This window comes from Acinetobacter sp. SH024, assembly GCF_000163635.1.
Lineage (GTDB): Bacteria > Pseudomonadota > Gammaproteobacteria > Pseudomonadales > Moraxellaceae > Acinetobacter > Acinetobacter pittii.
Map to the genome: position 1 here is coordinate 117,667 of NZ_GG753604.1, position 57,671 is coordinate 175,337.

52 protein-coding genes, 6 tRNA genes and 1 pseudogene (2 of these 59 only partly in view) are annotated in these 57,671 nt (G+C 38.7%); 28 read left to right on the top strand and 31 right to left on the bottom strand.

The features are described from left to right. From HMPREF0013_RS21600 to HMPREF0013_RS0105745, 5 genes are all read right to left on the bottom strand, one after another. Positions 1 to 1,106, bottom strand: partial view of a threonine ammonia-lyase gene (locus tag HMPREF0013_RS21600; RefSeq protein WP_002116295.1) — the 5' portion only. The gene continues 130 nt to the left of window position 1, outside the view; the window shows 1,106 of its 1,236 coding nt (coding positions 1-1,106); it begins with the start codon at positions 1,104 to 1,106; its stop codon lies beyond the left edge, outside the window. A 204-nt stretch (positions 1,107 to 1,310) separates the two neighbouring features. After that, entirely contained in the window at positions 1,311 to 2,285 is a 975-nt protein-coding gene (locus tag HMPREF0013_RS21605; RefSeq protein WP_005804673.1) for a patatin-like phospholipase family protein, read from the bottom strand. Between the two features lie 170 nt (positions 2,286 to 2,455). After that, complete coding sequence (locus HMPREF0013_RS21610) at positions 2,456 to 3,931, bottom strand: alanine/glycine:cation symporter family protein (protein WP_002116430.1); 1,476 nt, start codon at positions 3,929 to 3,931, stop codon at positions 2,456 to 2,458. Positions 3,932 to 4,030: 99 nt separating this feature from the next. After that, positions 4,031 to 4,171: a hypothetical protein gene (locus tag HMPREF0013_RS24775; RefSeq protein WP_016802562.1), complete on the bottom strand. Its 141-nt coding sequence runs from the start codon at positions 4,169 to 4,171 to the stop codon at positions 4,031 to 4,033. A gap of 183 nt (positions 4,172 to 4,354) precedes the next feature. Beyond that, complete coding sequence (locus HMPREF0013_RS0105745; protein WP_002116048.1) at positions 4,355 to 4,558, bottom strand: hypothetical protein; 204 nt, start codon at positions 4,556 to 4,558, stop codon at positions 4,355 to 4,357. A gap of 509 nt (positions 4,559 to 5,067) precedes the next feature. Here HMPREF0013_RS0105745 and HMPREF0013_RS21615 point away from each other — a divergent pair. Beyond that, entirely contained in the window at positions 5,068 to 5,775 is a 708-nt protein-coding gene (locus HMPREF0013_RS21615) for a nitroreductase (RefSeq protein WP_002116417.1), read from the top strand. 25 nt (positions 5,776 to 5,800) lie between these two features. Here HMPREF0013_RS21615 and HMPREF0013_RS21620 read toward each other — a convergent pair whose 3' ends face one another. Then, on the bottom strand, positions 5,801 to 7,015 hold the full coding sequence (locus HMPREF0013_RS21620) for a multidrug effflux MFS transporter (protein WP_002116425.1): 1,215 nt from the start codon (positions 7,013 to 7,015) through the stop codon (positions 5,801 to 5,803). A 127-nt stretch (positions 7,016 to 7,142) separates the two neighbouring features. Between HMPREF0013_RS21620 and yccS the strand changes: the two genes are divergently transcribed. From yccS to HMPREF0013_RS21640, 4 genes and pseudogenes are all read left to right on the top strand, one after another. Continuing rightward, positions 7,143 to 9,317: a YccS family putative transporter gene (yccS, locus tag HMPREF0013_RS21625; protein ID WP_002116372.1), complete on the top strand. Its 2,175-nt coding sequence runs from the start codon at positions 7,143 to 7,145 to the stop codon at positions 9,315 to 9,317. A gap of 100 nt (positions 9,318 to 9,417) precedes the next feature. Next, positions 9,418 to 9,993 (top strand): SdpI family protein, encoded by a 576-nt coding sequence (locus tag HMPREF0013_RS21630; RefSeq protein ID WP_002116136.1) that lies wholly within the window; start codon positions 9,418 to 9,420, stop codon positions 9,991 to 9,993. Between the two features lie 155 nt (positions 9,994 to 10,148). Further along, a pseudogene (locus HMPREF0013_RS21635) lies at positions 10,149 to 12,735 on the top strand (PepSY domain-containing protein). Between the two features lie 114 nt (positions 12,736 to 12,849). Then, positions 12,850 to 13,635: a YdcF family protein gene (locus tag HMPREF0013_RS21640; RefSeq protein ID WP_002116057.1), complete on the top strand. Its 786-nt coding sequence runs from the start codon at positions 12,850 to 12,852 to the stop codon at positions 13,633 to 13,635. Positions 13,636 to 14,012: 377 nt separating this feature from the next. On the opposite strand, the gene HMPREF0013_RS21645 is transcribed toward HMPREF0013_RS21640, so the two are convergent. The 8 genes from HMPREF0013_RS21645 to HMPREF0013_RS21680 form a co-directional block, all read right to left on the bottom strand. Then, positions 14,013 to 14,088: transfer RNA gene (locus tag HMPREF0013_RS21645), tRNA-Val, on the bottom strand. A 65-nt stretch (positions 14,089 to 14,153) separates the two neighbouring features. Continuing rightward, positions 14,154 to 14,230 (bottom strand) — tRNA-Asp (locus HMPREF0013_RS21650). A 36-nt stretch (positions 14,231 to 14,266) separates the two neighbouring features. Next, a tRNA-Val gene (locus HMPREF0013_RS21655) sits at positions 14,267 to 14,342 on the bottom strand. A gap of 89 nt (positions 14,343 to 14,431) precedes the next feature. Continuing rightward, positions 14,432 to 14,508, bottom strand: a tRNA-Asp gene (locus HMPREF0013_RS21660). Positions 14,509 to 14,555: 47 nt separating this feature from the next. After that, positions 14,556 to 14,632 (bottom strand) — tRNA-Asp (locus HMPREF0013_RS21665). A gap of 24 nt (positions 14,633 to 14,656) precedes the next feature. Next, a tRNA-Val gene (locus tag HMPREF0013_RS21670) sits at positions 14,657 to 14,732 on the bottom strand. Positions 14,733 to 14,938: 206 nt separating this feature from the next. Continuing rightward, on the bottom strand, positions 14,939 to 15,442 hold the full coding sequence (gene elsL / locus HMPREF0013_RS21675) for a cell wall-recycling L,D-carboxypeptidase ElsL (RefSeq protein ID WP_002116462.1): 504 nt from the start codon (positions 15,440 to 15,442) through the stop codon (positions 14,939 to 14,941). A gap of 151 nt (positions 15,443 to 15,593) precedes the next feature. Further along, entirely contained in the window at positions 15,594 to 15,962 is a 369-nt protein-coding gene (locus HMPREF0013_RS21680; RefSeq protein ID WP_002116111.1) for a YbaN family protein, read from the bottom strand. Between the two features lie 103 nt (positions 15,963 to 16,065). Between HMPREF0013_RS21680 and HMPREF0013_RS21685 the strand changes: the two genes are divergently transcribed. The 3 genes from HMPREF0013_RS21685 to dapE all read left to right on the top strand — a co-directional run bounded on the left by HMPREF0013_RS21685 (position 16,066) and on the right by dapE (position 18,477). Continuing rightward, positions 16,066 to 16,947 carry a DUF1853 family protein gene (locus HMPREF0013_RS21685; RefSeq protein WP_005072800.1) on the top strand — a complete coding sequence of 294 codons (882 nt, stop codon included), beginning with the start codon at positions 16,066 to 16,068 and terminating at the stop codon, positions 16,945 to 16,947. 123 nt (positions 16,948 to 17,070) lie between these two features. Then, a complete protein-coding gene (locus HMPREF0013_RS0105750) occupies positions 17,071 to 17,214 on the top strand; it encodes an entericidin A/B family lipoprotein (protein ID WP_014207555.1) in 144 nt (47 codons plus the stop codon). A 126-nt stretch (positions 17,215 to 17,340) separates the two neighbouring features. Next, complete coding sequence (gene dapE / locus HMPREF0013_RS21690) at positions 17,341 to 18,477, top strand: succinyl-diaminopimelate desuccinylase (RefSeq protein ID WP_005072799.1); 1,137 nt, start codon at positions 17,341 to 17,343, stop codon at positions 18,475 to 18,477. Positions 18,478 to 18,511: 34 nt separating this feature from the next. Here the strand turns inward: dapE and HMPREF0013_RS21695 are convergent, their stop codons facing one another. The 6 genes from HMPREF0013_RS21695 to pilG form a co-directional block, all read right to left on the bottom strand. Beyond that, entirely contained in the window at positions 18,512 to 18,979 is a 468-nt protein-coding gene (locus tag HMPREF0013_RS21695; protein ID WP_002116250.1) for a hypothetical protein, read from the bottom strand. Beyond that, positions 18,979 to 23,484 (bottom strand): hybrid sensor histidine kinase/response regulator, encoded by a 4,506-nt coding sequence (locus HMPREF0013_RS21700; RefSeq protein ID WP_002116497.1) that lies wholly within the window; start codon positions 23,482 to 23,484, stop codon positions 18,979 to 18,981. Before HMPREF0013_RS21700 ends, HMPREF0013_RS21695 begins: the two co-directional genes overlap by 1 nt. 147 nt (positions 23,485 to 23,631) lie before the next feature. Beyond that, on the bottom strand, positions 23,632 to 25,710 hold the full coding sequence (locus tag HMPREF0013_RS21705; RefSeq protein ID WP_005072794.1) for a methyl-accepting chemotaxis protein: 2,079 nt from the start codon (positions 25,708 to 25,710) through the stop codon (positions 23,632 to 23,634). 42 nt (positions 25,711 to 25,752) lie between these two features. After that, complete coding sequence (locus tag HMPREF0013_RS21710) at positions 25,753 to 26,289, bottom strand: chemotaxis protein CheW (protein ID WP_002116439.1); 537 nt, start codon at positions 26,287 to 26,289, stop codon at positions 25,753 to 25,755. A gap of 60 nt (positions 26,290 to 26,349) precedes the next feature. Beyond that, positions 26,350 to 26,712 (bottom strand): response regulator, encoded by a 363-nt coding sequence (locus HMPREF0013_RS21715; RefSeq protein ID WP_002116220.1) that lies wholly within the window; start codon positions 26,710 to 26,712, stop codon positions 26,350 to 26,352. Positions 26,713 to 26,734: 22 nt separating this feature from the next. After that, entirely contained in the window at positions 26,735 to 27,118 is a 384-nt protein-coding gene (pilG, locus tag HMPREF0013_RS21720; RefSeq protein ID WP_000389061.1) for a twitching motility response regulator PilG, read from the bottom strand. 284 nt (positions 27,119 to 27,402) lie between these two features. On the opposite strand from pilG, the gene HMPREF0013_RS21725 reads away from it, so the two are divergent. From HMPREF0013_RS21725 to HMPREF0013_RS21740, 4 genes are all read left to right on the top strand, one after another. Next, positions 27,403 to 28,041, top strand: coding sequence for a hypothetical protein (locus tag HMPREF0013_RS21725; RefSeq protein ID WP_005072790.1), 639 nt, complete (start codon positions 27,403 to 27,405; stop codon positions 28,039 to 28,041). 69 nt (positions 28,042 to 28,110) lie between these two features. Continuing rightward, a complete protein-coding gene (locus HMPREF0013_RS21730; RefSeq protein WP_078210303.1) occupies positions 28,111 to 29,220 on the top strand; it encodes an efflux RND transporter periplasmic adaptor subunit in 1,110 nt (369 codons plus the stop codon). Positions 29,221 to 29,235: 15 nt separating this feature from the next. Then, a complete protein-coding gene (locus HMPREF0013_RS21735) occupies positions 29,236 to 32,334 on the top strand; it encodes an efflux RND transporter permease subunit (RefSeq protein WP_002116481.1) in 3,099 nt (1,032 codons plus the stop codon). Positions 32,335 to 32,392: 58 nt separating this feature from the next. Next, positions 32,393 to 34,108: a proline--tRNA ligase gene (locus HMPREF0013_RS21740; RefSeq protein ID WP_002116382.1), complete on the top strand. Its 1,716-nt coding sequence runs from the start codon at positions 32,393 to 32,395 to the stop codon at positions 34,106 to 34,108. A 53-nt stretch (positions 34,109 to 34,161) separates the two neighbouring features. On the opposite strand, the gene HMPREF0013_RS21745 is transcribed toward HMPREF0013_RS21740, so the two are convergent. The 3 genes from HMPREF0013_RS21745 to HMPREF0013_RS21755 all read right to left on the bottom strand — a co-directional run bounded on the left by HMPREF0013_RS21745 (position 34,162) and on the right by HMPREF0013_RS21755 (position 35,507). Then, on the bottom strand, positions 34,162 to 34,503 hold the full coding sequence (locus HMPREF0013_RS21745) for a YegP family protein (RefSeq protein WP_002116533.1): 342 nt from the start codon (positions 34,501 to 34,503) through the stop codon (positions 34,162 to 34,164). Between the two features lie 211 nt (positions 34,504 to 34,714). Next, complete coding sequence (locus HMPREF0013_RS21750; RefSeq protein ID WP_002116259.1) at positions 34,715 to 35,059, bottom strand: zinc ribbon domain-containing protein YjdM; 345 nt, start codon at positions 35,057 to 35,059, stop codon at positions 34,715 to 34,717. Between the two features lie 91 nt (positions 35,060 to 35,150). Continuing rightward, a complete protein-coding gene (locus tag HMPREF0013_RS21755; RefSeq protein ID WP_002116230.1) occupies positions 35,151 to 35,507 on the bottom strand; it encodes a DUF488 domain-containing protein in 357 nt (118 codons plus the stop codon). A gap of 174 nt (positions 35,508 to 35,681) precedes the next feature. Between HMPREF0013_RS21755 and rutD the strand changes: the two genes are divergently transcribed. The 8 genes from rutD (at position 35,682) to HMPREF0013_RS21795 (ending at position 42,657) form a co-directional block, all read left to right on the top strand. Next, a complete protein-coding gene (gene rutD / locus HMPREF0013_RS21760; RefSeq protein WP_002116479.1) occupies positions 35,682 to 36,488 on the top strand; it encodes a pyrimidine utilization protein D in 807 nt (268 codons plus the stop codon). After that, positions 36,485 to 37,072 (top strand): malonic semialdehyde reductase, encoded by a 588-nt coding sequence (locus tag HMPREF0013_RS21765; protein ID WP_002116218.1) that lies wholly within the window; start codon positions 36,485 to 36,487, stop codon positions 37,070 to 37,072. The genes rutD and HMPREF0013_RS21765 overlap by 4 nt, the downstream gene beginning before the upstream one ends. A gap of 359 nt (positions 37,073 to 37,431) precedes the next feature. Further along, entirely contained in the window at positions 37,432 to 38,550 is a 1,119-nt protein-coding gene (rutA, locus tag HMPREF0013_RS21770) for a pyrimidine utilization protein A (RefSeq protein ID WP_002116551.1), read from the top strand. Continuing rightward, a complete protein-coding gene (gene rutB / locus HMPREF0013_RS21775; protein WP_002116538.1) occupies positions 38,547 to 39,299 on the top strand; it encodes a pyrimidine utilization protein B in 753 nt (250 codons plus the stop codon). Before rutA ends, rutB begins: the two co-directional genes overlap by 4 nt. Before the next feature lie 45 nt (positions 39,300 to 39,344). Continuing rightward, entirely contained in the window at positions 39,345 to 39,728 is a 384-nt protein-coding gene (gene rutC / locus HMPREF0013_RS21780; RefSeq protein ID WP_002116077.1) for a pyrimidine utilization protein C, read from the top strand. A gap of 66 nt (positions 39,729 to 39,794) precedes the next feature. Continuing rightward, positions 39,795 to 40,385, top strand: coding sequence for an NADH-dependent FMN reductase RutF (gene rutF / locus HMPREF0013_RS21785; RefSeq protein WP_078210294.1), 591 nt, complete (start codon positions 39,795 to 39,797; stop codon positions 40,383 to 40,385). A 31-nt stretch (positions 40,386 to 40,416) separates the two neighbouring features. Beyond that, a complete protein-coding gene (gene rutG, locus HMPREF0013_RS21790; protein WP_005804680.1) occupies positions 40,417 to 41,769 on the top strand; it encodes a pyrimidine utilization transport protein G in 1,353 nt (450 codons plus the stop codon). Between the two features lie 15 nt (positions 41,770 to 41,784). After that, positions 41,785 to 42,657, top strand: a complete 873-nt coding sequence (locus HMPREF0013_RS21795; RefSeq protein ID WP_002116212.1) for an NAD(P)-dependent oxidoreductase — start codon at positions 41,785 to 41,787, stop codon at positions 42,655 to 42,657. Between the two features lie 48 nt (positions 42,658 to 42,705). On the opposite strand, the gene HMPREF0013_RS21800 is transcribed toward HMPREF0013_RS21795, so the two are convergent. Continuing rightward, positions 42,706 to 43,158 (bottom strand): SRPBCC family protein, encoded by a 453-nt coding sequence (locus HMPREF0013_RS21800; protein ID WP_014207573.1) that lies wholly within the window; start codon positions 43,156 to 43,158, stop codon positions 42,706 to 42,708. Positions 43,159 to 43,196: 38 nt separating this feature from the next. On the opposite strand from HMPREF0013_RS21800, the gene HMPREF0013_RS24785 reads away from it, so the two are divergent. The 4 genes from HMPREF0013_RS24785 to HMPREF0013_RS21815 all read left to right on the top strand — a co-directional run bounded on the left by HMPREF0013_RS24785 (position 43,197) and on the right by HMPREF0013_RS21815 (position 45,961). Further along, the gene (locus HMPREF0013_RS24785; protein ID WP_002116161.1) at positions 43,197 to 43,313 is read left to right on the top strand and encodes a hypothetical protein; all 117 of its coding nucleotides are present in this window, start codon (positions 43,197 to 43,199) and stop codon (positions 43,311 to 43,313) included. Positions 43,314 to 43,372: 59 nt separating this feature from the next. Next, complete coding sequence (locus HMPREF0013_RS21805) at positions 43,373 to 44,095, top strand: YgfZ/GcvT domain-containing protein (RefSeq protein ID WP_002116094.1); 723 nt, start codon at positions 43,373 to 43,375, stop codon at positions 44,093 to 44,095. Between the two features lie 146 nt (positions 44,096 to 44,241). Beyond that, positions 44,242 to 44,952 (top strand): DsbC family protein, encoded by a 711-nt coding sequence (locus HMPREF0013_RS21810; protein ID WP_002116329.1) that lies wholly within the window; start codon positions 44,242 to 44,244, stop codon positions 44,950 to 44,952. Between the two features lie 184 nt (positions 44,953 to 45,136). Next, positions 45,137 to 45,961, top strand: a complete 825-nt coding sequence (locus HMPREF0013_RS21815) for a tetratricopeptide repeat protein (RefSeq protein ID WP_002116390.1) — start codon at positions 45,137 to 45,139, stop codon at positions 45,959 to 45,961. Positions 45,962 to 45,993: 32 nt separating this feature from the next. Here HMPREF0013_RS21815 and HMPREF0013_RS21820 read toward each other — a convergent pair whose 3' ends face one another. From HMPREF0013_RS21820 to HMPREF0013_RS21835, 4 genes are all read right to left on the bottom strand, one after another. Beyond that, the gene (locus HMPREF0013_RS21820; RefSeq protein ID WP_002116119.1) at positions 45,994 to 46,917 is read right to left on the bottom strand and encodes an AEC family transporter; all 924 of its coding nucleotides are present in this window, start codon (positions 46,915 to 46,917) and stop codon (positions 45,994 to 45,996) included. Between the two features lie 13 nt (positions 46,918 to 46,930). Next, positions 46,931 to 48,082, bottom strand: a complete 1,152-nt coding sequence (locus HMPREF0013_RS21825; RefSeq protein ID WP_005804681.1) for an NADH:flavin oxidoreductase/NADH oxidase — start codon at positions 48,080 to 48,082, stop codon at positions 46,931 to 46,933. Between the two features lie 9 nt (positions 48,083 to 48,091). After that, positions 48,092 to 50,278 carry a TonB-dependent receptor family protein gene (locus HMPREF0013_RS21830; protein ID WP_002116187.1) on the bottom strand — a complete coding sequence of 729 codons (2,187 nt, stop codon included), beginning with the start codon at positions 50,276 to 50,278 and terminating at the stop codon, positions 48,092 to 48,094. Positions 50,279 to 50,412: 134 nt separating this feature from the next. Beyond that, positions 50,413 to 50,979, bottom strand: coding sequence for a DNA-3-methyladenine glycosylase (locus HMPREF0013_RS21835; RefSeq protein ID WP_002116032.1), 567 nt, complete (start codon positions 50,977 to 50,979; stop codon positions 50,413 to 50,415). Positions 50,980 to 51,054: 75 nt separating this feature from the next. Here HMPREF0013_RS21835 and mutM point away from each other — a divergent pair, with 75 nt between their 5' ends. Together mutM and HMPREF0013_RS21845 are read left to right on the top strand one after the other, a co-directional pair. Beyond that, positions 51,055 to 51,879 carry a bifunctional DNA-formamidopyrimidine glycosylase/DNA-(apurinic or apyrimidinic site) lyase gene (mutM, locus tag HMPREF0013_RS21840; protein ID WP_002116055.1) on the top strand — a complete coding sequence of 275 codons (825 nt, stop codon included), beginning with the start codon at positions 51,055 to 51,057 and terminating at the stop codon, positions 51,877 to 51,879. 19 nt (positions 51,880 to 51,898) lie between these two features. Continuing rightward, positions 51,899 to 52,189 (top strand): peptidylprolyl isomerase, encoded by a 291-nt coding sequence (locus tag HMPREF0013_RS21845; protein ID WP_002051379.1) that lies wholly within the window; start codon positions 51,899 to 51,901, stop codon positions 52,187 to 52,189. Positions 52,190 to 52,203: 14 nt separating this feature from the next. Here the strand turns inward: HMPREF0013_RS21845 and HMPREF0013_RS21850 are convergent, their stop codons facing one another. The 3 genes from HMPREF0013_RS21850 to typA form a co-directional block, all read right to left on the bottom strand. Continuing rightward, positions 52,204 to 52,548 carry a gamma-glutamylcyclotransferase family protein gene (locus HMPREF0013_RS21850; RefSeq protein WP_002116214.1) on the bottom strand — a complete coding sequence of 115 codons (345 nt, stop codon included), beginning with the start codon at positions 52,546 to 52,548 and terminating at the stop codon, positions 52,204 to 52,206. Positions 52,549 to 52,683: 135 nt separating this feature from the next. Then, the gene (gene mscL / locus HMPREF0013_RS21855; RefSeq protein WP_002116334.1) at positions 52,684 to 53,115 is read right to left on the bottom strand and encodes a large conductance mechanosensitive channel protein MscL; all 432 of its coding nucleotides are present in this window, start codon (positions 53,113 to 53,115) and stop codon (positions 52,684 to 52,686) included. A 255-nt stretch (positions 53,116 to 53,370) separates the two neighbouring features. After that, on the bottom strand, positions 53,371 to 55,206 hold the full coding sequence (gene typA / locus HMPREF0013_RS21860; RefSeq protein ID WP_002116501.1) for a translational GTPase TypA: 1,836 nt from the start codon (positions 55,204 to 55,206) through the stop codon (positions 53,371 to 53,373). A gap of 178 nt (positions 55,207 to 55,384) precedes the next feature. On the opposite strand from typA, the gene HMPREF0013_RS21865 reads away from it, so the two are divergent. Both HMPREF0013_RS21865 and HMPREF0013_RS21870 read left to right on the top strand, forming a co-directional pair. Further along, positions 55,385 to 56,743 carry a uracil-xanthine permease family protein gene (locus HMPREF0013_RS21865; RefSeq protein ID WP_002116159.1) on the top strand — a complete coding sequence of 453 codons (1,359 nt, stop codon included), beginning with the start codon at positions 55,385 to 55,387 and terminating at the stop codon, positions 56,741 to 56,743. A 64-nt stretch (positions 56,744 to 56,807) separates the two neighbouring features. Beyond that, positions 56,808 to 57,671: the 5' portion of a methyltransferase gene (locus HMPREF0013_RS21870; protein ID WP_002116028.1), read on the top strand. It continues 150 nt past the right edge of the window; the window shows 864 of its 1,014 coding nt (coding positions 1-864); it begins with the start codon at positions 56,808 to 56,810; its stop codon lies beyond the right edge, outside the window.

Here is a 57,671-nt window from a genome sequence, read left to right on the forward strand (position 1 = left end):
AAGCGTTCATGACGCAGCTCATAAATATTACCACCCTGCTCAGCAATAATGGCCGTCAAACGAGCTAAAGCACCTGGATTGTCCGGTAATTCAACACGAATACGAACCATACGACCTGTACGGGTTAAATGGCGTTGTAATACAGAGACCATAACACGTGTATCAATATTGCCACCTGACAGCACCACCCCCAATTTATGACCTAAAAATAAATCAGGACGCGACATAATTGCAGCAATACCTGTCGCTCCTGCTCCTTCACATACTGTTTTTTCAATATTAAGTAAGAGTGCAATCGCTTCTTCAATCATGTCTTCAGTGACAACGACAATGTCGTCAACATATTCTTTAGCAACTTGGGTCGTAAGTTCACCTGGAGTTTTTACCGCAATACCCTCAGCAACAGTAGAGCCCATTGAAACTGCATGTTGATAATTGCAAAGTAGTTTTGCCATACTTGGGTATACAACTGATTGCACCCCAATAATTTTGATTTTTGGATTGATCGCTTTAGCAGCAATTGCAATACCAGAAATTAAACCACCACCACCAATTGGCACAACTAAAATATCCAGATCAGGCACAGCTGCAAGCATTTCAAGTGCAATGGTGCCTTGACCCGCAATAATTTCAGTATCATCAAATGGGTGGATAATCGTTAAAGATTCTTCTTGTGCAACACGATGCATTTCAGCAGCAGCTTCTGAAAAGTCCTGCCCGTGCAAAATAACGCGCGCACCGTACTCACGTACTCGTTGCACCTTAACATTTGGCGTAGATTTCGGCATTACAATAGTCGCAGTCACACCTGTCCGCTGAGCATGGTAGGCTACACCTTGTGCGTGATTGCCTGCCGAAGCTGCAATAACACCATGTTGCTTTTCTTGCTCAGATAAACACAACAGTTTATTTAGAGCACCCCGCTCTTTAAATGAAGCTGTAAATTGTAAGTTTTCAAATTTCAACCACATCTCAGCCCCTAAGGTTTTAGAAATGGTTTCTGAGAAAACAAAGGGAGTTTTTACAACTAAACCTTCCAAACGCTCTGCGGCAGCATGAACATCATCTAATGTTGGAAAGCCATTTTTAACCTGTTGCTGTATCATTTATCCAGTCAGCCTCAATACACTACAAATCAATTATTTTTTAAAAAACGGCAACAATATTTCATATTGACCCTTAGAGTTTTCAGCATATCCAACATGCCTCTAATATACAAAAAATTTTATTCCAAAAATTAAAGATTTAGACTTACATAAAAAAAGCCCTTTGTGGACTTTTTATATAATTTTCAGAATATTAACGTTTATTTATTGGCTTTGAGCACTCAAGCCTTCCGTAGACATATTTTGTTCAGCTATTTTTTCATCGATAGCAAACTGAATATCAGAAAGCTTGGCATTAGCTGCATCTATACCAGATTTCATAGTAGCTTCACGGCCTTTGACATCAAAAATATGCGCTTTTTCTCTTAAATCTGGCTGAATAACTACGTCCGCATATTGTAACTCTTCTGCTGCCAAACGCCCTTGCATGATATTAATATTCTGGTTAAACAGTCCCCATACATTCGATGTTTCTGTGTAAATAGGCTGAGCTAAAATATCAACTGCAATAATGACATCAGCCCCTAAATCACGAGCCACTTCAACCGGTACAGGACTCACCAACCCACCGTCTACATATTCAGATTTACCAATTTTAGTTGGCACAAACATACTTGGAATCGAAGCAGAGGCTCTCACGGCTTGCCCAGTATTGCCGTAGTTAAATACGGTCTTAGTGCCATGCTTTAGTTCAGTTGCCACCACATACATTGGAATCTTCATTTTTTCGAGTGGCATATTATTTACTTGCTGGTTAACGTAGTTCTCTACTTTTTTACCATCAAAAAAACCTTTTAGACCGATACTAATGTCACGGACGTCACCAGCTTTCATTTTTAAAGCAGTATCACGCAGTTCAGCAGGTGTTTTACCACTCGCATAAATTGCCCCAACAATACTACCCGCACTCGTACCCACAATAAAATCCGGGCGAATACCATGTTGTTCTAAAACTTCAATCACCCCTATATGAGCATAGCCTCGTGCTCCACCGCTACCCAATACAAGCGCAACAACAGGACGTTTTTGCATTTTTTTAATTCTTGCAAAAGGTTGATCGACAGGACGAGCATAAGCTTCTGTCGTTTGCGGTTTTAGAGCAGCAGACAAGTGTGTGGTGGTCTGGCATCCCGCCAACACCATAGAGAGTCCGAGAACCCACAATTTAAGCTGTTTCATGGCCCATCTTCGCACTATGAGGTTTAAGTTCGGATTGCAATTTTAGTGGTTACTTTCGTGAAAAGCTGTAGTGAATTTATTTAATTTGTCATGTTTAAAATTTAGACTCAAGTATTTTATTTGTCCCCTATATAAAAAAGGCCCCTTATGTATAAGAGGCCTTTTGAAACTTACCAGATATCTGAATCAACTTTTTTCTTCAATTCCGGATACTTGTCAATTTTAAACTCAGGCTCTTTAATGCCTCGTTTTAATTGCTCGCGGTAATCTTTTAACAAAGTACGTGCCATTGGCGTTAATAGTAAAATTGCAATCAAGTTAATGGTTGCCATGATACCCATAAATAAATCAGCCATTGACCAAACGAGTGGAACACTACCGATTGCACCGAAGTACACCATCACCAATACGAAAATGCGGAAGATGAACATGACTTTCGGGTTGTTATTAATAAACTGTACATTACCTTCTGCATAAGCATAGTTACCTAATACAGCTGAATAACAGAATAAGAATAATAGAACAGCTAGGAAATCAGATCCCCAATGCCCAACTTGAGTTTCTAAGGCACGTTGTGTTAATTCAACACCAACAAAACCTGCATCTTGGTAAACGCCAGAAACTAAGATAATGATTGCAGTACTCGTACATACAATGAACGTATCTACGAATACACCAAGCATTTGTACTAAACCTTGGTTTACAGGGTGTTTTACATCAGATGCAGCAGCAGCGTTTGGCGCAGAACCCATACCAGCTTCGTTCGAGAACAAACCACGCTTAATACCTTGCATCATTGCCATTGACACTGCCGCACCGAAGAAACCACCTGCCGCAGCATTGAAGTGGAAAGCTTCAGTCACAATCAGCTTTAAAATATCAGGCAAAATTGCATAGTTGCTTAATGCGATATAGAGAGCAACAGATAAGTAAAGACCTGCTTTTAAAGGTACAAACATCTCTGCAAATTTAGCAATACGTTTAATACCGCCAAAAATTGCCAATGCCACCAACACTACAAGCGCAAGGCCAACCCATGAAATTTCTAGATCAACACCACCTAAATGTGCAATGAGATTAGCTTTATCCCACCCCCAAGCATGTGAAGATGCCTTAGCAATCGCATTGATTTGAACTGAGTTAAATACGAAACCATAGGTAAAGATGAGTGCTAGTGCGAAAACCGCACCAAACGTTTTACTGCGTAGACCTTGAGTAATATAGTAAGCTGGACCACCACGGAACTGTTTAGTCTTACTATCTCTAACTTTAAATAGCTGAGCAAGCGTAGACTCAATAAAAGCAGAGCTCATACCAAGAAGTGCGGTCACCCACATCCAGAACACAGCGCCAGGGCCACCAATTGCGATCGCAATTGCCACGCCAGCAATATTACCTACCCCAACACGGCTCGCAAGACCTGTTACAAATGCCTGAAAAGGTGTAAGGCCATGCTCATTCTCACCTGCTGTACGACTACTTTTCATGACTCGGATACTTTGCAAGAACATGCGAATTTGCACGGCTCCTGTTAAGACCGTATAAAAAATACCGACAGCCAGCAAGAAGATAACCAAAAAGTCCCATAAAGGGTCATTAAAAAATTGTACCCACGACATCAGTGTGGCATTGAGTTGTTCATTCATACTCGGTCCGCTTACGTTCTTGCTAATGTGCTAATAGCACAAGCCAAAATACTGCAATAAACAAAAAAGCCCCTCAAAATAGGGACTTCTTCAGTACATTTAAGGAAAAACTTTTAATGTCACTTGAATAGCAATTACCGTCACAAGTTTAAGCAACATAATGCCCAGCACTAAGCCTTTGAAGGTAACATGAGAGAAAGTACCCTTCAGATAAAATGAATTCATCGCACCACTGAACATATTCCCATTTGGGTGAACAGAATGCATAGACTCGGCTACAAACTTGGAAACTAACAAATGACCACCGCTAAATCAGCTCGCTTAATGATTCCCATCAATTAATCGAGTTATAAAAATCTGGATTTAAGCCAATAAGCATATTTACATATACTTGAGAGCGAATGTCTAAAATGGATATGAATTTCAAAGACTGTAACGAGCCATCGCCATAACGCGGTTATCTGCGCCCTTTTCCCTCTGATTGGAAAAGAGTGCGTTTAGATCTGTACCAAGCTGTTGTATTTCTTGTGGCTCAGTAGTTGCGTGAGTTACGTTCATTTTCATGGTTGCAATGGTAATCGCCAATCCTTGTTTCATGAACTGCTTGTTGATGAGCGGTAGACTCATGTAAAGCTCCTTATTCCTCGTGTATTTCTCCATTTCTACATCCAAATCCTTTTTGTAAAGGGATTTTGTATGCAGCCATTTCTTTCCTAACATGAGTATGGAGAAATCATACCTGCGTAAAAAAGTCGGTATTATGCAGAAATTTAAAATTTTGTGTATGTTTTTCATTAAAATTTTATGTTATTTCCGATTGTTTTTTATCCAAAATCATCTGTTTTGTACTGTTTTTAAACATATTATACCTTTTTTTCAATTGAGTGATTTTTAATCCAACTGATGCTATAAATTTATTTTTATAGTCAAAAACATCATACTTTTTTGTCTATTTAGATCTAAAGTGGCATATTCAGATTAGAGTTAATTAGACATCATATCCAAACTAAACACATCATCATATCTTTAAGGATATCCCTTTTCTAATATTTTTTGCTTATAAATGAAGTACTTTCAAAACATGAAATTAAGCTTCAAAAAGTATTAAGTATTTAAGAAAAAATATAGGAGTACGCATGAATCTGGAACAAGTTCGTCTCGTTGATGAAGCTATCACTTCTCGACATTCTGTCCGCGCTTTTTTAAATACTCCAATTGAGCCAGAAGTCATTAAAGATATATTACGAGTCGCAAGTCGAGCACCTTCTGGAACGAACACTCAACCATGGAAAGTCTATGTGGTCACAGGCAAAAAGCGTGATGAAATGGTTGAACGTGTCTGCGCTGCACAAATTGAAGTTTCAAAAAATCCTGAGCTAGCAGAACAATATAAAGAGACTTTTGCCTATTACCCTGAAAAATGGATATCCCCTTTTATTGACCGCCGCCGCGAGAATGGTTGGGGACTCTACGGTTTACTCGAAATCAAAAAGGGCGAAAAAGAAAAAATGGCTGAACAGCAGCTACGTAATTTTAAATTGTTTGATGCACCAGTCGGCCTTTTCTTTACCGTAAATAAAACGATGGGAATCGGCTCTAAAATGGATATCGCAATGATGATTCAAAACGTGATGGTCGCTGCCAAGGCACGTGGCTTAGATACATGCCCACAAGCAGCTTGGAATCATTTTCACCCTATTGTTTTAGATATAGTAGGTGCCTCAGATGACGAAGAACTGGTATGTGCAATTGCATTAGGTCATGCCGATCCTAACCACATTGTAAATACCTTTATTACGCCTAGAGAACCTGTTGAAAATTTCACAGTTTTTCTAGACGAATAAGCTATAAGTGGCCATTCTCTAAAAGCTATGAGAATGGCTTGGTTTTGACCTGTTGTGTCGCTTTCAATACGACAATAAAACCACTTAGTGTAAATAACACCATCATTACTCCCATATTGAGCGATGCAGACCAAATCAGGAAGTTAAGAAGCACGCCTCCTAAAAGGCCACAAGCGAATTGCATACTTCCCATAATTGCACTTGCTGTTCCAGCGCGAGCACCTTGTTTGGACATTGCTAACGCCATAGCATTTGGGCCTGTTAAACCAATGCCTGAAATAGCTAAAAATAACCCTACCATAACCAGCCATAAAGGCGCCGCAGGAATTAAACCAGCAATAAATACAATGATGGCTCCAGTCACTTGCACAAGTGAACCCGATTTTAAGCGTTTGGTAATTTCAACACGTGTTGTTAAATGCTTGTTTAAAGAGGACATTAACATGATACCAAAAGCATTTAATCCAAATACGTAAGCAAACTGTTGCTGATTAAGTCCGTACTGATCCATAAACACTGCAGGTGCTGAACTGATATAGCAAAATAATGCAGCCCCCGTTAAACAGCCTGCAAACATAGGTAAGCGGAAACTCGCATCTTTGAAAATAGCTCCATATAAAGTCACCACTTGATAGAGTGATAGCTTAAGCCTTTTATCATTTGCCAAAGTTTCTTTAAAAAAGAAATGTACGCACAGCCAACACAGCGCACCCACAATTGAAAGCGCAATAAAAATAGCCTGCCACGGAAACCAAATTAAAATCCATGCTCCGATCATAGGAGCCAAAATTGGTGCAAGTCCCATGACAATCATCATGCTTGAGAAAGCTTGTGCAGAGCCTTGAACGTCCAATTTATCGCGTATTGCTGCACGAGCCATGACTACGCCAACACAACCACCTAAAGCTTGTAAAATACGGGCCGCAATCAAGCTCCATTCATTAGTAGCCATTACACAAAATAAGCTTGCGACTGCATAAAGCGCGAGGCCAAAGTAAAGTGGTTTCTTTCTACCGATACGATCGCTTAAAGGACCATAAACCAACTGCCCAATGGCTAAACCAAAAAAATAAGCTGGTAGTGTATTTGCCACCATTTGCGTACTTACCCCAAAATCATGGGCCATTTGTGGTAACGCAGGTAAGTACATATCAATGGATAACGGCCCTAAAGCCGTAAGTAAAGCGAGCAACATAATCCAGCCAATAGAGTATTGACGCTGGGCTGTTTGTTCAGACATAACGATATTTCATTTTTCACTCATTTGCATACAGACAAGCTTACACTGTCTATCGTATGATTTGTGCAACATTGGTGTAGAAATACACAAATCCTTTATCACTCAGGTTGATCAGCAAGGACTTCATTTGAAATCTTGGTTTAAACGCCTAAAAAGAGCGACTTATAACACAACATTTATGTATAACGTGCGAATGCTGATAGCCTTTTCAGGAACTGCTTTCGTGCCTTATTTTTTAGGCTATCAATTAGCAACTATTCCACTCACTTTAGGTGTAGTCGCAGCAGGTTTGAGTGATATTGATGATCGCTTTTCCGTGCGAATCATGAACCTAATTTATACTTATATTGGGTTCTTCGTTACCGCAGCTTCTGTACAACTACTTTTCCCCTACCCAATGGCTTTTGCTTTAGGGTTGATTGCTTCATGTATTGGCTGGATTTTACTAGGTTCATTAGGACGTCGTTACGCCACTATTTCTTATGGCTGTTTGGTTGTTTCGGTCTATACCATGTTGGGTGTTCACCTTTTTGATCACTGGTATATTCAACCTGCTCTTTTAGTTGCAGGTGCTGCTTGGTATGGCGTCATTGCTACTATTAGCTTTTTACTATTTCCGGTTCGCCAACTTCAAGATAAACTCGCAGCGTCTTATGCATCTCTAGGTGATTTTCTATTTGCAAAATCAAATTTATTTGATGTAGATATGACTCCTGCCAGCTATCAGCAAAGTATGATTGAGCTGTCATTAGAAAATGGTAAGTTAATTACGATTTTTAACGACTTAAAAACAGCTTTATTGACTCGTTTAAAAGGTGACCGTGGGCAAAAAGATACACGCCGAAGCTTACATTATTATTTTGTCGCTCAAGACATTCATGAGCGTGCTGACTCAGCCCATATCGACTATCAAAAGTTAGCCAAAATTTTTCAGCACAGTGATATTTTATTTAGATTTCAACGAATTTTGGCGGTTCAAGGCAAAGCTTGCCAAGAGTTAAACGAATGTATTTTACAACGCAAACCTTATAATCATAACAAACGCTTCAAGCAGAGTTTTGAGAACTTAAGACTATCTTTAGAGAAACTAAGACGTGATCAGCATTATGATCTGTTATGGGTAAATGCTCTCTTCGCTTTATACCAAAATTTAAAATCTATCGACTCTCAGTTACTTAACTTAGAAACGGAACAACACATTCAGTCTGATAAAGTTAAACAAGCAGAGAACCAGCTTAAAGATGATGATTTACAAGGATGGAACGATATTGTCATCCGAATAAAGCAAAATCTAACTCCTGAATCTGTACTTTTCCGCCATGCAATTCGCGTCTCAATTGTTCTTTTTATTGGGTATGTGCTGATTCAAATGACCAATATTGAGTACGGCTATTGGATTATGCTTACAGCCCTATTTGTAAGCCAACCTAACTTCAACGCAACCAAACGTCGCTTACGCTTACGAATTGTCGGAACATTAGTCGGAATTATTGTTGGTCTTACCATTGTATTTCTCGTACCTTCCGTCGAAGGACAACTATTAATGTTAATCCTAAGCGGGGTATTGTTTTTTGAGTTACGCAGTAAGCAATATGCTCAAGCAACCGCATTTATTACAATTTTGGCATTAATTAACTTTAATCTAGATGGCTCGGCAATGGCTGCTGCTATTCCGCGATTTGTAGATACTTTAATTGGATGTGCGCTAGCTTGGTTTGGTGTGACCTTTATTTGGCCTGACTGGAAATTCCGACGCTTACCTCGCAACATCAGACGTTCATTACAAGCTCAATGCAATTATTTAGCTGAAGTTGTTAAACAATATCATGAAGGTCGTAATCATGCGCTGAATTATCGTATTGTAAGACGGGCTGCTCATAATACAGATGCCGAAGTTGCTTCACTTATTTCAACTTTAGCGACAGAGCCAGACTTTGACCCTACCCGTAAGTCGGATATCTTTGAATTTTTATGTTTAAACCATACATTTTTAAGTTATATCGCAGCACTTGGAGCACATCGAGAAAGCATTCAAGATCAAGCAGTTCTTAAACTCTTAGATCAAGCACTGGATGATATTCAGGGGGCTTTATTGAGAGATGAGATGCCTGATCTTACAGCACAAAATATGCTCCAGACGATACGTCAACGTTTGAGTCAAAATAATGAAGAGGATCAAAAATCACTCATCATTTTACAGCAGCTATCACTCATGCTTGGTGTATTAAACCGTTTTAGTATGCTAAAACAACGCCTAAGTCATGATCTTGATAATGATGCCAACGAGCTTGCATCGTTATAAATTTGAGTCGGAAATTAGTATGAAATTGGCATAATATCCTTTCCTGACTTATGCCAATTAATGCTAAACTTAAAACAGTTTACAATTTGTTATTTGCACTATGACCGCGAAAACTTTATACGCTTATACGCTTCAGCCTGTTCCCTATGACGTGTCAGAAGCTGAACAACGTAATGCACAGCTTCTTATCTGGCGCAGCACCAATAAAATCAGCACAAAAATTTGGGCAATTATGGGTGTCGTTTTAGCCCTAGCTATATTAGGTCTTATTTTTATTAAGAACTACTCTACTGTTTTTTGCTGGGTTGCTATTGTTGCTGTAGTACTTTACTACCTAGGTCGTAAATACGGATTAGAGTGGTACGTTAAACGCAAAATGAATGAATTTCCGGTACAGGAAATCAAAGGTATTCGTTTAGGTGTGCAGCCTCATGGTATTGTGATGCGTCAACAAATGGGCTTACAAGAAGGCGTAGGTACTATTGGATGGAAAAATATCTACGAATGGTACAATACACCTGATTTTATTTTGGTCAATTTCAAAGTAAAAGATCCAAAAGGCCAAGAACAACAAGGTGCTTATATCCTACCTAAGCGCATGGATTCTAAAAACTTCTCGTTCAACACAATTCGCACACACTTAAAAGAATCTGTAGGCGAACCAAAAACCTTGTAATTCTAGATTTTATAAAAAGCCTCCTCATGGAGGTTTTTTATTAAGCTAAAAATAAATGATAATGAAAATTAATATTATCTCCAAAATCCATATTATCTCCCCAATCTTCGGCTATACTTCGTTACAAGATCTCCATCATATTTACATTTTCGACCATGTTTAAAAAAATTTTATTTCAAATTCATTGGTTTCTGGGTATTACTGCTGGCCTCATCTTATCCATTATGGGTGTTACAGGTGCAATTTATTCTTATGACCAACAAATTTTAAAATGGGTGAATTCTGATAGTTATGTTGTACAAGCTGAAAACACTCCAAAATTAACTCCTGCTCAGCTTTACCAGCATTTCAATACAACCCAACCTGAAATCAAAATTAATAGCATTACGATCGCCAAGGACCCCACCTCTTCTTCTATTGTAAACATTGAAAAAGAAGGTGAACGCCGTGGCTACAATATGATGGTGAATCCTTATAACGCTGAGGTTCTTCCAGATGTTAAAGGCCGAAAATTGTTGTTACTCATACAACAAATTCATCGTAATTTAACAGCAGGTGAAGTTGGTAAACAAATTACTGGTGCCTGTGCACTCATGCTAATTTACTTCGTACTCAGTGGGTTATATTTACGTTGGCCTAAAAAGCACTCTGCTCGTCAATGGTTGGCTGTTAAACCGAAACTCAAAGGCCGGAATTTTATTTGGGATCTACATGCTGTTGTCGGCACATGGGTCATTGTTTTTTATCTTCTTTTTGCATGTACGGGACTATATTGGTCTTATGATTGGTGGCGTAGTGGCATGTTCAAAGTGATGGGAGTTGAACAGCCTAAACGACAAGATCATGGCGCTGCTCCTCAAAATCAAAATCGTGGAATGCAGCAAGGTAAACAATCTGACCGTAATAATGATAAAAAATCAGAGCCTCAATTAGATAATACTCAACTCATTACAGCACTTAATCAAACATGGAGTGGCTTCAATAGTCAGGTTGGACGTGATTATTCGACTCTAACATTAAGCTTACCGAAAAAAGATGATGGAAAAGTTGAGTTAAGCTTTGTCGATGCTACTCCACAACATGAACGGGCACGTAACCAAGCCATCTATAATTATCAAACTGGCAACATCGAAAAGATGGAGCTTTACGAAGACAAAAAGCTTAATCAAAAGATTATGAGCAGCATGTTACCCGTACACCGCGGTAGCTTCTTTGGACCAATTTATCAATTCGTTGCAATGCTTGCTTCTCTAGCAATGCCTTTGTTCTTGGTTACTGGGTGGATGCTGTATCTTAAACGCCGTAAACAGAAAAAATTAACACAGGCGGCTCGTCAGTCTTTAGCAGGACAATACATTGATCCAAATGCAAAGCCTTGGCTTATTACTTATGCAACTCAAACCGGCGTAGCTGAACAACTCGCTTGGAGTACGGCAACAAGTTTACAAGAGGCTCATCAACCTGTTCAGGTAAAACCTGTACAGCAGCTAACACAAACTGATTTAGAGCAACATCAGCAGGTTTTATTTGTGATCAGTACTTATGGTACTGGTGATGCTCCTGATCTTGCTACAAGCTTTGCTAAAAAACTTTTAAAATTGAATGTGGATCTTAAGCACATCAACTATGCTGTTCTAGCGCTGGGCTCTAAAGAATATCCAGACACTTATTGTAGTTTTGGCCATGCAGTAGATGCTTGGCTTAAAGCAAATGGTGCCCATGCTCTCTTCAATACAATTGAAGTTGATAATGCAAACCCATCGGATATTCAAAATTGGAATCAATCTCTCGCTAAAGCAACCAAATTAGATTTACATGCTGTAAATCTGGAAAAAGTATTTGATAGTTGGACATTGCAGCAACGTGATTTACTCAATCCAAATAGCTTAGGTCAGCCTGCTTATAATATTGAACTTAAAGCAAATCATGAGGCGATATGGCAAGCGGGTGATATTGCTGAAATCCAGCCTGGTAATAGTCCTGAACGTATTCACGCTTTTTTGCAAAAGCATCATATTCTTAAAAATTCAAAAGTTGATTCACTACAGATTTCAATCGAAAAAGCGCTTTGGAATAAAGATTTAACTGGTGAAATTGAACCATTTGCCAATCTGGATCATTTATTAGAGCAGCTCCCTACTCTACCAACGCGAGAGTATTCGATTGCGAGTATTCCTTCTCAGCAAGTCCTGTTTGGTTGTTCGTCAACAATATGATGCGTCTGGTAATTTAGGTTTAGGTTCGGGTTGGCTTACTCAACATACGCAAGTTAATAATGAAATTGCTTTGCGTATTCGTACCAATGAATCATTCCATCTTATTGATGACAACCGCCCTATTATTTGTATTGGTAACGGAACTGGTATTGCTGGCTTAATGAGCCTATTACACACCCGTACGCGTCATGATTACACTGAAAACTGGTTAATCTTTGGTGAACGTCAAAGAGCATGTGATTTCTTCTATGAATCAACTATTGAGGCATGGAAAACCACAGGAATGTTAAAACGCCTCGATTTAGCATTTTCCAGAGATCAAGAACAACGTATGTATGTTCAAGATGTAATCCGTCAGAATGCAACAGAATTAGTAAGCTGGATAGAACGTGGTGCTGTTCTGTATGTATGCGGTAGTATTGATGGTATGGCAAGCGGAGTTGATCAAGCACTTATCGAAATTCTGGGTGAAGAACAGGTAGATGATTTAAGACAACAAGGTCGTTACCGCCGTGATGTTTATTAAAAATCAATAAAAACAAAAACCGAGTAATAGCTTAAATGCTTTACTCGGTTTTTTATTGCATTCAGAATGATTTTGCATACACTGTCTGCAATTTAAATTGCAACTCTAAGCACAATGCAAGTCAGTAAGTGGATCCGTATTTTCCTAGCAATCATTGGTTCGATTTTATTTCTAGATGGATTAGTTCTAATTTGTCTCAATAAAATTAATGTAGGCACCGTTATTCCTTTAATTTTAGGTGCTTTCCTCTGCCTATATTCCTTATTTTATTATCATTTAGAACGCTTTTTCTTCTATCACTATCGCTTACACACACTTTGGCGTTTTGGATGGTTATGCTTCTGGATATGGTTAATTGGCTTAGGCTATTTTTTTAGCTTTATTAAAGAAAATAAAGATACTTCAAATAATATTCCTCCAGTAAAAGCAATTATTGTCTTAGGAAGCGGTGTTGAGAATGGTCAGCCATCCACAATTCTTGCAAAACGTTTAGATACGGCCGCCGCTCTAGCCCTAAAACAGCAGCAAGCACAGATTGTTCTAACAGGTGGTCTTGATTTTTCAGAAAAAGAAAGCGAAGCATTGGTTATGTCTCGTTATCTTGAACAAAAGTATCATATCGCAAGAGATCAAATGATCCTTGAAGATAAAAGCACCAGCACAGAGCTTAACTTAAAAAATAGTAAACCCTTATTAGAACAGCACCACATTACCTTAGACCAGCCAATTGCTATTGTGACAAGTGATTTTCATATTCCTCGAGCAATAGCAATTGCAAAAAAACAGGGCTATATCCAAGTTTATGGGGTAGCGGCCGAGACACCATTAGCTACTCGCTACAATGCATGGTTACGTGAATATTTCGCATATGCAAGTGGATGGCTTTTAAACGAATATTAAAAATAATTTAATAAAAAAACTGCTATTTAAAAAATAGCAGTTTTTTTATTTGTGAAAATATTAGTGATCGGTACAAATACAAAGTTGATCTAAGCTGAAGATCATAAATTGCAAGTTAGATTCTTATCTTTAGCCACTAATAAAGAAATTTAATAAGGAGGAGGAAGCCCATCAACAGCAAGAGAAAAAAACACTAATGCTAAAAAAATAAAAACTAGCGATCAATAAAAAGAATAACTTAAAGATATAAGGACTTTAATTTTAGAATAGAAACGTTGTATCTACACTGAGTCACATAGTAAATAAATTTACATGTAAGTATAAGATATTTATAGATGAATATGAATTCAGGGAATTTAAATTTCTGATAGAAATTATGGTGGGCGCTGACGGGATCGAACCGCCGACATTCTGCTTGTAAGGCAGACGCTCTACCAACTGAGCTAAGCGCCCTTAATGAGAAAGATAGCGAATGTATCTTTATACTCTACATTCTCTAGACAAGGGAATCAAGAGAATGGCGCAGCGGACGGGGCTCGAACCCGCGACCCCCGGCGTGACAGGCCGGTATTCTAACCAACTGAACTACCGCTGCACTACAATACTTTAAAATAAAGTATGGTCACATATATGGTGGGCGCTGACGGGATCGAACCGCCGACATTCTGCTTGTAAGGCAGACGCTCTACCAACTGAGCTAAGCGCCCCAAGAAGAAAAAACTAATAAATTATTAATTTTTTGATTTAAAACTTTTACATCTCAAATCTTCTTCCAAACACAACCCGAACTGAAAAGTGGCGCAGCGGACGGGGCTCGAACCCGCGACCCCCGGCGTGACAGGCCGGTATTCTAACCAACTGAACTACCGCTGCACTTTCACAATATCGCAATTGTGGGGTAAACGATGTTAAGTCTTAAGTGGCGCAGCGGACGGGGCTCGAACCCGCGACCCCCGGCGTGACAGGCCGGTATTCTAACCAACTGAACTACCGCTGCACTTGAGAGCTTAACGTAAAGGCTTGGTGGGCGCTGACGGGATCGAACCGCCGACATTCTGCTTGTAAGGCAGACGCTCTACCAACTGAGCTAAGCGCCCTTAACGTCTTCATCGTTTGTGAGGTGCATTATAGAGAAACTTTAACAGGTGTCAAACGCTTTTCGACAACTTTTCAAAAAAATGCGAATGAATGATTAAAAATAAGTCATTATTAAGTAAAAAACAATTTTTTGTATTTTATTTAAGCACTTATTTTAATATTTTGATCATTCAGCTAATTAAATAAGAATTTTTAAAATCTTATTTTAGGTTAAAGATTGCTCAGACAAATAAACCAATGCATCTTCAGCGACTAAATCAAACAGTTCAATGATTTCTTCATTACGCATTCGAATACAGCCATGTGACATGGGAACGCCCATCGGTTCTTTATCAGGAGTGCCATGAATATAGATATAACGCTGCATGGTGTCGTGGCCATCGCCTTTATTGAAGCCTTCTTCTAAGCCATCTAACCAAAGAATGCGTGACAATATCCAATCTCGCTCAGGAAATTGTGCTGCAAGTTCACTACTATAGACCTCCCCTGTTGGCTTACGTGCAATAAAAACCGCATTTTGAGGAGATTGGGCACCAATTTTTTTTGCAACCCTATGCCATCCACGTGGAGTCCTACCAGTATTCTCTTGCTCACCGATTCCGTTCTTTCCGGTAGAAATGACATAAAACTTATTATGTTTAGGCAAAGTTAATGTTTGATTTGCTAAATCGATGAGGACATCTGCATCTTCGAGCTTAAATTGAGACATTGAACTTATTCTCTTATATCAACTCAAATACTTTGAGTTTAAGTAAAAATTTATATGAAGAACTTGTCTTGCGCCAAAATTAAAAGATTATCAATCTTCTCTTATCTACGCGCAGTTTCACTGCTTGTCTTGCGCCAAAATTAAAAGATTATCAATCTTTTAATTTTGGCTCAGGGCGTAGCCATAACCAAACTGCAACGATGAACATGGTAGTATCAGTAAAAACTTTGACCCCAAGCGGTGCTGAAGTAAATAGCATTATAAGGCCACTGATTGCCATCATTATGCTTGCAATCCATTTGGCTTTACGTGGTACTGTACCATTGGCTCGCCAATCACGTAATGTTGGGCCGTATTTGGGATGGTTTAATAACCAATCATCCATTTGTGGCCATCCCTTTGAAGCTGCCCATGCAGCCAGAATCAAAAACACTGTTGTGGGCATACCTGGTAAAATTGCTCCAATAATGCCTAGCGTGATAAAAATCACGACCAAAGAGCGCCAGAACAATGTTCGCATATATAAACCTTAACCTGCTGTTAGCGTTAGTATAAAGTGTTTTTCTAATATTGTTTGTTGATCCCTTATGAAATTAGGATGAATTACTTCGAGTATTAAATATATGAATATTGCCTCAGTGAAAACTTCCTATTTCGAACCATGGCTTCAATTTCAACATTCTATAGTGCGACAGCTGGCTTTTTGTATCGCTAGTCCAAATTTACTTTGCCAATTACCAAAAAGTTTTTCTATACAACACGACTTTAAGCTGCACCCAACCGAAGTATGGGAAAAGCATTTCCAAAATTATTTACCACGTTTAAAAGAGCTCGATCATTCACCAGAGCCTTTAATCCAGTTTTTATCTCAACTTAAAAGTACACGCTTAGGTTTACGCTTTGAGAATTTACTTTGGTTCTGGCTACAAGAGGATAATTATCATCCTTACCAACTGTTAGGTCATAGTATTCAAAAAATTGATGGAGCAAAAACTTTAGGTGAGCTAGATTTTTTAATTTTAAATAAAAAAACTCAACAAATTGAACATTGGGAGGTCGCGTTAAAATATTATTTGGGCGAGGCAGACTTACATTTAGAACAATGGATTGGATTAAACCGTCAAGATACTTTAAGCAAGAAACTTTATCATTTTACGAATAAGCAATTTCAATTTTCTGAAGCATTAAATTTTAAGATTCAACAACGTTTTGCGGTTTTAAAAGGACAACTCTACCTACCACTTCAACTAAATTTTCAAAAGTCGCTACCAGACTGGATAAATTTAAAGCGTCGTTTGGGATATTGGGGGACTACCATTCCCCATTCTTCTTTTTATCGATTGGAAAGACACGAATGGTTGTGTCCAAATAAAGAGCAGACTTCAAATCCAGCACATTGGTGGACAGACGGTCTATATTGTAAAAATAGTGAAGAGGTTTTGTTTTATATGTTTAGACATCCTTCATACTTAAACATTAAGCCTCACCTGCAAAAATTAAACTAATTAACAATAAGTTTTAAGCTTCTAGAAACATTTTATAACGTTTTTACTATTAAACAGTCATGTTTCTTTTTCCGTTTGTTTTTTAATCTAAATTTACTTCATTATTAAATTTAAACGGAGAAAATGATGAAAAAAGTTTTAGCTGCGTCTGTAATGGTTGCTGTTATTTTAACAGGGTGTAATACGTTTAAAGGTTTTGGGCAAGATGTTTCTAAAGCAGGTGATGCTGTAACAAATACTGCTGAAAAAACACAAGATAAAATGTAAGTTAGAGTTGTTACTTCAAAAACCTTATCATTCCGATAAGGTTTTTTTATTTTTACGTACCCATCCCCTAGAGATTCGCCTATTATATCGGACTATATTTCACCTGATCAGCACGCAATTTTCGGTATGAACCATTCAGACACTCTCTCGCTTAGCTTAGAACTGTTACAACAACCTTCTGTTACTCCTATTGATCATACATGCCAAACCATCATGGCAGACCGTTTAGCCAAAATTGGTTTTCATATTGAACCGATGCGTTTTGGTGAAGTTGACAATCTTTGGGCGCGTCGCGGAACTGAAGAACCTGTATTTTGTTTTGCCGGTCATACTGACGTAGTTCCGACAGGTAAGTTAGAAGCATGGAATTCAGATCCGTTTGTACCTGAAATTCGCGATGGAAAATTATATGGTCGTGGTTCGGCCGATATGAAAACTGCTCTTGCAGCCATGGTCGTTGCATCTGAGCGTTTTGTCGCAAAACATCCTGATCATAAAGGTTCAATTGCTTTTCTAATTACTTCTGATGAAGAAGGCCCTGCTATTAACGGTACGGTTAAAGTGATTGAGACTCTTGAAAAACGTAACGAAAAGATGACGTGGTGTTTGGTAGGTGAACCTTCAAGTACTCATAAATTGGGTGACATTGTTAAAAATGGTCGTCGTGGTTCACTTAATGCCGTATTAAAAGTTCAAGGTAAGCAAGGTCATGTGGCTTACCCACACTTGGCGCGTAATCCGATTCATGAAGCATCACCAGCTTTAGCAGAACTGTGCCAAACTGTTTGGGATAATGGAAATGAATATTTCCCAGCAACATCATTTCAGATTTCAAATATTCATGCTGGCACTGGCGCAACAAATGTCATTCCTGGCGCACTAGAAGTTACTTTTAACTTCCGTTATTCAACAGAAGTAACAGCAGAACAACTTAAACAACGTGTGCATGAGATTTTAGATAAACACGGTTTACAGTACGAAATCGTTTGGAATCTTTCTGGTTTACCATTCCTAACACCTGTGGGTGAACTCGTTAATGCAGCGCAAACTGCTATTTTAAACGTAACGGGTACTGAAACTGAGCTTTCAACGAGTGGCGGTACTTCTGATGGCCGTTTTATTGCTCCAACAGGCGCACAGGTATTGGAATTAGGTGTTCTTAACGCAACAATTCATCAGATTAACGAACATGTTGATGTACAAGACCTTGATCCACTAACTGATATTTATGAACAAATTTTGGAAAATTTGTTAGCTAAGTAAAAGTTAAAAAGGAACTCAAAATGAGTTCCTTTTTTTATAGATGAAATGAATTTTGAATATATTGCAAATTAGGAACATGGTAGCGTTGATTGTCCATACGAATATATTTAAATACAGTTGGGTGCTGTAAAGACTCTTGTATATCGTCATTTTCATCTACGACTTCAGAAATACGCAGGCGAACTGAAACTGGCATCGATTTACACACAAGTGCAAAACGTTGACTAATGTCTTCGCTTTCAATGACTAAAGCTACTGCTCGAGAATCTATTTCGTTGTGAACCGAATAAACAGGGAGTTTTACATCATGCCATTCAATATGCTTGATACCGTTTTTAACATCCATAGCAGATAACACTATATTTTGCGGCAATAGCATCGGCACTTGCTGATGACACTCGATAATATATGCATCAATAAAACCAGTTGAGACAGTAATTAAATGCTGAAGCTCTTGCTGGTCCATTTCATTAATTAAGGATGTACTTATATTACTTTTCATTAGGCAAGTCTCCCTTCAAATGTCATGAATAACGCATCAATATTGTGAAGTAAGTCTTCTTCTTGGAAAGGTTTACCCATGTATTGGTTCACACCTAAAGTAAATGCTCGTTCACGGTGTTTTTCACCAGTTCGTGATGTAATCATAATCACTGGTATATCTTGATGTAGATCATGATGTCGAACGAGATTAAGTACCTCAAAGCCATCCATTCGTGGCATTTCAATATCAAGTAACATGAGATCTGGTTTAATATTTTCCAATTGCTCAATCGCATCAACCCCATCTTTAGCTGTGACTACATCATAGCCCTGACGTTCAAGTAAGCGAGACGTCACCTTACGTACAGTTACCGAGTCATCTACAATCATGATAAGACGTCGCTCATCAGACTCGCGTTGTCTATAGATAGTTTCATTAAGCGATTTATGTCGGCGAGTAGATTGAATTTGGCGAGCAATATTTTGTCCATCTAAAATTAGACAAACTTGACCATCACCTAAAATAGTTGCTCCTGCAATCGCACCAATGCTAGAGAATTGTTGTCCTATTGGCTTAACTACAATCTGTGCGCGTGAGCCAATCAGTTGGTCAACTAATAAGGCGACGGTTTGTCCTTTATTTGCCTTAATCATTAATACTGGTAATGAATACATCATTCCACTTAAGCGCGGAATTGGTTGATTACCAACAAACTCAGATAAATAACGTAATGGATAGCGCTTATTTTCAAATTCAAAGAGCTCTTGTTCACTTCCGAAATATTGTTCTAATGATGCTGGTGAAACTCGTACAATTCGATCAATCTGCGCCAGTGGGATTGCAAATTGCTGATCAGCAACTTTAACCATTAAAGCATCACTAACAGCTACTGTCGTTGGAACACGTATGGTAAAGACAGTTCCCTGCCCGTATACAGAGTCGACACTCACATGGCCACCTAAGGCCTTAATATCACTTTGCACGACATCCAGTCCGACGCCACGGCCTGAAATCTGAGTGACTTGATCGGCTGTACTTAAACCAGGATGGAAAATCAGCTGTAAAATATCTTGATGTTCTAATACTTGCTCTGGATTAATCAAACCAGACATTAACGCCTTTTGACGAACCTTCTCGATATCAATACCTTGCCCATCATCCTTAAATGTAACTACAACATCTGTACCTTGACGATGAATATTGAGTTCAATGCGTCCAGTTTCTGGTTTTTTAGCTTGTTCACGTTGCGCACGGTCTTCTAATCCATGGTCAATTGCATTTCTAAGCATGTGCTCAAGTGGCGTAACCAAACGTTCTAACATTGTCCGGTCCAGCTCGCCTTCTGTATTATTAACAAAAAGCTCCGCTGGTCGATTTAACGTGGTAGAAGTCTGCCTCACAATTCTTTGCAGACGAGGCAATAATCGAGAAAATGGTACTAAGCGTGTTCGCATAAGACCTTCTTGAATTTCAGCCTGAATACGCGATTGCTGTACCAATAAACCTTCAGTGTCTCTGATCTTTTCAGATAATGTATTTTTAAAATCTACTAAATCCGATGCAGACTCGGCAAGAGACTTTGATAACTGATTTAATGAAGAATATTGGTCCATCTCTAAAGGATCAAATTCCGTATAACGTGAGTTCTCAATACCGTGCTTTGCAATAATTTGGGTTTCCAATTCACCTTCCATTCGACGCAACTGATCTGCAAGTCGCTGAATAGCCAATTCCATTTCCGCTAAGGTATGACCAAATTGGCTTAAATCCATTTCAATTCGCGAACGGTTAATCGAATTTTCACCAGACAGATCAATCATTTTTTCAATTAAATCTGCCGAGACTCGAATCATCTCATTATTTTGATCAAGGCGTTGTGCTTGTTCCCACTCACCCATCATTGGCGGTGGTTCTGTACCGTCACCTTGCACAAAACTCATTACAGGTTCCGTGCTGAATAGATCAGTTCTAGTTAACTTACTAGGAATTTGAATTGCTCTTTCAATGAACTGGATATTTTCCAGACTTTGTTGTAAACCATCGAAGTGTTGATAATTTTGTTTAAAAATTGCCTCTTTTAACCAGACAATTGCACTCTCTAATAAGTTGTCATAAATATTTGAGCTGAAATGATGAAGCGCAAATTGTTCAAAAGCATTCTCAAGTTGATAAGCAATCGCTTGCACGGTTTCAAGTCCCAGCATACGGGAACCGCCTTTCAAGCTGTGCACTGCTCTTTGTAGTTGAAGCAAGATACTACGGTTAGTACGTTGCTCGAACCATTGTTTTAATAAGTGATCGGCCATTTCTAATAGTTCGGCCGCTTCCTCCATGAATGTCTGCTCGACAACAGTATTAATATCTTGATCTGGGATACTCTCTGTATGATCGTGATCAGCATAAAGAACTTGTAATTCGGTTTGCTCAACAAGTTGATTATTAGACTTAGCAATCTGCTCAGAAGCAGAAGTTAACTCACTGAGGTTTAACGCCGTATTATTTATCGCTTCTTGTTGTAATACTTCAAAATTTAATTCAGGTATAACATACGTTTCAGGTTCTGTTTTGCTCTCTTTAATATGAGAATCAAATACCTGACCTGCATTTTTAAGTGCTTGAATAGTATGAGAAGCAGCATAATCTAGGTGCTGTTCACGCACTATTTGAAGACGGTCAGCCAAGTCATCTTGAACTAGTCGAATAAAATCAATGAGAGCAGACGAAACTATCAACTGTTTTTGAATTAAACGCTCATAAATACTTTCTAACTCATGTGCAATTAAACCAATATAAGTTGCCTGAATCATATTTGCCCCACCTTTTAAGGTATGCAAATAACGCATCAGATTATTGAGAGCGGCAAAGTTTTCTTGATCATTAACCCAAAGATTAAGATCTGTATCCATTCCCTCAAGCAACTCACCGGCTTCTTCAAGAAAAATATCTAAAAGATCTGGATCAAAATGACGGTTTACATGCTCAGACGAAATAAACTGTCGATCTAGTTGTACACTCTGTCCTATGGTGACCTGATCAGTGAATACATTTTCTATGAGAGGTTCATTCGCCGTTTGTTCAACTTCAGCATTAAACAATGGTTCAAAAACGTCTTGATGAGTTTCTAATGATTCGGAATTAAGATTTGGAATATATTGAGTATATAGTTTTAGCTCATCCAAGACATTTTGGTGTTGCTCGATGATACTTACTCTTTGTCCCGCAGCTAATGCATCAAATAACTGAATTAATTGTTGGTGCGCTTTTTGATAAATTTCAAAAATATAATCTGATTGCAATAAATCAGGTCGATCAAGCAATATGTCGTAGCTTTCTTTCAACTGGTTAGTATATTCATATAAACCAATCATTGCCTGCGACTGAGTATGTTGCAGCAAAACATCTGCTTGTTCACTTAAACGTTCAAGATAATGAGGAAACTCTGTACGTATTCCCTTCTCAAAGTCTAATTCCGCATCAAGTAATTCAGCAACATCTAGCTGTAATAGCTGAGACACTAAACCATGTGGAGGCATGAGTGGGCTCGAATGCTCACCATGCTGCTCCATGTAAGCATCCCAAACCTGATTAAATTTTTGTAGATCAGATTCCAATTGCTCAGTAGAGCAATGTGCAGCCAATAGATCTAAACTATTTCGAATAAACTGACGATAATCACGGAGTAATGAAACTTCTTCTGAATGAGAAGAAAGCTCTTCTTGTAATAGTATTTTAAATAAATGCTCAACTTTGGTACTAGCTTCAAAGATTGGTTCTACATGAGCCATGGCAGAGCTGCCACGTAATGTATGTAACGCACGTATTAGAGCATTATAACTTTCATGCTGATGTATTTCTTTTTCCAAAAACTGATCAATTGTCGCTAAGTGCTCTTCTGCTTCTTCCATAAATAAAATTAAGGTTTCAGCAAGAGTCTGTTCAGTTTCTATAGCAACTTCTGGAGTCAAAATAGTTAAAACTTCTGTAGATTCTGGTTCTAAGTCATTCGCTTCTAAACCAGTTTGAGTTTCAGCAGTAAGAATATCTGATAATAATAAAAGTTCGTCTAACGCGGGTTCTATACTTTGCTGTTGCTGTAATTGTTGTCCCAATAAAATTAGGGGCCTAAAGTCTAGGGTATGATTTTTTTTAGATTTGAAGTCATCTACTAACTTAAAGAAATAGAACTTAAATACCAACTGAACATATTGTTGGATGTCAGGAGTTAATCCGAGACTCTGATTGATTACCCGATTAAGCGTATCTTCCACAGTCCAAGCAAGCTCAGCAGAAGATTTGGCCCCAATCATTCGCCCTGAACCTTTCAATGTATGAAAATGACGGCGGATTTCAGTAAGCGTAGCAACATTTTCAGATTGCATCCATTCGTGAATCAAAGATTGTAATTCAACAAAAATTTCTTCAATTTCTTCGACAAATATTTCAAGAAATTCATCATCTTGTTGAGAGTAGCTATCTTCCGGTAGCATCATTGCTTCAGTTAAAGTTTTTAATATTTCTTTCATAGCAAAGGCTTCTTTTGCTTGTCTCCTAAATGGAGAAAAACGACAGAGTCAACACCAGAAAAATAGCTGTTTCCCCAATATTTATCTGGTGTTGTTAATACTTTTTAGAAGAATAGCGGTACTGAAACAGCTATTCTCATCCCCAATTTAATCAGGTAATTTAAAGTCCGTTACCGATTCACGTAATGACTCTGCCATGTTTGCTAGTTCAGAAACAGAGCGTGCTGTATCAAAGGTTGCAGTTGTCGTTTGTGAAGTAATTTCTTGTACGACTGTCATGGTGGTCGCAATATGGCTGGCAGATGCAGATTGAAGTTTTGCTGCATCAGAAATGCTGGCAATTAAGTTTGCCAAGTCACCCGATACTTTTTGAATTTCATCCAAGGCAATACCCGCGTCTTTTGCCAAGTTTGCACCACGCACAACTTCAGTGGTGGTTTGTTCCATCGAAATAACAGCTTCATTTGTATCAGTCTGAATTGTTTTAACCAGAGTTTCGATCTGTTTAGTTGCCGATGCAGAACGCTCTGCAAGACGCTGTACTTCGTCAGCAACTACGGCGAAACCACGGCCTGCTTCACCAGCCATAGATGCTTGAATTGCTGCGTTTAATGCAAGAATGTTAGTTTGGTCGGCAATATCGTTAATGAGCGATACGATGTTACCAATTTCTTGTGAAGACTCACCCAATCGCTTAATACGTTTAGACGTTTCTTGAATCTGTTCACGGATTGTGTCCATACCTTCAATTGAACGGTTTACCACTTGCGCACCATTAGAGGCAATTTGTACCGAACGCTCTGCTACCTCAGCAGATTCAGATGCATTTGAAGATACTTGGTCAATCGATTGCGCCATTTCATTCATTGCTGTTGATGCACCAGCAATTTCTTGAGCCTGATGCTCAGACGCCTCTGCTAATTGGTTCGTAATACTCTGCGTATCTTGTGTATAGCGAGCAACTTCTTGAGAGGTTTCATGAATACGTGATACAAGGTCACGTAGTTGGTCAATCGCAAAGTTAATCGAGTCGGCAATTGCTCCCGTAAAATCCTCAGATACAGTTGCATATGAACGTAAGTCACCATCTGCAAGATCGGCGATTTCATCAAGTAAACGTAAAATCGCGTTTTGGTTACGGTCATATTCGTCTTGTAATCGAGTAACACGTTGCTTATCCATCACACTACGTAATGTGATCAATTTAAATACAGAGAAGATTAAGCCTGCTAAAGAACTGATTAGCACCGCACCTAACAATAAAGTAAGCCAGTTCTTTCTTGCTACATCAGATAAATGCCCCAAGTTATCTAACATCACATCTGATTTAGAGAAGATCTGAGAAGATGCCTGACGAACATTGACAATCTGGTTACCATTTTTTAATACCGTGGCAGCAGCAGATTTTAAGACTTTGTCATATTCAGATTTAATACTTTCTAATGATTCACGTAAAGCCGGATCAGCAATACGATCAACACCCAATTCAGCATTACCATTAAGTTCAGCATTTAAATACGTACCAAACGTATCAATGTCTACACCAAAATCGCTAGTCGATACATTGCCATCGGTACCACTTAATACCGAGTTAATAGAACGTAAAATACGTTCGGCAATAAATACCTGGTTTTTAGCAATAATTACCTGACTACTTGGCAAACCTTGACGCGCCATTTGGTCAACCATCAAGTTATATTCTGCCTGAATCTCAGGGACGGTTTCGCTAATAGAGATGTTGGTGTCATATAACTGGTTAAGGACTTTTTGATGTGCTGAAATCAAATCGATGTTTTTTGAAAGTTCAGTCCACATAACTTGAACTTTTTGATATTCATCAGTCGATTTACCGTGAATATTTTCAATCTCAAGTAAGTTTTCATTAAAGTCTTTTTGAGACTGCTGTAGCTTGGTGATTGCCTCTTGAGAGCCAGACTCAGTTGCTTCAGTTGCTTGTTTAGAAATCGTTTGAGATAACAAACGCAACTCACCGAGACTTCGAATTAACTGGTTATGACGTGGAACGTTATAGAACAGATAGGCTAGAGAAACTAATGCAAGCACAAAACATAAAAGTGCTGCATATAGGATTGGCTTGGACTTTTCACTTTCCCCAAATAAACTGGCAAACTGCTCAATTTTTGACTGGATTGTTGCAATAAAATTGACACCCGATTTTTCGGACGCAACCCGACTGCTGCCTTTCTTTTTAAGCTTAAAGCCCATAGCTTTTCCCCAGAAAAATACTCTGTTTTCACAGCGTAAAAATTAGTTTATAAATTTTGTCGATGCATTCATGTAATGTGGGTTTTGCAATAAACGACTAAATAAAAAGACATGCCAATGCTGGTTATGTTGATGAAAATAACCTTGGCAATATTCTTTTAGATTTTCCTCTAAGTCTAAGCTTTGAGAAAAAAAGCTTTTTTTATTAAAGTGCTGAATCCCCAAAACCTGATCCACGACCAACCCCACATACTGGTCGCGATGGCTAATACACAATACTTTTTGAGTTGACGAAAATGAACTTCGTTGCCCTAAAATAAAATGCGCCAAATCAGACACTGAAAGTAATCTTCCTCGAATATTTGCCAATCCCTTTACCCAACTTTGGGTATTTGGAACAGGTGTATATTTTGGCGGATAGATTACTTCTGACACTTCCCCAAGTGGTGCGACGAAGTATTGCCCTCTCATTTCAAAAGCAATTCCTGACCATCGCTGTGCTTCATTTTGAACTGAAGCGTAATTCTTATTACCCCGTTTAGACAAACGAAGTAACTCGATAAATCCATTCGCTGCCATACTCGATCCTATAAAACGGGTACAAAATGCCCGTTATTTATGTTTTTATGGATGGATGAGTTAATTTAGAAATTGTTTAATTACATCAATCAATTGATTCTCTTCGATTGGCTTAATCAAATAATCGATTGCACCTTGACGCTTGCCCCATACACGGTCAGTTGCCTGATCTTTAGTACTCACAATAACAACAGGGATATGCTTAGTGTCTTCATCACGAGTAATCTGACGTGTTGCCTGAAAACCATTTACACCCGGCATTACAACATCCATCAATACAAGATCTGGTTGCTCTGCTTTTGCAAGAGTTACACCATCTGCACCATTTGATGCTTCAAGCACGTCATAACCATGTTTGGTTAGGATCTCTTTAAAACGGAAAGTTTCTGTTGGTGAATCATCTACAATGAGAATACGTGCCATTTTTTTGCCCTCAAATTATTGTTTATGAACTTACATGATTACGAATCGCGTTTAACAATTCATCTTTGCTAAAAGGTTTCGTCAAGTATTCATCTGAACCTACCACACGCCCTTTTGCCTGATCAAATAAACCATCTTTACTAGAGAGCATGATAACGGGAATATTCTGATAATTTTGAGAGTTTTTTATCAAAGCACAAGTTTGATAACCATCTAAACGAGGCATCATGATATCGACAAAAACAATATCCGGATTTGCTTCTGCAATTTTGGACAAAGCTTCAAATCCATCCACAGCAGTAATCACTTCACAGCCTTCACGCTGTAATAAGGTTTCCGCTGTACGGCGAATGGTTTTTGAGTCATCAATCACCATTACTTTCAGATTTTGGAATGCATCTTCCATTTAATCTTCCATCCCCATAAAAATAAAATATAAATGCAATTTAACTTAAATTTGTTTTTACACATTTATACGCATTTTTAACATATCTCACGTTCTATTTTCAATGAGGCATTTTTGTCTACTTTCTCATTTATAAACAATAACTTTTAACCTCATCACACTTTAATTAAAATTATCATTTTTTTTATAATGACTATATTTTTATTCAGCTAAATAATAATTAATATAATGAAGATTAAATATTTAAAAATAAGCGACTTAGCTATCTTTTTTGGGGATTTTCAATGAATGACAGGATGAAATATGCCTTTTACAGGAACTGTTTGTCTGTATCTATAGGCATTATTTCCTTCGGATCACTCTTTTTCTTACCCTCTAGTGTTGCTATTGCCGGCACACCTAAAGCGGTTTGGTATCGTTATTATGACCAACATGGTATTGCCAATATTAGTACATCGGTCACACCTGCTCATATTCGTTATGGTTATGAAGCTCTAGATCGTAATATGCAAGTAATAAAAAGAAACCACTCTTATAATGCTGAAGCTGATTTAAATCAATCGAGTCAACGGGCATTATTGGCGCGACATAAAGAACAAGATATCAAATTAAAAAAAGCTTATAGCAATAGTAAGACAGCTTCGATTAAAAGAGATCAGGCATTAGTGTCTATAAAAAAGCAAATTAATTATCAGCAGGAACAACTTAATCAATTACAACAAGACAAAATTTTATTTAAGCGTCAGGAAATGGAGTATTTCAGAAAAGGAGAACCGATTCCTGAGCGTCATAAGGCTTTGATTGAAAACAATCTAAATAATATTAATCGGGTTAAACAAACACTTGAAACACTTTCCAAGACCTATAACCGAACCAACAATGAGTATGAAAATATTATCGATCGTTTAAAAAAGCTTGAATAACTGCAAAGGTTTATCAAGAATAGGGGGCAAAATAAAATTTGAATTATAGGATGATGCTGTATGCACACGATGCATCTCACCCCTTCTACTTTTTTTAAACTGAGTATTATTAGTTTATGTTTAATTTTAGCTGCATGTAATCAGCAAGAAACAACTCAAACCTCAGCCTCAGCTCCTGTAAAAATTGAGCTTATTCCTCAAGATCTTATTGCAGTTAAAGAAGGAGCTCTTGATTCTCAAACTGCATTTACAGGAACTATTCGTGCGGTTCAGCAAAGTTCCATTCAGGCGCAAGTAAGCGCAACAGCGACGAATGTCACTGCAAATGTCGGCCAACAGGTACAAAAAGGTCAAGTTCTGGTGAGATTGAATAATCAGGACAATGTTGCACGATTAGCGCAAGCACGCGCCAACCTTGCATCAGCTCAGTCACAAGCTGAACTTGCTCGTAATTTGATGAACCGAAAACAAAGATTATTTAATCAGGGTTTTATTGCTCGTGTCGAGTTTGAACAAAGTCAGGTTGACTATAAAGGCCAGCTTGAAAGTGTAAAAGCACAACAAGCCAATGTTGATATTGCTAAAAAAGCGGATCAAGACGGAATTATTACTAGTCCAATTTCAGGTGTGATTACTAAACGCCAAGTTGAACCTGGTCAAACTGTTTCAGTTGGACAAACACTATTTGAAATCGTAAATCCTGATCAACTTGAAATACAGGCCAAGTTGCCAATTGAACAGCAATCTGCGCTTAAGATAGGTAGCAACATTCAATATCAAATTCAGGGCAATTCAAAACAATTAAATGCAACGCTAACTCGCATTTCACCTGTTGCAGATCAAGATAGTCGACAAATTGAGTTCTTTGCTGCTCCTAAAGAAAAAATTGACTCGTTAAGTATTGGAGCTTTCATTAATGGAAACATTTTGCGCAATGACACTCATCAAGGCCAAACTATTCCTTTAGACAGCATTCAAAATATACAACATGACCCGTTTGTATGGGTGATACGCAATCACACCATTCAAAAAGTTAAACTTCGGGTGGTTGAACAGCGTTATAACAACAATATTGCTTTAGTCGAAGGTTTACAAAGCACAGATCTGGTCAGCCGTATTCAATTTGAAGATTCCGACATTAATAAAAAAGTGACGGTTACAACCGACAAAAATAAATAAGGTAGCAAATAGCGTATGTGGTTTACTCGAATCAGTGTGAAATACCCCGTTTTTACCATTATGATGATGCTCAGCTTAATGGTACTCGGGTTGGCATCTTGGAAACGTATGACTGTCGAAGAGTTTCCAAATATAGATTTCCCATTCGTAGTAGTCACTACACAATATGCGGGTGCGTCCCCAGAGGCTGTTGAGTCAGATATAACAAAAAAACTTGAAGATCAAATCAATACAATTTCAGGAATTAAACAGATTACCTCACGCTCAAGTGAAGGCCTTTCAATGGTGATTGCCGAGTTTAATCTTGATACTTCTTCGGCGATTGCTGCTCAGGATGTTCGTGACAAAATTGCACCCGTCACAGCGCAGTTCCGTGATGAAATTGATACACCGATTGTGCAACGCTATGACCCCTCTTCTAGCCCAATCATGTCAGTCGTATTTGAATCAAACAGCATGAGTTTGGCGCAATTAAGTTCGTATGTAGATAAAAAAATTGTGCCTCAGCTTAAAACGGTTTCGGGTGTCGGTAATGTGAATTTATTGGGCGACGCTAAACGGCAAATACGAATAAAGGTTATTCCTGCACAATTGCAAAGTTACGGTATTGGTATTGATCAGGTCATTAACACCTTAAAAAATGAAAATATTGAAGTGCCTGCAGGGACCTTACAACAAAAAAACTCTGAACTGGTTGTACAGATTCAATCGAAAGTTATTCATCCCCTTGCATTTGGTGATTTGGTGATTGCCAATAAAAATGGTTCACCCATTTTTTTAAAGCAAGTAGCAACTGTTGAGGACACACAAGCCGAACTACAATCGAGTGCCTTTTATAATGGAAGAACTGCGGTCTCAGTCGATATCTTAAAAAGCTCCGATGCCAATGTAATTAAAGTCGTCGATCAGACTTATCAAACGTTAGAGAAATTAAAAGATCAAATGCCTGCGGGTTTAGATTACAAAGTCGTAGCTGATAGCTCTAAAGGTATTCGCGCTTCAATCAAAGATGTGGTTCGAACCATTATTGAAGGTGCTGCTTTAGCAGTTCTTATTGTTTTACTCTTTTTAGGCTCTTTCCGCTCTACAGTTATTACCGGTTTAACCTTACCGATTACTTTGCTCGGAACCTTAACTTTTATTTGGGCTTTCGGGTTTAGCATTAACATGATGACGCTGTTAGCTTTGTCACTCAGTATTGGTTTACTCATTGATGATGCAATTGTAGTTCGGGAAAATATCGTCCGACATACTGAACTGGGCAAAGACCATGTGACCGCTGCTCTTGAAGGGACAAAAGAAATTGGTTTAGCTGTACTCGCAACCACGCTTACTATTGTGGCAGTCTTTCTACCGGTAGCCTTCATGGGGGGACTGATTGGACGCTTCTTTTATCAATTTGGTGTAACGGTCAGTACGGCTGTTTTAATTTCAATGTTTATTAGCTTTACACTCGATCCAATGCTTTCAGCTCATTGGAAAGATCCTGTAAAGAAAAAAGATAATTGGCTACAACGTTTTTTTAACCATATTTCTAATTTGCTAGATCGGCTTACTCATGTTTATGAAAAGCTATTAAAGCTTGCTCTACGCTTTCGTTTTATTACCGTCATCGTTGCAATCGCTTCATTATTTGCTGCATTAGGGCTATCGAAACTGATTGGAACCGAATTTGTACCTACACCAGATAAAGGTGAAGTCCGTATCCAGTTCGAGACTCCTGTAGACTCTTCTTTAGAATATACTCAAGCCAAATTACATCAGGTCGATCAAATTATTAGACAATTCCCTGATGTGGTTTCCACTTATGGCGTGGTTAACAGTGAAGTAGACTCTGGTAAAAACCATGCTGGTTTAGGAGTGACCTTAAAGCCAAAACAAGAACGTAGCTCAGATCTAAATACACTCAATAATGAGTTCCGTGATCGTTTGCAAACTGTAGCGGGTATTCGAGTAACTTCTGTTGCCGCAGCACAAGACTCTGTCTCTGGCGGACAAAAGCCAATCATGATTTCTATTAAAGGATCTGACCTAAATGAACTACAAAAAATTTCAGATCGCTTTATCGCTGAAATGGAAAAAATTAAAGGCGTAGTTGATTTAGAAAGTTCATTGAAAGAACCCAAACCTACTTTGGGTGTTCATATTAATCGCGTGCTGGCAAGTGATTTGGGCTTATCTGTTTCCCAAATTGCGAATGCCATTCGACCATTAATTGCGGGAGATAATGTCACCACTTGGGAAGACCGTGATGGTGAAACTTATGATGTGAATTTACGTTTAAATGAAAATAAACGTATGCTTCCGCAAGATGTTCAAAATTTATATATCAACTCTAATAAAACCAATGCAGCTGGACAAAATATATTAGTTCCATTGAGTGCAGTCGCAACAACCGAAGAAAAGCTCGGTGCTTCACAAATTAACAGACGTGACCTTGAACGTGAGGTTCTTATTGAGGCGAATACCTCTGGTCGCCCGAGCGGAGATATTGGTCAAGACATCGATAAAATGCAAAAGGCATTTAAGTTACCTGCAGGCTATACATTCGATACTCAAGGAGCAAACGCCGATATGGCTGAATCTGCGGGATACGCTTTAACTGCTATTACCCTATCGATTGTATTTATTTATATCGTGTTAGGTTCTCAGTTCAATAGCTTTATTCATCCCGCAGCAATTATGGCATCTTTACCTTTGTCATTGATTGGTGTTTTTCTTGCCTTATTCCTGTTCCAAAGCACCCTAAATCTGTTTTCGATTATTGGTATTATCATGCTGATGGGGCTTGTCACTAAAAATGCGATTTTGCTGATCGATTTTATTAAGAAAGCGATGGATCAGGGTGTGAGCCGTTATGACGCTATTTTACAAGCTGGTAAGACCCGTTTACGTCCAATTTTGATGACCACAAGTGCTATGGTGATGGGGATGGTTCCCTTAGCTTTAGGTCTCGGCGAAGGCGGTGAGCAAAGCGCACCAATGGCTCATGCGGTTATTGGTGGTGTGATAACCTCTACTCTGTTGACACTTGTGGTTGTACCCGTCATTTTCACTTATCTGGATGACTTGAAAAACTTTATGCTGCGTCAAACACGACGATTCATGTCATAATGCAGCGATTATCGTATAATCTGCGTTTTTATAACGCTTAACTTTTAGGACTTTTTCCATGCGCGCAAGCCGCTTTTTATTTGCAACGTTGAGAGAAACCCCAAATGATGCTGAAGTGATTTCACACCAGCTCATGTTACGTGCGGGGATGATTCGTAAATTGGCATCTGGTTTATATACATGGCTGCCGATGGGAACACGTGTGCTTAAAAAAGTAGATGCGATTGTTCGTGAAGAAATGAACCGTTCAGGCGCAATGGAAGTATTCATGCCCGTGACTCAACCCGCAAGTCTTTGGGAAGAATCAGGTCGATATGAACAATATGGCCCTGAATTATTACGTTTTAAAGATCGTCATACGAACCCATTTGTACTTGGGCCAACGCATGAAGAAGTTATTACTGATATGGCGCGTAACGAATTAAAAAGTTATAAGCAGCTTCCTGTAAATTTCTATCAAATTCAAACTAAATTCCGTGATGAAATCCGTCCACGTTTTGGTGTAATGCGTTCACGTGAGTTCATCATGAAAGATGCTTATTCTTTCCATGCAACTCAAGAATCATTACAAGAAACTTATGATGTGATGTACGACACTTATAGCCGTATTTTCACTCGCTTAGGTTTGGATTTCCGTCCAGTACAAGCTGATACAGGTTCTATTGGTGGTTCAGCTTCCCACGAATTCCACGTATTGGCTGCTAGTGGTGAAGATGACATCGCATTTTCAACTGAATCTGATTATGCAGCAAACGTTGAAATGGCTGAGGCTGTTTTAGTGGATGAACGTGCAGCACCGACACAAGAATTTAAATTGGTTGAAACGCCAAACCAAAAAACGATTGATGATGTCTGCCAATTCTTAAATGCTGATCCAAAGCAATCTGTTAAAGCATTATTGGTACAAGGCATTGCTGATGAAAAAGGTAATGTTCCTGTCGTTGCTCTATTTGTACGTGGTGACCACGAACTTAATGAGATTAAAGCTGAGAAGCATCCTTTAGTTGCTTCGCCTCTTACTTTTGCAACTGAAGAACAACTTCAAGCATTTGGTTTAACTGCTGGCTTTACTGGTCCACAAGGTTTAGTCGAAAAAGGCTTAACCGTAATTGTTGACCGTGCTGCATCGGTTCTTTCTGACTTCGTTGCTGGTGCAAATGAAGCGGACAAACATGCGGTTGGCGTAAACTGGGAACGTGATGCGCAAATTAGCGAAATTTTTGACTTACGTAATGTGGTTGAAGGCGATCCATCTCCAGATGGCAAAGGTACACTACAAATTAAACGTGGTATCGAAGTAGGTCATATTTTCCAGCTTGGTACTAAATACTCTGAAGCTTTAGGGTGTAAAGTTCTAGGTGAAGATGGCAAACCATTTACAGTAACCATGGGATGCTACGGTATTGGTGTAACACGTGTTGTTGCAGCTGCAATTGAACAAAACTACGATGACAAAGGTATTATCTGGCCTCAAGCCATTGCACCATTTGAAATTGCAATTGTTCCAATGAATGCGCACAAATCACCACGTACTCTTGAAGCAGCAGAGTCTCTGTATGCAGAACTTCAAGCTCAAGGTTTTGACGTATTACTTGATGATCGTAATGAACGCCCAGGCGTTAAATTCTCTGACCTTGAGTTAATGGGTATTCCACACCGTATTGTGATTGGTGAAAAAGGTCTTGATGCGGGTACTTTTGAATATAAAGGTCGCCGCGATGCTGAAGCGAGCAATTTAACTAAAGAAGAACTTTTAGCTAAGTTAGCGCGTTAATAAATACCTAAATAAAAAAGCAGCTTTTCGAAGCTGCTTTTTTTAACTCAATTTTATGCCTGAACGGTTAAGTCTTTGATATTGGTTGATGAACCATTGTTTTTAACCGACTCGATTCCTTTATCTCGTGAAGCTTCACTTGCATAGAATTGACTCGTGCCAATAATTTGATGATTTGCAGCTTTTAAATTGAAATAAGGTTTCCCATTCTTTGCAGTTAAACGCTCATATCGGGCGTCATCACCACTGTTTTTCTGAATTGACTCAATACCATTTACAGCAGAAGCTTTTGCCTTATATAGCTCACTATTTAAAATAGGTTCACCATTTCCTGCCTTCAAAATAAAACGATATTGACCATCACTCGCTTGTGAAATTTCGTACCATCCTGCCATAAAAACCTCATTTTTTTGTTGGTGTGGGTATGACTTTCGTTATTATTCTGGACGAAAGTTATTTGTTATTAATGACAATATAAAGGCGTAAATATTCCTTGAACAGTCCATTTTTTATACTTTTTCGTAATAAAATTATAATGATGTTAGGAATTTAAAAAGCAGAGATATAGACATATATCTCTGCTGAAATGTAATAATAATTAACAGTTTAAGCTTTTTTTACAAATTCAGATTTTAGCTTCATCTGACCAATACCATCAATTTTGCAATCAATATTGTGGCCATCACTTGCATCTGGAACTAAACGAATCGTTTTTACCTTTGTCCCTACTTTAACGACTGAAGATGAACCTTTAATTTTTAAGTCTTTAATTACAGTGACGCTATCACCATCTGCCAAGACATTTCCATTTGCATCTTTAATAATTTCTTGTTCTTCAGTTGCTGATGCTTCTCCTTCTTTCCACTCATGTGAACATTCAGGACAAATCAATAAGTCGCCATCTTGGTAAGTATATTCTGATTGGCATTTTGGGCAGTTTGGCAAAGACATGAAAAAAATCTCAAAAAGTATATTATGCGAGATATGACTCATTTTTTAAAGTTTTAAATAAGAGACTTTTACCAAAAAAAAATTTATATATTCATTTTAAGTTTTTACTTAATAAATATTCTTTCAAAATAATTGCGTGATTGTTTTCAACATCTTTGGCTGAATATAAAAGTGTGATCGTATTCTTCAATGCGATTTGTTGTAGCTCTTGAACTGCGGAATTGGTCTCAAGCTCTTTTAAATAGCGCTGTTTAAACTCTTGCCAATGATCTGGTGTTGCAGCATGGAACCACTTTCTAAGTTCAGTTGAAGGAGCCACTTCTTTTAGCCACAAATCCAAGTGGGCATTCTCTTTACTAATTCCCCTGCTCCATAGGCGGTCAACCAAAATTCGCTTACCGTCACTAGAGTCGGCCTTTTCATAAATTCTTTTAATATGTATATCCATTTCTGACACCTACTCAGCTCAATCTAAATATCATTGGCTTAATCATCACATTGATTTGCCTTCCTCTACAATCTAAATCTTTTGCGCTAAATATTATCTCAATTTGCCATTACTGATTAATTCAGGCATATAAATTGCTTTTGAATTTTTCATTATTTTATCAAATGGTAAAAAATGAAATATTATATTTATCCGTGTTCATCTCAAAAAGACGCCCCTTATTTGATTTTCTCATCTGGCTTAGGTGGTCATGCTAGTTTTTGGAACCCACAACTTGAATCGTTGAGTACGCATTTCAACATCGTGACTTATGACCAAGAAGGCTGTCACCAAGACAGTGCTTTATTACCTGCACACTACCATATATGTGACATGGCAAATCAAGTACTACACTTATTAGAACATCTTCAAATTCATGAGTTTCATATGATCGGGCATGCTTTGGGTGGCATCATCGGAATGGAACTCGCAAAGCAACTAAAATCTAGCTCAATTACCATGCTCAGCCTGACACTGATTAATGCGTGGGATGAACTAGATGCGCATACACAAAAATGTTTTGATGCCCGTATCGCATTGTTAGCCTCTGCGGGTGCTGAAGCCTATGTACGTGCACAGGCATTATTTTTGTATCCTCCAGCATGGATTTCTCAAAATCATAGCCACATTAAAAGTACCGAAGATATTCAGCTCCAAGGTTTTCCGCCCAAGACAAATGTATTTGCACGACTCAAAGCATTGATGCGCTTTCAATTACAAGCAGAGCACTTACAAGCATTGCAAGACACTGCAATTCATATCGTTGCCAATCAAGATGATTTTTTAGTTCCAGCACATAAATCACAAGATATTTTTACCAAACTTGGTCATGGTCAACTCTGCATTTTACCCTCTGGTGCCCATGCTTCCACAGTGACCGAATCTCAACAACTAAATCAAACTTTCATTCAATTTTTCCATAGCATTAAGGCCTTATCATGAATGCAAAAATATTAAATATGTTAGATCAACTCTTTTTAGAAGCTAGAACCCACAGCACGTGGTTAGATAAAGCCGTCAGCCCCGAGCAAATTCAACAAATTTATGATCTGGTCAAAATGGCGCCAACTTCTGCCAACTGTAGTCCTGCTCGTTTTGTATTTTTAACAACACCTGAAGCTAAACAAAAACTCAAGCCAGCATTGTCGTCTGGCAATGTAGAAAAGACGATGACAGCTCCTGTCACTGTTTTGGTTGCAACCGATGCAAAATTTTATGACAAACTGCCAGAACTATTTCCGTATGCTGATGCAAAATCATGGTTTACATCAAGTGAAGCCGAAGCACATGAAACTGCCTTTCGTAATAGTTCATTGCAAGCTGCATATTTAATTATGGCATGCCGTAGTTTAGGTTTAGATACTGGTCCAATGTCTGGTTTTGATGCGAAACAAGTTGATGAGCTATTTTTTGCAGGGACAAATCATCATATTAATCTTATCATTAACATCGGCTATGGCGACCCTCAGAAAGTTTATACACGCCTTCCCCGTTTAAATTTTGAGGAGGCTTGTCGAGTGGAATGAGTTAAGTCCATAACACCCTCTTCAATCTCAAAAGAGAAATACCTTAGTCCTACACGGCGACTTCAATGTCGCCTTTTTTTGTTCTGCTGCTTTATAAAATTGGATGTCATACACACTCCAAAAGCAAAATTGATCAAATGATGCACAATGAAGCAAGTTAGTTCCTCCTTGGTGCATAATTGCATTATTTTTTACCATTCGATAAAAATTATACCAAACAATAAATTCAAAACATTGATAAATATATAAATATTAAAGTTGGCACGAGCTATGCATTATTAAAAATACAAACAAATACTGAAAATTATATCGTTTATAGCTTTCAGTTCAGCTTCCTAAACTCACGATGGGGAATCAAGATGAAGATCGGCGTTTTTTGTCCAATTGGAAATAATGGCTGGCTGCTTTCAGAAAATGCACCGCAATATAAACCTACCTTTGAGTTAAACAAACAAATTGTACAACGTGCTGAACACTACGGTTTTGACTTTGCCCTTTCCATGATTAAGTTGCGTGGTTTTGGCGGAAAAACTGAGTTTTGGGACTATAACCTTGAAACATTTACCCTCATGGCAGGTCTCGCTGCTGTCACCAGTAAAATCCAAATTTATGCAACCGCTGCAACACTAGTCATGCCTCCTGCAATTGTGGCACGTATGGCATCGACCATAGATTCGATTTCCAACGGTCGCTTTGGACTGAACGTCGTGACCGGATGGCAAATGCCTGAATATTCCCAAATGGGTATGTGGCCCGGCGATGAATATTTTGCTAAACGCTATGATTACTTATCTGAATATGTCGAAGTTTTGCGTGAACTTTGGGCAACCGGAAAATCAGACCTAAAAGGCGAGTTCTTCCAGATGAATGATTGTCAGGTCAAACCACAGCCTCAAGCTGATATGAAAATTATCTGTGCAGGACAATCAGATGCTGGTTTAGCTTTTTCCGCAAAATATGCTGACTACAACTTTGTTTTCGGAAAAGGTTTAAACACACCGACAGCCTATGCCGAAATAAATGATCGCTTAAAAGCTCAAACTGACAAAACTGGACGCAATGTACAGACCTATGTGTTGTTTATGGTAATTGCTGCCGAAACAGATGAAGCTGCAAGGCAGAAGTGGCAACACTATAACGACGGTGCGGACATGGAAGCTATTCGTTGGCTACAAGACCAAGGTGCAAAAGATAAAGTGTCTGGCACTGACACCAATATTCGCCATATGGCCTCTAGCGTTTCTCCCGTCAATATCAATATGGGCACCATTGTTGGCTCTTTTAAAAATGTCGCAAAAATGCTCGATCAAATTTCCGAGATTAAAGGGACAGAGGGAATTTTGTTGACCTTTGATGACTTTTTACAAGGCGTAGAAGATTTTGGTCAACGCATTCAACCGCTCATGAAATGTCGTGAAAGTGTCGTTCCCGAACTGGCAGAGCAAGCCGCACCAACTGTTTTGGAGAAAAGCGCATGAATGAAATGTCTAATATTGTATGTGCAGAATTCACGGCACAGATTGGTACAGGCAAAGTGTTGAAAGCCGAACCTGAACATATTCAATTAGCAGCAGAACAAACTGCGCTTATTGTGATTGATATGCAAAATGCCTACACCTCTTTAGGTGGGTATTTAGATTTAGCAGGTTTTGATGTCTCAAAGACTAAACCCGTAGTCGAAAATATTAAAAAGGCGATTGATGCTGCACACAGTGCAGGGATTCAGGTCATCTATTTTCAAAATGGCTGGGATAAAAACTACGTCGAAGCTGGTGGTCTAGGCTCACCAAATTTTCATAAATCCAATGCCTTAAAAACCATGCGTAAACGCCCCGAATTACAAGGCCAACTTTTATCTAAAGGCGGTTGGGACTTTGCTTTAATTGATGAGTTACAACCTCTTCCACAAGACATCATTATTGAAAAGCCACGTTATAGCGGTTTCTTTAACACAGCGCTCGACAGCATTTTACGTGCTCGTGGCATTCGTAATTTGGTCTTTGTAGGTATTGCCACCAATGTCTGTGTCGAGTCGACCTTACGTGATGGTTTCTTTTTGGAATATTTCGGTGTTGCACTTAAAGATGCTTGCTATCAAGCCGGACCTCAAGAGGCTCATGACACAGCCCTATATAACATTAAAACTTTTTTTGGCTGGGTATCTGACACCAATAGTTTTATTGAAACCTTTAGTTCGGCATCAACATTGCTACAGCAATCTGCCTAATTCATACATTTAATTTTATCTAAAATTTTTGATTTGGAGCATCTTATGTCTAAACAAGTTGTTATTCCTGAAGGAACATCGGCACCACTTGCACCCTATGTTCCTGCAACCAAAGCAGACAATATTGTGTATGTCTCAGGCACATTAGCTTTTGATGAAAATAATAATGTGGTTTGTATTGGTGATGCTGCAGGACAGACTCGCCATATTTTAGAAACAATCAAAAAAGTGATTGAAACTGCGGGTGGCACCATGGATGACGTAACGTTCAATTCCATTTTCATTAAAGATTGGGCGGACTATACCGCAGTGAATACGGTATATGCAGAATATTTTCCGGGTGACAAACCTGCTCGCTTTTGTATCCAGTGCGGCTTGGTGAAACCCGATGCCTTAATTGAAATTGCATCGATTGCCCATGTGGGATAAACGATGTCACTGATAAAAACCTTCAGCATCATAACTGATGTGATGTTTTAGCCTCGATTCATTGTAATGATCATGCATTGGGGTTGGAGAGCAATCATGCAAAAAAGAGAAGAGAAACAGGTTTTAACTCCATCTGCTATTCAGCAGGCTCAAACATGCTCAACACACTTAGAAGTAGATCAGCATACTTTTAGACAAGGCATGGCAAATCTTGGAGCAGCAGTGAATGTCATCACGACAGATGGACCTGCGGGACAGGCTGGCTTTACAGCCTCCGCTGTATGTAGCGTAACCGATACACCACCGACACTATTGGTTTGTCTCAATCGCTCAGCATCTGTGTTTAATACTTTTAAACAAAACGAGGTGCTTTGTGTCAATACTTTAGCTGCCCATCAAAGTACGCTATCTACAATATTCGGCGGAAAAACACCAATGCCAGAACGCTTTGCCCATGGGGAATGGAGCAAGCTACTCACTGGTTCTCCGATTTTGAATGAGGCCTTGGTGTCATTTGATTGTGAAATTGTACAAAGCATGAGTATCGGTAGTCATGACGTCTTGTTTTGTGCAGTCAAAGCAATGAAACACCAAAGTGGACTTAATGCACTTATGTACTTCAACCGCAGTTATTGCGAATTACAAACAGCATGCTAATGCAGATAAAAAATGAAAAAGAGGATCTGTTATGCGAACAAAAGAATCTTGGTTTCCTAAATTTAAGCCGCACACAGGTAATTTAGAAACTCCCGTACAAATTGATGAATATCTCCCTCCCGGTAAAAGTATTGTTTTGGGGTTACAACATGCTTTTGCTATGTTCGGAGCAACTGTTTTAGCTCCGTTACTCATGGGCTTTGATCCGAACCTCACCATTTTTATTACTGGTATTGGCACCATCTTGTTCTTTTTAATTACAGGTGGGCGTATGCCTAGCTATCTCGGATCAAGTTTCGCCTTTATTGGTGCAGTCGCTGCAGCCACAAGCTATGCAGGGGTTGGATCAAATCCCAATTTAGCTGTGGCGCTGGGCGGTACAATCATTTGCGGTTTGATTTATGCATGCATCGGTTTAATTGTCATGAAAACTGGAACTGCATGGATTGAAAAACTCATGCCACCCGTGGTCACTGGTGCAATTGTCATGATTATTGGTTTAAACCTTGCACCTGTAACAATCAAAAGCGTTTCGACAAATAGCTTTGACACGTGGATGGCAGTCATTACCATTTTATGCATTAGTGCCGTTGCTGTTTTTACAAGAGGTATGATTCGCCGCCTTCTATTACTCATCGGGCTCATCAGTGCTTATTTTATTTATTTCCTACTCACTAATATCTTAGGGTTAGGCAAACCCATCGATTTTAATGCAATCAGTCAAGCTGCATGGTTTGGCCTACCAACTTTTCACTCACCTGTTTTTAGTGTCAAAGCTATTTTATTGATTGCACCTGTTGCGCTTATTTTAGTCGCTGAAAACTTGGGACATTTTAAAGCGGTTTCTGCCATGACAGAACGTAATTTATCACCATATATGGGGCGTGCTTTTTTTGCAGACGGTATCTGTACAAGTTTATCAGCTTCTGTTGGTGGTACAGGCATGACGACTTATGCTGAAAATATTGGAGTAATGGCTGTAACTAAAGTCTATTCAACGACTATTTTTGTGATTGCGGGACTATTTGCAATTCTACTCGGTCTATCTCCTAAATTTGGAGCAATCATTAGTACCATCCCTGTTGCTCTATTAGGCGGTGCGTCCATTGTTGTCTTTGGCTTAATTACTGTAGCTGGAGCAAAAATTTGGATCGATAACAAAGTTGATTTCACCAAAAATAGTACTTTAATCATTGCAGCAGTCAGCCTGATTATGGGTGCTGGTAATTTAAGTCTACATATTGGGCCATTTGACCTAGGGGGTATTGGAACTGCGACACTTGCAGCAATTGTGCTTAACCTATTACTCAACAGAACGGAAAAATCCGAAAGCCAATCTATTGAAAAATCAGTAGAACCGCTTAATTCTGTCCCACATCTCTAGTTCTGGAGAAACTCCTTGATTCAAAGTGTTTCATTTATCGGTTTAGGTGCAATGGGATGGCACATGGCTTCCCATTTAACCCAAGTATGCAGCCAAGTCTATGTTTGGAATCGTACTTTTGCTAAAGCAAAGCAACATGAACAAACCTTTGGTACGCAGGCTGTAGACCTGACACAAGCTCTACAAGCAGATATTATCTTTTCATGCCTACCGACTAGCCAAGATGTAGAAAATTTAATTGCGGATTCTCAACTAAAACAAGGCTGTATTTGGGTGGATTGCACTAGCGGTGTGCCAGAGACTGCAAGAAAACTCAGCCAACAGCTCAAAGTAAATGGAGTTGATTATTTAGATGCACCAGTTTCAGGACAAACGATTGGAGCTGAACGAGGAACTCTCACGGTAATGGTCGGAGGTGACGAGTCTGCTTTTAAAAGAGCAAAACCAATCATTCAAGCATTTGCTAATTTAGTTGAATATGTCGGCGAAAGTGGTGCTGCCTTTGCAGTAAAAGCCATCAATAACACATTAATGGCAACACATCTTTGGGCGTTGGCAGAGGGATTAAGTATCCTTAAATCTCAAGGCGTAAATTTACACTCCGCAATGAACTGTATTAACCACTCTAGTGGCAAAAGTAATGTTTCAGAACATATCATGATGCAACGTATTTTAAACCGCAAATTTGAAAAAACTTTTGCATTAGATTTATTACAAAAGGATATTGGAATTGCACTAAATCTCGTTACTCAAAATAATTTGGAACTTCCAGCTTTTAGTCTTATTCAGCAACAGTTTAATCAGGTTTCCAAACCCGATGCACAACAAGTCGATTTTTCAGCCATAGTTAAGCTATTGGAACAACAAAACCAACTAGAACTATGTTAAGAGTAGGTCATACGACCTACTCTTTTTTATAAGAAAAGCAGAGTAACTTTATTGATCTGGAATTTCAGCTTCAATCAATAAGGTAAGCAAAGATAGGGATTCTTGCCACCCTAAATAGCAGGCTTCCACAGGAATAACTTCAGGTATTCCTTCTTGCGTAATATGCACTTCTGTACCTACCAATACGCTTTTTAATGTAATAGTAACCTGCATAGTCCCGGGTAAATTTGGGTCATCGAATTGATCGTTGTAGCGAATTAGTTCATTTGGAACTAATTCCACATATGTTCCGCCAAAAGCATGGGTTGAACCTGTTGAAAAATTGGTAAAACTCATTTTGTATGAGCCACCAACATTTGCATCAAAACTATGAACTTTCGCAGTAAAACCGTGGGGCGGTAACCACTTGACTAAAGCATCTGGATCTAAAAATGCACGATAGACTCGCTCGGCTGGTGCCTTAAACACGCGATGAAATTTCACTGTACCTGTTGCCATCATATTCTCCTTATTTTAATTTCCTTAAAATTATTGAAATTATGGCTATTAGCTTAAACCTTCCGATTTATCCGAACGTATATTTTTGGTGTTTTTTTAAACAAAAAAGCCAGCTTCAGGACAAACTCAAATTACGAAAACTATGGCTGATTTTTTAGTAAAAATGGAGCAAAATAGTCAGCAATCATAAAGAAACATATTGAATTTGAGATTAATCATGAGTCTGCTCGCTTTCTCCTCATATGCTTTAAACGGTGTAGATGCACAAAAGTTTTTACAAGGCCAAGTTACTGTAGATACTGAACGTTTAGCTGAAAATGAAACTCGCTATACAGCTATTTGTGATCTTAAAGGTCGTATTCATTTTGGCTTATGGCTAAAGAAGATGAATCCTGAAAGTTTTGAAATTGTAGTTACTCAAGATCAAGCTGAAGAGTTTGCCAAGCACATTAAAAAATATGGCGCCTTTTCAAAAATGACCTTAAGTGAACAAGGCGCTGTGTTCCCAAAAGTTGTGAATCATCAAACTGAATTCACTACTGCTGAAACTGATATTTCAGAATGGCAAAAACAAGCCATTATGACTGGTCAAGCTTGGATTACACAGGCTACTGAACATGAATTCCAGCCCCAAGAATTGCGTTTACATCAACGTGAAGGCGTCAATTACGACAAAGGTTGTTACTTAGGTCAGGAAATTGTGGCGCGTCTTTGGTTTAAAGCAAAACCAAAACACTGGTTACATCTTGTACAAGGCACAGGTGAAGCGCCTGCTTCAGCAACTCAATTAAATAACGATGTTGAAGTCGTCAATAGTATTGCAAATGATGAAAGCTATCTTGCTTTAGTTGTTGCTAAACCTGCTGCTCTACAAGAGTTAGGACTTCAAGTTCTTGAGTTACCTGAAGCTTTAAGTGGTGATGTTGCAAGACCACAATAATAATTTTTATTAGTCCAAACTGCCCACTGCTAAGTTAGTGGGCTTTTTTATAGATACAAAACACTAATGATTTCATTAGATTAGAACATCAATTTTTTAAGCTTTATATGCCATCATTAGCCCTGTTGAAATTAAAGAGAAAAAAGATGAAAACTAAACTTGCTACACTCATGTTGAGTCTGGCTATTTTCGGTTCTGCTCATGCTGATGTTAAAACCCTTGAACAAAATCTTAAGACGAATTATCCCGATTTGCCTGTAAAAGGTGTTTATCAATCGCCTGTGCAAGGCATTTATGAAGTCTATACAAGCGGCCGTATTGTTTATACTAATCAAGATGCGAAGTACTTTTTTGTTGGTAATTTAGTCGACATCAAACAACAAAAAAATATGACTGAAGAACGTATTGCCGAATTGGGTAAGATTGACGTTAAAAGTTTGCCATTAAATCAGGCGATTAAATATGTAAAAGGTAAAGGCGAACGTACGCTCTATGTCTTTAGTGATCCAGATTGCCCTTATTGCCAGCGCCTAGAACAAAATATGGTTGGTGTTGATAACGTAACCGTATATGTGTTCCTTTATCCTCTTACTAGTTTGCATCCAAATGCTGAAAAAGTTTCAAATCAAATCTGGTGTTCAAAGAATCCGGCAGAAGCTTGGACAAACTATATGCTTAATCGCAAATTACCGACTAATAGCAAAAGTTGCTCAAGCCCAATTCAGAAAAATATTGCTTTAGGTCAAAAATTAAATATCGATGGAACACCTACCCTGTTCTTGCAAGATGGCCAAAGACTCTCTGGTGTACCAAGTGATGCCAAACAAATTGAAGCATTACTTCAGTCAGCAAAATAATAATATTACCCACTCCGTTATATGAATGTGAGTGGGTATTTTTTCTCCACAATTTGCCCAAAGTGCAGTGCTTTATATACAAATCGGCTGTTTACTTTCAGCAATCAATATTTATGATGAGAAATTGAAACTCTTTCATGCATCAATGGATTGATGTAGCTACGAAGTAAAAGGTTAAAAAGAAATGAAGAAATTACTAATCGCAAGCCTAATCACCCTTTCAAGTGCATCAATTTTTGCAGCTGATAACACAGCGACTGCTGCTAAAACCGATGTTTTTAAACAAGCTGAACAACTCTACGCAGCAAAAAACTACTCCGCTGCATTTCAAGAAATGCAACGCCTCGCCCAAACAGGTAATGCCCAAGCTATCTATAACTTAGGCTATATGACTCAAATGGGCCAAGGTACAGCAAAAGACTCTTCTAAAGCTCTTAAATATTATGAGGATGCTTCAAATAAAGGTTACGCCCAAGCGAGTTACACACTTGCACAAATTTATGAGACTGGTGAATTAGGGGTTGCCAAAGACAGCAACAAATTCAGTCAATATGTTCAAAAGGCATCGGCTCAAGGTTCTGATGATGCAACTGTGAAAATTGCGACAATTTTATTTGCTCAGAAAAAACCGCAGTCACATCAAATTGCCCTTCAAAAATTGGCGCCTTTAATTCGAAAAGGTAACTACCCTGCTATTCAGGTCAAAGCACTCTATGACATTAGCCAAGGGGTTGAAAATAAAAATCCTTTAATGAAACGCCAAGGTATCGAAGCTTTACAGTCAATTGCTCAAAAAGGCTATGCGCCTGCGTCTATGGCTTTAGCAACCATGATGGCGAATGGCAATATCATTCCACAAAACTTACCACAGGCTAAAAAAATCTTTACTGAACTTGCCAATCAAAATGTTCCAAATGCTAAAGAATCGTTAGCTTCGGTTGATAAGATTATTGCAGAAAAGAGCAAACAGGCTGCAAATGCTCCCGCACAGCCAGCACCGAAAAAATAATAAATGATGAGCCCCCTTATGGGGCTTTTCTTTTACCACCACAAAGCAATAAGCCAGCTCACCCCAATAAAACCGACAATTGTACTAATCATAAGCGGTGTTAACGCTTTTTCATTTAAGCCATAGGCTTGTCCAAAAATTCCGAAAGCAATCGGCATTGGTAAAGCAGCGATTAATGTTCCTGCGTAAAGCATTTCACGGCTTACATTTGGAGTTATTAAAAAAAGTGTAAAAATAACAGATGGCATTAGCACAACTTTAAATGTCGCTAACAAAACACTTTCTATGTTTACCGTTGTTATTCCAATACCTACTAAACTTCCGCCAATTGCAAACAAGGCCAAAGGCGAAGCTGTACGCCCAAGTAACTCTAAAGATTGGTCAAGCGTTGCAGGAAGATTAACATCTAAAAGAATGCATCCCATCCCAACCAAAATAGCGATAATGACAGGGTTCTTGAGTAAGTTTAAAAAAGTCTGTTTTAACAGCGGTAAAAGATTTTGTTGTTGATGTAAACCAGCTTCGGCCAGAATGAGCATCAGCGCCACAATCAATAAATTTTCAATGATGAGTGTTAAAGAAATATAAATAGCAGCATGATTACCTATCAACATGGTTAAAATAGCTGTTCCCATAAATCCAGTATTGGACATAGATGCGCCCATCGAAATCACGGCGCTATGGGTTAAACTATTTTTAAAATATTTTCGATAGAGAATAAAAGCCAAGAAAAATAAAATTAAAGATCCACCGCCATACGCAAGAAAATAAGCTGGGTGCCAAATGTCTTGTAAGTTTTTATTTGCCAAGGAATGGATTAAAAAAGCTGGTAAGGAAATTTTAATTACAAATGCGCTAAGAGCCCTGATCTGTTCAGGTGTTACCAATTTAATGAGGACACAAACATAGCCCATCAATAGCAATATCAAGATAGGTAAAATAACCTGAAAAACCACTGACCGTCCTCACTTAGCGAAAGAAAAATGGGCAAAGATGACTTTGCCCAATACAATTAAAAGAGTTAAAAAGTTGTTTTAATCCATGTGGTTGGCAACGTAAATACTGAGGTGCAATTTTCACTTCTGCCCCTAAAGCCGCTGCTGCATGCCAAGGCCATCTTGGGTCGTACAACATTGCACGAGCAAGACCAATAGCATCAGCTTGCTGGTTTTCCAAAATTTGTTCGGCATGTTCTGGCTCAGTAATTAACCCTACAGCAATAACTGGAATGGACACATGCTTTTTGACTTGCTCAGCAAATGGAACTTGGTAACCTGCCCCAATCGTAATAGATTGATGCTCGTGCAAACCACCACTAGACACATGCACATAGGCTGCGCCCAATTGCTCTAAAGCTTTTGATAAACCCACTGTAGATTCAACATCCCAGTGCTCGATGCTCTCTAACCAATCAGTCGCAGAGAGTCTAACACCAACAGGATAACCTTCAGGTACAGCGAGTTTAATTGCCTGAAGAACCTCAAGAGTCATACGCATACGGTTTTCTAAAGAACCGCCATATTCATCAGTACGCTGATTGGCAATTGGCGATAAGAATTGATGAAGTAAATAACCATGTGCAGCATGAACTTCAATCAACTCAAACCCAGCTTCTACAGCACGTTTTGCAGCTGCTGCAAAGTCTTGTTGAACCTGTTTAATCTCAGCAATGGTCAAAGCATGGGGTGCTGCATCATGAACAGAAAAAGTACTTTCACTTGGTGCAACCGTTTGCCAACCATGAGGCTGATCTTTTGCAATCTGACCTTTACCTAACCACGGTTTTTCAGTAGATGCTTTACGCCCTGCATGTGCTAACTGAATTCCAAATGGCATTGGTGAAAGTGTATGAACCTTAGCTAACAACGTTTTAATTTTGTCACGTTGTTGATCATTCCAAAGCCCAAGATCAGCATAGCTAATCCGACCTTCAGGTTGTACAGCAGTCGCCTCTACAATACAAAGCCCAGCGCCAGATAATGCATAATTTGCCCATTGCTGTTCATGCCAATAGGTAATTTCACCATCATCTGTTGCCGAATATTGGCACATCGGAGCAATTACAATTCTATTGACCAGTTGTAGTGAACCAAAGTTAACCGTTTCAAATAATTTTGCCATTTTTAATTCCTAGAATTGCTTAATTACACGTAAACCTGCACTCCAGTTACGCCCATCCGCTGGTTCAAAGTAGCGTCCAACTGGTTGAGTTGAATCATTTACGATCACTGAACCTGCATAGTTTTTATCAAATAGGTTATCTACACGGGCAAAGCTATTCACTTTCCAGTCGCCCATTACCCATGCATAACCCACATTAGCTGAGGTTACACTGTAGCTTGGTGCTGCGTCACTGTTGGTATCATTCACGTATACTTTATCCATATACTGTACATCTACACCGCCATATAGACCGTGCGATGGCTGCCAAGCTAAAGAGGCATAAGCTTGGTTTTTAGCAATTCCAGGGATAGCATTGCCCGCTGGAATTTGAGCAATACTTCCTAAAGCTGGAATATCAGCATCAAAAGTTGCATCTAAATATGTATAGCTTGCAGTCGCTGTTAAATCTCGCCACAACTTTTTATTCCATGCAAACTCGGCGCCTTCACGTAAGGTTTTATCTGCATTGCGGAAGGTTGATCGGCCATTTGAGTTACCTGCAGAAACGATGTCATCTTTGGTTTTAGTTTGAAAAACTGCCAAAGTAAAATCACCTAATTGGTTTTGTGATTTTAAGCCTGTTTCATAGGTATCACTTGTTGATGCCGTTAAATCAAAATTAAAACCACTTTCTCCATCTGGACGATATGCCATTTCAGTAAAAGTTGGCGTTTCAAATCCTTTGGCATAACTCACATAGGCCATCAGTTCAGGTAAAATTTGCCAGCTTAAAGCAGCAGAGGGCAAAACTTTATCGTAATTTGTTTTGCCACTATCATCACCGTTCACAGTTCCATACTGATCAGGTCCTGAAGTAAAATGATCTTTTGATTTATAATGGACATTGCTATAGCGTACCCCCGTGTCTAAACGCCACGTTGGTAAGAACTGCCATGACGCTTGTAAATAGGGATCGATATTCCACAAAGTATTATCTTCATCACGGCGTAAATTACCTTTAACACCATAAACATTGTTTACATTAAAATTTTCAAAGCCTTTACGTTCTTCATCCATTATATCAAGTGCAACACCAATGCTTAGAGTAGTATTTGGAAGTAACTCTTTACCCGTCCAGCGGAAGTCAGCGCCATAATAATTACGCTCAAAATCAATGACTCCACCAGCATGCTTTGGGCTGGCTTGACCTGAATAAATAGGCTTACCCTCTTCTAGCTTCACTTCACCTTTAGGTATAGATTGATATTGAGTGACTTGGCGATTACCTAAATATGCCATAGCATACAGTTCATTTTTATCATTAATCGGTTTAGCCCATGTCACACCCGTTTGAGTTTGTTCAATATCTTTACGGACATTAAATTGCTTTAAAAATGGAACTTGTTGCTTTGGATTAGCATTCCACTGGTCATGCGTTAGTCCCTGCGGATCGTCTGCATGAATTTTTACGTAGTTGGTTACCCAGTTGATTTTACTACCATCATCAAGATTCCAACTGAGCTTTGCATTATTTAGTACTTTTTCTGCACCGCTATGTTCTCGGTAACCATCAGTATCGAAATACGATGAACTAATAACATAGCTTGGTTCATTCGCACCCTTTGCTCCACCTTGTAGCACGAGCCCTGCTCGGCTTTTATCGTGACTGCCTCCCGAATAGCTCAGCTCAATTGAATCTTTGCCTTGCCCTTCTTTAGTAGAAGTTAAAATTGTCCCACCCGATGAGTTTCCATAAAGTGAAGAAAAAGGTCCTGTTAGAACTTCAACATGGTCCAGACTACTTAAATCGATATTAGACGTTTGGCCTTGTCCATCCGGCATTGTTGCAGGAATACCGTCGACATAAAGGCGAATACCACGGACACCAAAAGTAGAGCGTGCACCAAAACCACGCATAGAGAGCTGTAAATCTTGGGCATAATTTTCACGATTACGAATCTGCAAACTCGGTACACCTTTCACAACTTCGGTTAAATTTACTTGTGAAGAAGTATCAACTTGAGGTGCATCTATCCGAAAAACCGAGGCCGGTGTCTGCAAATAGGTTGTATCGGTACGGGTTGCTTCCACATGTAATGTTGGCAATACAGTTACGTCTTGTGTTAAATCTTCTGCCCAAACAAGTGGGCTAGAAATACAGCCCATACTCATCAAAATACAGTAATGCAGTCGGTCTAAGCGTAATAAGGACATGCTTATTTCCTTTATTTATATTGTAGTTATGATAACAAAAAGCGGTGTCTTGTCTGGATATTGAATTCGATCTGCATTGTTGTAAATCTGGAACACTCTTCACCAATATCTAAAAATTGATTTCCAGATTAAAATTATCGACTCAAAGATGGATGATCTTTCCAGCAATATCGTTCAGGCCAATGTTTTGCTTCTTCGGCATAATCAATTCCAATCCGTGGCGTTAGAACTACTTCTGGTTGCGTTGATGCCGCTTCAACCCACAGTCCAGACTCCTCTCCCAAGGTTTGTCCTTTTAAAGTCCGATCAATCCCTAAATAGCGTGTCAATTTGCCGGGTCCAGCTAAAAGCTTATAGTCTTTTTTAGTTGAAGCACTATTTAAAAATGCAGAACGAATCATTACCCCTTCAGGCACACCTTCTGTCTGAGTAATAAGATTGAGCATTTCATACATGCCATAAATTAAATAGACGTAAATCATGCCACCAGAGCAATACATTACCTCTGTTCGAGCGGTGCGTTTGTCATTGTAACTATGGCAAGCTTTATCACGAACGCCCAAATAAGCTTCAGTTTCACTAATTGTACAGCGGATCACTTGGCCATCAGGTTGTCGCTTACACAATACGCAGCCGATTAAATCATAAGCTACTTCTGAGGTTTCACGTTGAAACCAGCTTAATGGTAAAATATCTGACATAGTAATCTCTGAAATATTACATACCACACGTTATACTTGATTAATCCAGTATATCTGTTAATTCTGCGAGTTGGCATGCCTGAGTTACCCGAAGTCGAAACCACCAAAACCAGTTTATTTCCATTATTGAATCAAAAAGTTCTAAGTGTTGAAGTACGCAATCCTAGCTTACGCTGGCCTATACCAGATGATGTTCAGAAACTTGTTGGGCAACGTCTCATTGGGTTAAATCGACGTTCAAAATATATTTTGGCAAAGTTTGAACAAGATCAAATGCTTTGGCATTTAGGCATGTCAGGAAGCTTTCGTCTAACCGAGCCAAATGACGAACTGAGAAAGCATGACCATCTGATTATTCAATTTGAAGATCAGCAATTACGTTACCATGACCCTCGCCGTTTCGGTTGTATTCTTTGGCTTAATCCCGAGACTCAAGGCAAACTCATAGATACTTTAGGGCCTGAACCTTTAAGTACTGATTTTCATGCAGAATATTTAGCTTCTAAGCTCAAGAATAAGTCTGTCGGCATAAAAATTGCACTCATGGATAATCATGTAGTGGTTGGTGTAGGCAATATCTATGCAACTGAAAGCTTATTTAATGTAGGCATTCACCCAGCTCAGCCTGCTGGCGATTTGACTATGCAACAAATTGAAAAACTTGTTGTCGAGATTAAACGCATTTTAAAGTCGGCAATTGATTTAGGTGGCTCGACATTAAGAGACTACAGCAATGCCATGGGAGAAAATGGTTATTTCCAGCAAACACTTCTTGCTTACGGTCGTGCTGGAGAAATGTGTGTTAACTGTGAAACCACATTAGAAAACTTAAAACTTGGTCAGCGTGCCAGTGTATTTTGCCCACAGTGCCAACCGCTTAAAAAGCTGAGAAAGCCTTAATTTTTTGGAGGAAGACAACATGCAAACAGCAATTGTCCGACATATTTTAGTTAAAGATAAAGACTTAGCTGAGCAGCTAAAAAAGAAGCTTCAAAGTGGCGCTGACTTTGCCAAACTTGCCAAGCAATACTCTACCTGTAATTCGGCAAAACGTGGTGGTGAACTTGGTGAAGTCAAAAAAGGGCAATTGGTGCCCGTCATCGACAAAGTTGTTTTTACAGCTGCTGAACGTGTGTTACAAGGTCCAATCAAAAGCCAGTTTGGCTATCATCTTTTAGAAGTTAAATTTAGAATGGGCAGCTTACGTTGATTCCATAATTTTAACTATCGTTTTTCAGAAGCCTGTGCATTCAGCTGATATGTCCAGGCTTTAACATAATCGCCTGATTCTAATTTTATATTTGCGATGACACGTTGGTATTGAAAACCCTCAAAGTCATCAAGCATCTGCAAGTTTTCAGCAAGTTTTTCTGTGCTAAACAAATAGCCCTCTACCCAATCTGCTTCCGAATCTAACTCAAGCGCTTTTAACCCTTTGTCTGGCCCCCAATCTAAAATATGAATCACACCTCTTACACTGGCTTTGGTCCAACTACCGCCAATTTGTTCAAGAATATGAGCATTTGCTTTATTCGGACATAAAGTGCCATACACAAAAAGCTGATTCATTAATTTATATACCTTTTACAATATGCTGAGTTGAAATTCTCTCTACTGGCAATGTTACCAATAGTTTTAGTACAACATAAAATACTAAGTAATAAAAAACGGTACTCAAGGCACCGTTTTTTATTTCAAATCTTATTAAGCTTGCTTTTTTAACTCATCACGAATTTCACGCAACAATTGAATGTCTTCTGGAGTTGCAGCTGGAGCCTCTGGCTCTTCTTTATTACGGCGAAGTTTATTTAATAATTTCACCATTAAGAACACAACCCACGCCAGAATAATAAAGTTAATTAAAATGGTGAGGAAATTACCATAAGTTAAAACATTAATACCTGCTTTTTGCAAAGCATCTAAAGATTGCAAGTTATTAGGGTTTGCACCTAATACAATGAATTTTTGTGAAAAATCAACACCACCACCAGTAATTACAGTGATAAGTGGCATGATAATATCTTTCACTAAAGAGTCCACGATTTTGCCAAAAGCACCACCAATAATCACACCAATGGCTAAATCCATCATATTGCCTTTAACGGCAAATTCTTTAAATTCTTGAATAATACTCATCTAAACATCTCCAGATGTCGGGGGCAGAAACACGTCATATTTTTCTTTTTCATTGGCATCTTATCGAATTAGATAGTTCTCGCCATGATATTGATAATTTAATATTTTTATCAAAAAAAGAAAGCTATTTCACACTTTAACAACATATTCGTTTACAAGAAAAATATGATTTTAAGCTTACTTTAACTTCAAATATAACGATTAAAAAAACCGCTAAATTAATTTAGCGGTTTCTTCTTTTTCAATTAAGAAAAATTATTTATCACGATTACGTTTACGTTCATTTTCAGTTAAATAACGCTTACGGATACGGATTGATTTAGGTGTTACTTCAACTAATTCGTCGTCTTCAATGAATTCAAGCGCTTGTTCAAGCGTATATTCAATTGCAGGTACTAAAGTTAAAGCATCATCTGTACCAGATGCACGAACGTTAGTTAATTGTTTCGCTTTAGTCGGGTTTACAACCATATCGTCTGAACGAGAGTTAATACCCACGATCATACCTTCGTAAACTTCTAACTGTGGTTTAGCGAATAAACGACCACGGTCTTGTAAACTGAACAATGCATAGCCCAAGCAAGTACCTTGAACCATAGAGATCAATACACCGTTTTGACGTTTCGCAACAGTACCTTGTTTAACAGGACCATAATGCGAGAAGCTTGAAGTCATGATCCCTGTACCAGAAGTCATGGTCAAGAATTCAGAACGGAAACCGATCAAACCACGTGAAGGTACAGTTGCTTCAATACGGATACGGCCTTTACCGTCAACTTCCATATTGGTCATCTCGCCTTTACGATGACCCATTTGTTCCATTACAGCACCTTGATGCTGTTCTTCAACGTCAAAAGTTACGTTTTCATAAGGCTCTTGTCTTTCACCATCAATTTCTTTGATGATTACTTGTGGACGAGATACGCCCATTTCGAAACCTTCACGACGCATGTTTTCAATTAAAACTGAAAGATGAAGTTCACCACGGCCAGATACTTTGAAACGGTCTGGACTGTCAGTGTCTTCAACACGTAAAGCTACGTTATGAATTAATTCGCGATCAAGACGTTCACGGATATTACGTGAAGTTACGAACTTACCTTCTTTACCAGCAAACGGAGAGTTGTTTACTTGGAAAGTCATAGATACTGTAGGTTCATCTACAGATAAAGCTGGTAATGCTTCAACATTTTTCGGATCACAAATCGTGTCAGAAATGTTAAGTGCGTCGATACCAGTAATACATACGATATCACCAGCAGATGCTGACTCAACATCAATACGCTCTAAACCATGGTAACCCATGATTTTTAAGATACGACCGTTACGTGTATTGCCTTCTTTGTCAATTACAGTAACAGGAGTATTTAATTTTACTGAACCACGTTGAATACGACCAACACCGATAACACCTACGAAGCTGTTATAGTCAAGTGATGAAATCTGCATTTGGAATGGACCATCAACGTCAACTGCTGGTGGTTCAACGATATCTACAATCGTTTCAAACAACGGAGTCATGTCTTCTGCAAGTTCTTCTGGAGCAGGACCCGCTACACCACGTAAACCTGATGCATAAACGATTGGGAAATCTAATTGCTCATCAGTTGCACCAAGGTTATCAAATAAATCAAATACTTGATCAATAACCCAATCTGGACGTGCACTTGGTTTGTCAACTTTGTTAATAATAACAATTGGTTTTAAACCACGAGCAAAGGCTTTTTGTGTCACAAAGCGAGTTTGTGGCATTGGGCCTTCTTGAGAGTCAACTAAAAGTAATACGCAGTCAACCATCGACATAACACGTTCTACTTCACCACCGAAGTCGGCGTGTCCCGGGGTATCCACGATGTTGATACGGTAAGTTGTATCAGTACGTTTATCTAACCAAGTAATAGAAGTGTTCTTTGCAAGAATGGTAATACCACGTTCACTTTCAAGCGCATTTGAGTCCATGACACGCTCAATCTCGCCTGCTCGTTCACCGAGAGCACCAGATTGCTGAAGTAGTTTATCGACAAGTGTGGTTTTCCCGTGGTCGACGTGCGCAATAATTGCGATATTACGGAGATTTTTGATATCTGACATGAAAATTCGAAACGCCTGAAATTTGAGGGCAAATTATACAGAAAAACACTACTCTTGAGTAGTGACAGTTTATTGACATTGACAAAAAAATTTTCCAATAGCCTGTATTTCGTTTTGTAAAGATAGGTATCTCGATTAGAATAGCGCCAATTTGCGAAATTGCGGCGTACCTACACCCATGTCCAATCAACACTCTCAAGACCATCTTGACCTTGTTTATGGCTTAGATGATCGACCAAAACCTTTGATCGCTTTTTTAGCAGCTTTCCAGCATTTGCTTGCGATTATTGTACCAATTGTTACACCAGGGCTTTTAATTTGTTTAGCTTTAGGCGTATCACGCACCGAAACTAACATGATTTTATCTATGTCTTTGGTGATTTCGGGTATTGCTACATTTCTTCAATGTAAAAAAGTCGGCCCGTTTGGTGCAGGTCTTCTGATTGTACAAGGCACAAGCTTTAACTTTATTGGACCAATTATTGGTATTGGTAGTGCAATGGTTGCCGCAGGAACTCCTGTAAACCAAGTTATGGCTGCAATTTTTGGTGTAGTAATTGCTGGCTCCTTTATTGAAATGGGTGTTTCGCAAATTCTTCCATGGGTAAAAAGATTAATTACTCCCTTGGTGACTGGTATTGTTGTTCTATTAATTGGCTTAACGCTTATTAAGGAAGGCTTGATTAGTATGGGTGGTGGCTACCAAGCCATGCAAGACCATACTTTTGCAAGTGCAGACAACCTTATTATGTCATGTACCGTACTTGCTATTATTATTGTGCTAAACCGCATTCGGGTGGTTTGGATTAAAAGTTCAGCAATCTTAATTGCTTTAGTAATTGGTTACATTCTTGCAGGATTTATGGGTTACCTAGATTTCTCAGGTATTAAAGATGCGCCTCTTGTACAGATTCCAACGCCAATGCACTTTGGTTTAAGCTTTTCTTGGGGCTTATTCATTCCAATGGCTTTTATCTATTTAGTTACATCTTTAGAAGCGATTGGTGACGTGACTGCAACCAGTAAACTTTCAAACCAACCCGTTAATGGTCCAGAATGGATGAAACGCATTAAAGGCGGTGTTTTAGTAAATGGTGCAAACTCTTTATTAGCTGGATTATTTAATACTTTCCCAAGTTCTGTTTTTGCTCAAAATAATGGTGTAATCCAACTCACTGGGGTTGCAAGTCGTTATGTGGGTATCTGGATTGCTGCTTTACTTATTTTATTGGGTTTATTTCCAGCAGTAGCTGGTGTAATACAAGCAGTTCCTCAAGCAGTTTTAGGTGGTGCTGTGATGGTCATGTTCGGTGCGGTTGCTGCATCAGGTATTAACATTCTTTCATCGATTCACCTTGATCGCAGAGCACTTTTGATTATCGCAATTTCACTTGCATTAGGTTTGGGTGTTGCTCAAGTTCCTCAAATTTTGGAACACCTACCAGAATTATTTAAAAATATTTTTAGCTCTGGCGTAGCGACGGGTGGTATAGCAGCATTAATTTTAAATGTTGTACTTCCTGAAACACATAAATAACTATTTTTTTAATTTTGATTACTGCCCAGTTTCCACTGGGCATTCTTCTTCATGAGAGATGTACATGGATCCTAGAAGTGAAGTGATATTAAGACAGCAAGACTATTTAAAAGGTAGAATCTTGTTCATTAATGCACCGAATGATGCCTTAGTTAGTCAACTACCAGCTGATATTGATGCGTCAGTCTGGACATGGAACCATGCTGACTACCAGAGCTTTATAAATAGTGGAACAAATGCGCATTTCTCAGTTGAGTTTCCATTACAAGAATTCGATCAAGCTGTCATTTTTGTTCCCAAATCTAAAGAACTGTTAAATTACATATTGCATGTCGTAATGAGCAATCTTAAAACTGCTCAGTCTGTTTTTTTAGTAGGTGAAAAAAAAGGTGGTGTTGAACGCGCTGCCAAACAATTACAAAGCTTCGGCAAAGTACTTAAACTTGATAGTGCACGTCACTGTCAGCTATGGCACTTAAAGATTGAAAAAACAGAACAGCTTAAACCTCTCGAAAGTTGGCTTAAAACTTACACTGTTCATGTTAATGAACAAGAGCTTACGATTTGTGCCCTTCCCGGTGTATTTAGTCAAAATCATCTAGATGTCGGAACTGCTGTTTTACTCCCTTATCTTAATCAGGTGAAATCAGGTAGAATTGCCGACTTCGGGTGTGGTGCTGGAATTATCAGTTGCTATTTGGCAAAAATAAATTCAAGTAATATTATTCATGCCCTAGATATTGATGCTTTCGCTTTACGGTCAACGGAAATGACTTTTAGTCGAAATGGAATAGGTTCAGACCAGTTGAGATTGCAGCCTGTTACAGGAATTGCAGACGCTCCAACAGAACTCGATGCCATTGTCAGTAATCCCCCTTTTCATCAGGGTATTCATACCAACTATGATGCAAGTGAAGGACTCTGCCAG

What these genes read in the sequence shown, in the direction of transcription:
- HMPREF0013_RS21605 (WP_005804673.1), bottom strand. Translation starts at nt 2,285, where the DNA reads ATGAAACAGCTTAAATTGTGGGTTCTCGGACTCTCTATGGTGTTGGCG.
- HMPREF0013_RS21610 (WP_002116430.1), bottom strand. Translation starts at nt 3,931, where the DNA reads ATGAATGAACAACTCAATGCCACACTGATGTCGTGGGTACAATTTTTT.
- HMPREF0013_RS24775 (WP_016802562.1), bottom strand. Translation starts at nt 4,171, where the DNA reads ATGTTCAGTGGTGCGATGAATTCATTTTATCTGAAGGGTACTTTCTCT.
- HMPREF0013_RS0105745 (WP_002116048.1), bottom strand. Translation starts at nt 4,558, where the DNA reads ATGAGTCTACCGCTCATCAACAAGCAGTTCATGAAACAAGGATTGGCG.
- HMPREF0013_RS21615 (WP_002116417.1), top strand. Translation starts at nt 5,068, where the DNA reads ATGAATCTGGAACAAGTTCGTCTCGTTGATGAAGCTATCACTTCTCGA.
- HMPREF0013_RS21620 (WP_002116425.1), bottom strand. Translation starts at nt 7,015, where the DNA reads ATGTCTGAACAAACAGCCCAGCGTCAATACTCTATTGGCTGGATTATG.
- HMPREF0013_RS21630 (WP_002116136.1), top strand. Translation starts at nt 9,418, where the DNA reads ATGACCGCGAAAACTTTATACGCTTATACGCTTCAGCCTGTTCCCTAT.
- HMPREF0013_RS21640 (WP_002116057.1), top strand. Translation starts at nt 12,850, where the DNA reads ATGCAAGTCAGTAAGTGGATCCGTATTTTCCTAGCAATCATTGGTTCG.
- elsL (WP_002116462.1), bottom strand. Translation starts at nt 15,442, where the DNA reads ATGTCTCAATTTAAGCTCGAAGATGCAGATGTCCTCATCGATTTAGCA.
- HMPREF0013_RS21680 (WP_002116111.1), bottom strand. Translation starts at nt 15,962, where the DNA reads ATGCGAACATTGTTCTGGCGCTCTTTGGTCGTGATTTTTATCACGCTA.
- HMPREF0013_RS21685 (WP_005072800.1), top strand. Translation starts at nt 16,066, where the DNA reads ATGAATATTGCCTCAGTGAAAACTTCCTATTTCGAACCATGGCTTCAA.
- HMPREF0013_RS0105750 (WP_014207555.1), top strand. Translation starts at nt 17,071, where the DNA reads ATGATGAAAAAAGTTTTAGCTGCGTCTGTAATGGTTGCTGTTATTTTA.
- dapE (WP_005072799.1), top strand. Translation starts at nt 17,341, where the DNA reads ATGAACCATTCAGACACTCTCTCGCTTAGCTTAGAACTGTTACAACAA.
- HMPREF0013_RS21695 (WP_002116250.1), bottom strand. Translation starts at nt 18,979, where the DNA reads ATGAAAAGTAATATAAGTACATCCTTAATTAATGAAATGGACCAGCAA.
- HMPREF0013_RS21700 (WP_002116497.1), bottom strand. Translation starts at nt 23,484, where the DNA reads ATGAAAGAAATATTAAAAACTTTAACTGAAGCAATGATGCTACCGGAA.
- HMPREF0013_RS21705 (WP_005072794.1), bottom strand. Translation starts at nt 25,710, where the DNA reads ATGGGCTTTAAGCTTAAAAAGAAAGGCAGCAGTCGGGTTGCGTCCGAA.
- HMPREF0013_RS21710 (WP_002116439.1), bottom strand. Translation starts at nt 26,289, where the DNA reads ATGGCAGCGAATGGATTTATCGAGTTACTTCGTTTGTCTAAACGGGGT.
- HMPREF0013_RS21715 (WP_002116220.1), bottom strand. Translation starts at nt 26,712, where the DNA reads ATGGCACGTATTCTCATTGTAGATGATTCACCAACAGAAACTTTCCGT.
- pilG (WP_000389061.1), bottom strand. Translation starts at nt 27,118, where the DNA reads ATGGAAGATGCATTCCAAAATCTGAAAGTAATGGTGATTGATGACTCA.
- HMPREF0013_RS21725 (WP_005072790.1), top strand. Translation starts at nt 27,403, where the DNA reads ATGAATGACAGGATGAAATATGCCTTTTACAGGAACTGTTTGTCTGTA.
- HMPREF0013_RS21730 (WP_078210303.1), top strand. Translation starts at nt 28,111, where the DNA reads ATGCATCTCACCCCTTCTACTTTTTTTAAACTGAGTATTATTAGTTTA.
- HMPREF0013_RS21735 (WP_002116481.1), top strand. Translation starts at nt 29,236, where the DNA reads ATGTGGTTTACTCGAATCAGTGTGAAATACCCCGTTTTTACCATTATG.
- HMPREF0013_RS21740 (WP_002116382.1), top strand. Translation starts at nt 32,393, where the DNA reads ATGCGCGCAAGCCGCTTTTTATTTGCAACGTTGAGAGAAACCCCAAAT.
- HMPREF0013_RS21745 (WP_002116533.1), bottom strand. Translation starts at nt 34,503, where the DNA reads ATGGCAGGATGGTACGAAATTTCACAAGCGAGTGATGGTCAATATCGT.
- HMPREF0013_RS21750 (WP_002116259.1), bottom strand. Translation starts at nt 35,059, where the DNA reads ATGTCTTTGCCAAACTGCCCAAAATGCCAATCAGAATATACTTACCAA.
- HMPREF0013_RS21755 (WP_002116230.1), bottom strand. Translation starts at nt 35,507, where the DNA reads ATGGATATACATATTAAAAGAATTTATGAAAAGGCCGACTCTAGTGAC.
- rutD (WP_002116479.1), top strand. Translation starts at nt 35,682, where the DNA reads ATGAAATATTATATTTATCCGTGTTCATCTCAAAAAGACGCCCCTTAT.
- HMPREF0013_RS21765 (WP_002116218.1), top strand. Translation starts at nt 36,485, where the DNA reads ATGAATGCAAAAATATTAAATATGTTAGATCAACTCTTTTTAGAAGCT.
- rutA (WP_002116551.1), top strand. Translation starts at nt 37,432, where the DNA reads ATGAAGATCGGCGTTTTTTGTCCAATTGGAAATAATGGCTGGCTGCTT.
- rutB (WP_002116538.1), top strand. Translation starts at nt 38,547, where the DNA reads ATGAATGAAATGTCTAATATTGTATGTGCAGAATTCACGGCACAGATT.
- rutC (WP_002116077.1), top strand. Translation starts at nt 39,345, where the DNA reads ATGTCTAAACAAGTTGTTATTCCTGAAGGAACATCGGCACCACTTGCA.
- rutF (WP_078210294.1), top strand. Translation starts at nt 39,795, where the DNA reads ATGATCATGCATTGGGGTTGGAGAGCAATCATGCAAAAAAGAGAAGAG.
- rutG (WP_005804680.1), top strand. Translation starts at nt 40,417, where the DNA reads ATGCGAACAAAAGAATCTTGGTTTCCTAAATTTAAGCCGCACACAGGT.
- HMPREF0013_RS21800 (WP_014207573.1), bottom strand. Translation starts at nt 43,158, where the DNA reads ATGATGGCAACAGGTACAGTGAAATTTCATCGCGTGTTTAAGGCACCA.
- HMPREF0013_RS24785 (WP_002116161.1), top strand. Translation starts at nt 43,197, where the DNA reads ATGGCTATTAGCTTAAACCTTCCGATTTATCCGAACGTATATTTTTGG.
- HMPREF0013_RS21805 (WP_002116094.1), top strand. Translation starts at nt 43,373, where the DNA reads ATGAGTCTGCTCGCTTTCTCCTCATATGCTTTAAACGGTGTAGATGCA.
- HMPREF0013_RS21810 (WP_002116329.1), top strand. Translation starts at nt 44,242, where the DNA reads ATGAAAACTAAACTTGCTACACTCATGTTGAGTCTGGCTATTTTCGGT.
- HMPREF0013_RS21815 (WP_002116390.1), top strand. Translation starts at nt 45,137, where the DNA reads ATGAAGAAATTACTAATCGCAAGCCTAATCACCCTTTCAAGTGCATCA.
- HMPREF0013_RS21825 (WP_005804681.1), bottom strand. Translation starts at nt 48,082, where the DNA reads ATGGCAAAATTATTTGAAACGGTTAACTTTGGTTCACTACAACTGGTC.
- HMPREF0013_RS21830 (WP_002116187.1), bottom strand. Translation starts at nt 50,278, where the DNA reads ATGTCCTTATTACGCTTAGACCGACTGCATTACTGTATTTTGATGAGT.
- HMPREF0013_RS21835 (WP_002116032.1), bottom strand. Translation starts at nt 50,979, where the DNA reads ATGTCAGATATTTTACCATTAAGCTGGTTTCAACGTGAAACCTCAGAA.
- mutM (WP_002116055.1), top strand. Translation starts at nt 51,055, where the DNA reads ATGCCTGAGTTACCCGAAGTCGAAACCACCAAAACCAGTTTATTTCCA.
- HMPREF0013_RS21845 (WP_002051379.1), top strand. Translation starts at nt 51,899, where the DNA reads ATGCAAACAGCAATTGTCCGACATATTTTAGTTAAAGATAAAGACTTA.
- HMPREF0013_RS21850 (WP_002116214.1), bottom strand. Translation starts at nt 52,548, where the DNA reads ATGAATCAGCTTTTTGTGTATGGCACTTTATGTCCGAATAAAGCAAAT.
- mscL (WP_002116334.1), bottom strand. Translation starts at nt 53,115, where the DNA reads ATGAGTATTATTCAAGAATTTAAAGAATTTGCCGTTAAAGGCAATATG.
- typA (WP_002116501.1), bottom strand. Translation starts at nt 55,206, where the DNA reads ATGTCAGATATCAAAAATCTCCGTAATATCGCAATTATTGCGCACGTC.
- HMPREF0013_RS21865 (WP_002116159.1), top strand. Translation starts at nt 55,385, where the DNA reads ATGTCCAATCAACACTCTCAAGACCATCTTGACCTTGTTTATGGCTTA.